This is a genomic window from Methylobacterium sp. V23, assembly GCF_002917135.1.
In the GTDB taxonomy this organism is placed as follows: domain Bacteria; phylum Pseudomonadota; class Alphaproteobacteria; order Rhizobiales; family Beijerinckiaceae; genus Methylobacterium.
Genome location: NZ_PDHT01000017.1, coordinates 1 through 55,724 on the forward strand (window position 1 = coordinate 1; position 55,724 = coordinate 55,724).

Annotated in this window: 53 protein-coding genes and 2 tRNA genes; 27 read left to right on the forward strand and 28 right to left on the reverse strand. The window is 68.9% G+C overall.

Annotated elements, in window-relative coordinates:
- Positions 1–199: 199 nt before the first annotated feature.
- Both CRT23_RS16510 and CRT23_RS16515 read right to left on the reverse strand, forming a co-directional pair.
- Positions 200–661, reverse strand: a complete 462-nt coding sequence (locus CRT23_RS16510; protein ID WP_055951176.1) for a tellurite resistance TerB family protein — start codon at positions 659–661, stop codon at positions 200–202.
- A 95-nt stretch (positions 662–756) separates the two neighbouring features.
- Positions 757–1,200: a DMT family transporter gene (locus CRT23_RS16515; RefSeq protein ID WP_103710556.1), complete on the reverse strand. Its 444-nt coding sequence runs from the start codon at positions 1,198–1,200 to the stop codon at positions 757–759.
- A 159-nt stretch (positions 1,201–1,359) separates the two neighbouring features.
- Here CRT23_RS16515 and CRT23_RS16520 point away from each other — a divergent pair, with 159 nt between their 5' ends.
- Entirely contained in the window at positions 1,360–1,959 is a 600-nt protein-coding gene (locus CRT23_RS16520; protein ID WP_146056407.1) for a biliverdin-producing heme oxygenase, read from the forward strand.
- Positions 1,960–2,018: 59 nt separating this feature from the next.
- On the opposite strand, the gene CRT23_RS16525 is transcribed toward CRT23_RS16520, so the two are convergent.
- The 7 genes from CRT23_RS16525 to CRT23_RS16555 all read right to left on the reverse strand — a co-directional run bounded on the left by CRT23_RS16525 (position 2,019) and on the right by CRT23_RS16555 (position 10,102).
- Entirely contained in the window at positions 2,019–4,580 is a 2,562-nt protein-coding gene (locus CRT23_RS16525) for an HWE histidine kinase domain-containing protein (protein WP_103710558.1), read from the reverse strand.
- Between the two features lie 180 nt (positions 4,581–4,760).
- A complete protein-coding gene (locus tag CRT23_RS16530; protein WP_103710559.1) occupies positions 4,761–5,057 on the reverse strand; it encodes a hypothetical protein in 297 nt (98 codons plus the stop codon).
- 7 nt (positions 5,058–5,064) lie between these two features.
- On the reverse strand, positions 5,065–7,029 hold the full coding sequence (locus CRT23_RS16535; protein ID WP_103710560.1) for a BON domain-containing protein: 1,965 nt from the start codon (positions 7,027–7,029) through the stop codon (positions 5,065–5,067).
- A 102-nt stretch (positions 7,030–7,131) separates the two neighbouring features.
- Positions 7,132–8,955: an ATP-binding cassette domain-containing protein gene (locus CRT23_RS16540; protein WP_055951194.1), complete on the reverse strand. Its 1,824-nt coding sequence runs from the start codon at positions 8,953–8,955 to the stop codon at positions 7,132–7,134.
- Positions 8,956–9,036: 81 nt separating this feature from the next.
- A complete protein-coding gene (locus tag CRT23_RS16545) occupies positions 9,037–9,264 on the reverse strand; it encodes a hypothetical protein (RefSeq protein ID WP_055951197.1) in 228 nt (75 codons plus the stop codon).
- An 89-nt stretch (positions 9,265–9,353) separates the two neighbouring features.
- A complete protein-coding gene (locus tag CRT23_RS16550; RefSeq protein WP_055951202.1) occupies positions 9,354–9,668 on the reverse strand; it encodes a polyhydroxyalkanoic acid system family protein in 315 nt (104 codons plus the stop codon).
- Between the two features lie 77 nt (positions 9,669–9,745).
- A complete protein-coding gene (locus tag CRT23_RS16555; RefSeq protein WP_055951205.1) occupies positions 9,746–10,102 on the reverse strand; it encodes a septal ring lytic transglycosylase RlpA family protein in 357 nt (118 codons plus the stop codon).
- Positions 10,103–10,245: 143 nt separating this feature from the next.
- Between CRT23_RS16555 and CRT23_RS27840 the strand changes: the two genes are divergently transcribed.
- Positions 10,246–10,569, forward strand: a complete 324-nt coding sequence (locus tag CRT23_RS27840; RefSeq protein ID WP_146056408.1) for a hypothetical protein — start codon at positions 10,246–10,248, stop codon at positions 10,567–10,569.
- A gap of 136 nt (positions 10,570–10,705) precedes the next feature.
- Positions 10,706–11,917, forward strand: a complete 1,212-nt coding sequence (locus CRT23_RS16560) for a site-specific DNA-methyltransferase (protein WP_280137538.1) — start codon at positions 10,706–10,708, stop codon at positions 11,915–11,917.
- Between the two features lie 10 nt (positions 11,918–11,927).
- Here the strand turns inward: CRT23_RS16560 and mutY are convergent, their stop codons facing one another.
- Positions 11,928–13,250, reverse strand: coding sequence for an A/G-specific adenine glycosylase (gene mutY, locus CRT23_RS16565; RefSeq protein WP_103710624.1), 1,323 nt, complete (start codon positions 13,248–13,250; stop codon positions 11,928–11,930).
- A gap of 190 nt (positions 13,251–13,440) precedes the next feature.
- On the opposite strand from mutY, the gene CRT23_RS16570 reads away from it, so the two are divergent.
- From CRT23_RS16570 to CRT23_RS16610, 9 genes are all read left to right on the forward strand, one after another.
- Entirely contained in the window at positions 13,441–13,926 is a 486-nt protein-coding gene (locus tag CRT23_RS16570) for a DciA family protein (protein ID WP_055951208.1), read from the forward strand.
- A gap of 90 nt (positions 13,927–14,016) precedes the next feature.
- Positions 14,017–14,670, forward strand: coding sequence for a thioredoxin domain-containing protein (locus CRT23_RS16575; protein ID WP_055951211.1), 654 nt, complete (start codon positions 14,017–14,019; stop codon positions 14,668–14,670).
- 227 nt (positions 14,671–14,897) lie between these two features.
- Complete coding sequence (locus CRT23_RS16580; protein ID WP_103710561.1) at positions 14,898–15,272, forward strand: AtpZ/AtpI family protein; 375 nt, start codon at positions 14,898–14,900, stop codon at positions 15,270–15,272.
- Positions 15,273–15,388: 116 nt separating this feature from the next.
- Positions 15,389–16,144 (forward strand): F0F1 ATP synthase subunit A, encoded by a 756-nt coding sequence (locus tag CRT23_RS16585; RefSeq protein ID WP_055951218.1) that lies wholly within the window; start codon positions 15,389–15,391, stop codon positions 16,142–16,144.
- Between the two features lie 108 nt (positions 16,145–16,252).
- Positions 16,253–16,480: a F0F1 ATP synthase subunit C gene (locus CRT23_RS16590; RefSeq protein ID WP_018044493.1), complete on the forward strand. Its 228-nt coding sequence runs from the start codon at positions 16,253–16,255 to the stop codon at positions 16,478–16,480.
- Positions 16,481–16,589: 109 nt separating this feature from the next.
- On the forward strand, positions 16,590–17,153 hold the full coding sequence (locus tag CRT23_RS16595; protein WP_103710562.1) for a F0F1 ATP synthase subunit B': 564 nt from the start codon (positions 16,590–16,592) through the stop codon (positions 17,151–17,153).
- Positions 17,154–17,246: 93 nt separating this feature from the next.
- Entirely contained in the window at positions 17,247–17,732 is a 486-nt protein-coding gene (locus CRT23_RS16600) for an ATP F0F1 synthase subunit B (RefSeq protein ID WP_181017374.1), read from the forward strand.
- 128 nt (positions 17,733–17,860) lie between these two features.
- Entirely contained in the window at positions 17,861–18,787 is a 927-nt protein-coding gene (locus CRT23_RS16605) for an ABC transporter ATP-binding protein (protein WP_055951226.1), read from the forward strand.
- The gene (locus CRT23_RS16610; protein WP_055951229.1) at positions 18,784–19,545 is read left to right on the forward strand and encodes an ABC transporter permease; all 762 of its coding nucleotides are present in this window, start codon (positions 18,784–18,786) and stop codon (positions 19,543–19,545) included. Before CRT23_RS16605 ends, CRT23_RS16610 begins: the two co-directional genes overlap by 4 nt.
- A 17-nt stretch (positions 19,546–19,562) precedes the next feature.
- On the opposite strand, the gene CRT23_RS16615 is transcribed toward CRT23_RS16610, so the two are convergent.
- Entirely contained in the window at positions 19,563–20,327 is a 765-nt protein-coding gene (locus tag CRT23_RS16615; RefSeq protein ID WP_103710564.1) for an alpha/beta hydrolase, read from the reverse strand.
- Between the two features lie 152 nt (positions 20,328–20,479).
- Positions 20,480–21,736 carry an outer membrane beta-barrel protein gene (locus tag CRT23_RS16620; protein WP_055951236.1) on the reverse strand — a complete coding sequence of 419 codons (1,257 nt, stop codon included), beginning with the start codon at positions 21,734–21,736 and terminating at the stop codon, positions 20,480–20,482.
- A 350-nt stretch (positions 21,737–22,086) separates the two neighbouring features.
- On the opposite strand from CRT23_RS16620, the gene CRT23_RS16625 reads away from it, so the two are divergent.
- Positions 22,087–22,917: an FkbM family methyltransferase gene (locus CRT23_RS16625; RefSeq protein ID WP_103710565.1), complete on the forward strand. Its 831-nt coding sequence runs from the start codon at positions 22,087–22,089 to the stop codon at positions 22,915–22,917.
- 32 nt (positions 22,918–22,949) lie between these two features.
- On the opposite strand, the gene sfsA is transcribed toward CRT23_RS16625, so the two are convergent.
- Positions 22,950–23,657 (reverse strand): DNA/RNA nuclease SfsA, encoded by a 708-nt coding sequence (gene sfsA, locus CRT23_RS16630; RefSeq protein WP_103710566.1) that lies wholly within the window; start codon positions 23,655–23,657, stop codon positions 22,950–22,952.
- A gap of 163 nt (positions 23,658–23,820) precedes the next feature.
- Here sfsA and CRT23_RS16635 point away from each other — a divergent pair, with 163 nt between their 5' ends.
- Both CRT23_RS16635 and lexA read left to right on the forward strand, forming a co-directional pair.
- Positions 23,821–24,600: a DUF937 domain-containing protein gene (locus CRT23_RS16635; protein WP_146056409.1), complete on the forward strand. Its 780-nt coding sequence runs from the start codon at positions 23,821–23,823 to the stop codon at positions 24,598–24,600.
- Between the two features lie 236 nt (positions 24,601–24,836).
- Positions 24,837–25,589, forward strand: coding sequence for a transcriptional repressor LexA (gene lexA / locus CRT23_RS16640; RefSeq protein WP_103710568.1), 753 nt, complete (start codon positions 24,837–24,839; stop codon positions 25,587–25,589).
- Here lexA and CRT23_RS16645 read toward each other — a convergent pair.
- Positions 25,583–27,868 carry a ComEC/Rec2 family competence protein gene (locus tag CRT23_RS16645; protein WP_103710569.1) on the reverse strand — a complete coding sequence of 762 codons (2,286 nt, stop codon included), beginning with the start codon at positions 27,866–27,868 and terminating at the stop codon, positions 25,583–25,585. The two genes, lexA and CRT23_RS16645, sit on opposite strands and share 7 nt — an antisense overlap.
- A 167-nt stretch (positions 27,869–28,035) precedes the next feature.
- On the opposite strand from CRT23_RS16645, the gene gltX reads away from it, so the two are divergent.
- Both gltX and gltA read left to right on the forward strand, forming a co-directional pair.
- Positions 28,036–29,457, forward strand: a complete 1,422-nt coding sequence (gene gltX, locus CRT23_RS16650; RefSeq protein ID WP_103710570.1) for a glutamate--tRNA ligase — start codon at positions 28,036–28,038, stop codon at positions 29,455–29,457.
- Between the two features lie 249 nt (positions 29,458–29,706).
- Positions 29,707–30,996, forward strand: coding sequence for a citrate synthase (gltA, locus tag CRT23_RS16655; protein ID WP_055951254.1), 1,290 nt, complete (start codon positions 29,707–29,709; stop codon positions 30,994–30,996).
- A gap of 88 nt (positions 30,997–31,084) precedes the next feature.
- Here the strand turns inward: gltA and cmk are convergent, their stop codons facing one another.
- A complete protein-coding gene (cmk, locus tag CRT23_RS16660; RefSeq protein WP_103710571.1) occupies positions 31,085–31,717 on the reverse strand; it encodes a (d)CMP kinase in 633 nt (210 codons plus the stop codon).
- Positions 31,718–31,722: 5 nt separating this feature from the next.
- Positions 31,723–33,072 carry a 3-phosphoshikimate 1-carboxyvinyltransferase gene (aroA, locus tag CRT23_RS16665; protein ID WP_055951263.1) on the reverse strand — a complete coding sequence of 450 codons (1,350 nt, stop codon included), beginning with the start codon at positions 33,070–33,072 and terminating at the stop codon, positions 31,723–31,725.
- A 256-nt stretch (positions 33,073–33,328) separates the two neighbouring features.
- On the opposite strand from aroA, the gene CRT23_RS16670 reads away from it, so the two are divergent.
- The 5 genes from CRT23_RS16670 (at position 33,329) to CRT23_RS16690 (ending at position 35,609) form a co-directional block, all read left to right on the forward strand.
- Complete coding sequence (locus CRT23_RS16670) at positions 33,329–33,721, forward strand: TIGR02300 family protein (RefSeq protein WP_082512985.1); 393 nt, start codon at positions 33,329–33,331, stop codon at positions 33,719–33,721.
- 165 nt (positions 33,722–33,886) lie between these two features.
- Positions 33,887–33,962: transfer RNA gene (locus CRT23_RS16675), tRNA-Ala, on the forward strand.
- 245 nt (positions 33,963–34,207) lie between these two features.
- Positions 34,208–34,283, forward strand: a tRNA-Ala gene (locus tag CRT23_RS16680).
- A gap of 145 nt (positions 34,284–34,428) precedes the next feature.
- Complete coding sequence (locus CRT23_RS16685; protein WP_245436301.1) at positions 34,429–34,983, forward strand: hypothetical protein; 555 nt, start codon at positions 34,429–34,431, stop codon at positions 34,981–34,983.
- Between the two features lie 197 nt (positions 34,984–35,180).
- Positions 35,181–35,609, forward strand: coding sequence for a DUF2147 domain-containing protein (locus CRT23_RS16690; protein WP_082512986.1), 429 nt, complete (start codon positions 35,181–35,183; stop codon positions 35,607–35,609).
- Positions 35,610–35,656: 47 nt separating this feature from the next.
- Here CRT23_RS16690 and alaS read toward each other — a convergent pair whose 3' ends face one another.
- Positions 35,657–38,320, reverse strand: a complete 2,664-nt coding sequence (gene alaS / locus CRT23_RS16695) for an alanine--tRNA ligase (protein ID WP_055951269.1) — start codon at positions 38,318–38,320, stop codon at positions 35,657–35,659.
- Positions 38,321–38,533: 213 nt separating this feature from the next.
- Between alaS and CRT23_RS16700 the strand changes: the two genes are divergently transcribed.
- The 3 genes from CRT23_RS16700 to CRT23_RS16710 all read left to right on the forward strand — a co-directional run bounded on the left by CRT23_RS16700 (position 38,534) and on the right by CRT23_RS16710 (position 40,762).
- Complete coding sequence (locus tag CRT23_RS16700) at positions 38,534–38,950, forward strand: MAPEG family protein (protein WP_103710572.1); 417 nt, start codon at positions 38,534–38,536, stop codon at positions 38,948–38,950.
- Between the two features lie 124 nt (positions 38,951–39,074).
- The gene (locus tag CRT23_RS16705) at positions 39,075–40,364 is read left to right on the forward strand and encodes a PQQ-dependent sugar dehydrogenase (RefSeq protein WP_055951275.1); all 1,290 of its coding nucleotides are present in this window, start codon (positions 39,075–39,077) and stop codon (positions 40,362–40,364) included.
- A 2-nt stretch (positions 40,365–40,366) separates the two neighbouring features.
- Entirely contained in the window at positions 40,367–40,762 is a 396-nt protein-coding gene (locus CRT23_RS16710; RefSeq protein WP_103710573.1) for a cytochrome c, read from the forward strand.
- Between the two features lie 104 nt (positions 40,763–40,866).
- Here the strand turns inward: CRT23_RS16710 and recA are convergent, their stop codons facing one another.
- The 9 genes from recA to CRT23_RS16755 all read right to left on the reverse strand — a co-directional run bounded on the left by recA (position 40,867) and on the right by CRT23_RS16755 (position 49,250).
- Complete coding sequence (gene recA, locus CRT23_RS16715; protein WP_055951278.1) at positions 40,867–41,958, reverse strand: recombinase RecA; 1,092 nt, start codon at positions 41,956–41,958, stop codon at positions 40,867–40,869.
- A gap of 142 nt (positions 41,959–42,100) precedes the next feature.
- A complete protein-coding gene (locus CRT23_RS16720) occupies positions 42,101–44,779 on the reverse strand; it encodes a PAS domain-containing sensor histidine kinase (RefSeq protein WP_103710574.1) in 2,679 nt (892 codons plus the stop codon).
- Positions 44,780–44,928: 149 nt separating this feature from the next.
- Positions 44,929–45,996, reverse strand: a complete 1,068-nt coding sequence (gene flhB / locus CRT23_RS16725) for a flagellar biosynthesis protein FlhB (RefSeq protein WP_103710575.1) — start codon at positions 45,994–45,996, stop codon at positions 44,929–44,931.
- Between the two features lie 23 nt (positions 45,997–46,019).
- A complete protein-coding gene (fliR, locus tag CRT23_RS16730) occupies positions 46,020–46,784 on the reverse strand; it encodes a flagellar biosynthetic protein FliR (protein WP_103710576.1) in 765 nt (254 codons plus the stop codon).
- Between the two features lie 18 nt (positions 46,785–46,802).
- Positions 46,803–47,069: a flagellar biosynthesis protein FliQ gene (fliQ, locus tag CRT23_RS16735; protein WP_055951296.1), complete on the reverse strand. Its 267-nt coding sequence runs from the start codon at positions 47,067–47,069 to the stop codon at positions 46,803–46,805.
- 148 nt (positions 47,070–47,217) lie between these two features.
- Positions 47,218–47,532, reverse strand: coding sequence for a flagellar hook-basal body complex protein FliE (fliE, locus tag CRT23_RS16740; protein WP_055951298.1), 315 nt, complete (start codon positions 47,530–47,532; stop codon positions 47,218–47,220).
- A 31-nt stretch (positions 47,533–47,563) separates the two neighbouring features.
- Positions 47,564–47,974, reverse strand: a complete 411-nt coding sequence (gene flgC, locus CRT23_RS16745) for a flagellar basal body rod protein FlgC (RefSeq protein ID WP_103710577.1) — start codon at positions 47,972–47,974, stop codon at positions 47,564–47,566.
- Between the two features lie 30 nt (positions 47,975–48,004).
- Positions 48,005–48,427, reverse strand: coding sequence for a flagellar basal body rod protein FlgB (gene flgB, locus CRT23_RS16750; RefSeq protein ID WP_103710578.1), 423 nt, complete (start codon positions 48,425–48,427; stop codon positions 48,005–48,007).
- 337 nt (positions 48,428–48,764) lie between these two features.
- On the reverse strand, positions 48,765–49,250 hold the full coding sequence (locus CRT23_RS16755) for a nucleoside deaminase (RefSeq protein ID WP_103710579.1): 486 nt from the start codon (positions 49,248–49,250) through the stop codon (positions 48,765–48,767).
- Between the two features lie 363 nt (positions 49,251–49,613).
- On the opposite strand from CRT23_RS16755, the gene CRT23_RS16760 reads away from it, so the two are divergent.
- Together CRT23_RS16760 and fliP are read left to right on the forward strand one after the other, a co-directional pair.
- Complete coding sequence (locus CRT23_RS16760; RefSeq protein ID WP_103710580.1) at positions 49,614–51,008, forward strand: flagellar biosynthetic protein FliO; 1,395 nt, start codon at positions 49,614–49,616, stop codon at positions 51,006–51,008.
- Between the two features lie 137 nt (positions 51,009–51,145).
- Complete coding sequence (gene fliP / locus CRT23_RS16765) at positions 51,146–51,901, forward strand: flagellar type III secretion system pore protein FliP (RefSeq protein ID WP_103710581.1); 756 nt, start codon at positions 51,146–51,148, stop codon at positions 51,899–51,901.
- Between the two features lie 82 nt (positions 51,902–51,983).
- Here the strand turns inward: fliP and CRT23_RS16770 are convergent, their stop codons facing one another.
- Entirely contained in the window at positions 51,984–52,157 is a 174-nt protein-coding gene (locus CRT23_RS16770) for a DUF3606 domain-containing protein (RefSeq protein WP_103710582.1), read from the reverse strand.
- A gap of 161 nt (positions 52,158–52,318) precedes the next feature.
- Positions 52,319–55,711 (reverse strand): hypothetical protein, encoded by a 3,393-nt coding sequence (locus CRT23_RS16775; protein WP_103710583.1) that lies wholly within the window; start codon positions 55,709–55,711, stop codon positions 52,319–52,321.
- Between the last annotated feature and the right edge of the window lie 13 nt (positions 55,712–55,724).

Sequence of the window (55,724 nt, forward strand, 5' to 3'; positions counted from 1 at the left end):
CAATCGTGCCAATGTTGCAGTGCGGCTTCGTACGCGCGAATTTCTCTTTGGCCATCGTCTCTTTCCTGCGGCAAGCTCACACGAGCGGTCGCCCGGGCTGTCGCTCGACGAGGTGTCGAGCCGGGCGAAAGACGGGGGCCCGCTTAGAGGCTTGCCGTCCTTTGATCAAGGGCCTTGCGGGATAAGGCGTTCCGGCGCCCTACGGAACCGGGCGTCGGACAGGGGAGGCCGCGAGCAGCGCCGCCCTGTCCAGACCAAGGGCGGTCGCGATTTCCTCGAGGGCCTGCGCCTCCACATCGGCGATGCCGTCGAGGTCGGCCACGTCCGCCGCGACCAGGAACGTCGCTTCGCGCTCCTCCTGGCCCCGGCCCTCGATGGCGGCGATGCGGCGCAGGTTCTCGGCCCGTCCCGCCCGGGTCCGGGCGCGGGCGATCCCGTCGTAGAGTTCGCTCTCCAGCATCAGGCGGTCGTAGCCCTTCTCCAGGATGGGATTGGCCTGCAGACCGGCCAGCGCCGTATCGAATTCCGCGCTGGCGATCTCTCCGTCGGCGACCATCACGTTGGCAGTGGCGGAGACCATCGCCTGCATGAGGACTTTGTCGCCGGCATAGGCCGTCACGGTCTGGCTGAAACGGCTGACGATGTCCTGGAAGATGTTCATGGGGGCTCTGGACACGGACGGAACGTTGAGGGGCGCGACATCGACGCCGCGGCAGGCATTGCGGTTTCGCGCGCCGATGACAAGCGGGCGTCTCGTCAGAACAGCGCCACCAGGGCGATCCCGCCGACCATCAGCACGCCTCCGAGGGCCCGCCAGAGGGTGAGCGGATGCTGCTCGAATCCGATCCAGCCGAAATGGTCGAGCAGGATGGACGTGATGACGCCGGCGGTGATCAGAAGCCCGAGGTAGGGGGCCGCCCCGATCTGCTGCGCCACGAACAGCTGGGAGAGGATGAGGAGCGCGCCCGCCGCGCCGCCGAACCAGGCCCAGGGCGGCACGGCCCGCATGTCCCCCAGGCTCGGTAGGGAGAGACGACCGAGGATCAGTCCAACGACGAGGATGGTTGCACCGCCCCCCAGCGAAACGACGATGCCTGCGGCGAAGGGTTGCGCCAAGTTCTTGGAGAGCGTCGCGTTCACGCCCGACTGCACCGCGTTCGCGATGCCGGCCACGAGGGCGAAACCATAGAGGAACCACATGGGCGATCCTGGGTCTTCAGCGTTGCGAGCTGGGCCGCGACAGCGGGTCCAGGGTCTGGGAGGTCGCCTGTGATAAGCCCTTGGCGAGGGGTCGGGATCGTCTAAGAACGGCGCTGGCGCCGAACAGCAGGGAAACGCGGTATGGAAGGGACGGCCAGCGTGTCCGTCGATGCAGGAGAACCGGAGCCGAGAGGTGTTGGTGCGGTCGAACCGCGCGATCTTCGTTTCGCCCTGCGGGCCGCCACCGATGCAGCCCATCGACGCCTCGATGCGGGTTTTGCCGCCCATGACCTGAGCCGGCGGGCCGATTACGTGCGCTTCCTGTCGGCGATGCGGGACCCCTTCGCGCAGATCGAGACCTGGCTCGACGAGTCCGATGCCGCCGACCTGCCACCCGACTGGACGGCCCGCCGCCGGTCCCTGCTCCTGCAGGCCGACCTGTCCGGGCTGGCGATCTCCGCTCCGGAGGTTGCTCCCGCTCCCCTGCCCCGCACCCTGTCGGGTGCCGAGGCGCCGGGGCTCCTCTACGTTCTGGAGGGTTCGCGCCTCGGCGGCCAGGTTCTGCTGCGTCAGGTCCTGGCGAGCCCGGACCCGCTGGTGCGGGGGAACACCCGTTTCCTCCGGCACGGCGAGGGGCTCCGCCTCTGGCCGAGTTTCGCGACTTGGCTCGGGACGCGTCCGGCTGCTGACCACGCTGATGCGATCCGCGGCGCGCAGCGCGCCTTCGCACTGTTCGAAGCGGCCCAGGCGCGAGGCTAGGGTCTGTCCTGACGTTTGTCGTTTCGGGATAACCGGTTCCGACTGATCCCTGACAAACGCTAGTCCCCGGCGGGCACGCTCGCCAGGGCCCGGCGCAGGGTATCCGCGGTATAGGGCTTCTTGATCATCGGGACGGCGCCGAGCTCCGATGGAATTCGGAAGCTTTCGCCATAGCCCGTCGCGAAGACGAACGGCACGCCGGCCGCGATCAGGCGTCGGGCGACCGGCAGGCTCGTCTCGGCACCGAGATTGACGTCGAGGAGGGCAAAGCTCGGCCGCCCCGCCTCGATCTGCCGCAGGGCCTCGTGCACGGATCCCGCCATGTCGACCGCGCTCGCCCCGAGGGTGGCCAGGATCTCCTCGGCTTCGAGAGCGATGATCATGTTGTCCTCGACCACCAGGACGGTCCCGGACAACGCCGCCGCATCGAGCTCGGGCGTCCGGTCGCGCTCCCGTGACAGGGGGGCGGCGACGGTCGGGGCGGCGCGCACGTAGCGCGACGGCACGGCGAAGCGACCCCGCAGGCCGGTGAGCTCGTATGTGATCTCCGCCTCGCCTTTCAGCTCGTAGGGGATCGAGCGCTCGATCAGCGTGGTGCCGAAACCACGCCGGCGCGGCGGCTTCACCGGCGGCCCGCCGCTCTCGCGCCAGTGGATCACGAGGCACTCCGAGGCGTCGCGCTCCCAGGCCACGTCCACCTGTCCCACCGCCTCCGAGAGGGCGCCGTACTTCGCCGAGTTCGTCATCAGCTCGTGGATGACCAGCGCGAGGGTCGAGAACGCCTGGGGATCCAGCAGGACGTCGGTTCCGTCGAGACGGACCCGGCCCGCCTGCTGGTCGAGATAGGCCTCTGCCTCCAAGGTGATGAGATCGCGCAGGGAGCCTGGTCCCCAGTTCGTGGTGGTGATCTGGTCGTGTGCCCTGGCCAGGGCCTGGATGCGCGCACCGACGACGCCCGCAAACGCCTCGACGCTGTCGGCCCCCGAGCGACTTTGCGCGACGATGCCCCGGATCAGGTTGAGGATGTTGCGCACCCGATGGTTCAGCTCGGCGATCAGGAGTTCCTGACGCTCCTGCGCGGTCTTGCGCTCCTTCTCGGCGGAATCGGTGAGGCGCAGGATGACTTCAAGCAAGGTGATGCGCAGGGCCTCGGCGATGCGCAGGTCCACCGCGCTCCAGGGGGCGGCCTGCCCCCGGACCACCTCCGTCCAGGCCTCGAAGCTCTTGCGCGGTGTGAGGCGCAGTCCGTTCGGGCCGAGGCTCGCCGGCTTCTCCGGATTGCCGGCCCACGTGACCGTGCGGGCGATCTCGCGACGGAAGAACACCAGGAAATCGCGCGGGGCCCGCGAGATCGGGATCGCCAGGAGGCCCGCCGCCCGCTCGGTGTAATCGGCGGCCGGCGGATGGACCGCGCCGATCTCGTGGGTGGCGAACGCCCGGCTGGTGGCCGTCCGGTTGAGAAAGCGCACGAGACCGGTGAATTCCTCCGCCGTCGGCGTCGCGCCCCGCAGGGTGATCTCGCCGTTGACCCAGACGCCGATGCCGTCGCACGTGACGATCCCGGCGATATCGTCGAGGAAATCGGTGATGTTCTCCAGGCTCGTTCCGCCCGAGGCGAGGGCGCCCATCAGTCGGTCGTGCAGCGCGCGGGAACTGCCTTCGTAGGCTGCCTCCGCCTCGCGCTCCCGGCTCTCCAAGATCAGCGAGAACATCTGCCCGAAGAGTTCGGCGCCGGTTCGGCGCTCCAGCGAGATGTGGCGTGGTTCCGTATGGTGGCAGGCGAACAGGCCCCAGAGCTTGCCGCCCCGCAGGATCGAGACCGAGAGCGAGGCGGCCACGCCCATATTGCGCAGGTATTCGAGGTGGATCGGCGAGACCGTCCGCAAGGTGCTCATCGACAAGTCGAGGGGACGTCCGTGGGGATCGCGCTGCGGCAGCACGGCGATGGCCTCGGCATCGACATCGGCGATGATTCGCAGCCAGTTGCGCTCGTAGAGGGTCCGCGCCTGCTTCGGAATGTCGGAGGCCGGGTAGTGCAGCCCAAGATAGGGCGGCAGGCTGGACCGGGCCGATTCGGCGATCACCACTCCCGAGCCGTCCGGGTCGAAGCGGTAGACCATGACGCGATCGAAGCCGGTCAGCGCCCGCATCTGGCGTACGGCCTCGCGGCAGAACGGCTCGAAACCCACCATCTGCTGCAGGCGTCCGACCATGCTGCGCACGAGATTTCCGGCATTCAGGTGTTCGCTGACGCTCGGCTCGGCCTCCAGGACGATGATGCCGTCCGAGATGTGCAGCGCGATGTCGAAGGGAGACCCCCCGGCCTGCAGGACGGTACCGAAGATCCGGTCGATGGCATCGGGCCCGCGCAGGGCCTGAAGGTGACCACGGATCAGGTGGATCGCCTCACCGTCGATCAGGTCGGCGAGGGGAAGGCCGAGCAGGTCGGCGTCCCCCTGCCCCAACCATCGGGCGGCGTTCTCGGAGGCCCGGACCACGATCCAGTCCGGGGAGACCGCGATGAGGAAACCGAAGGGCTGAACCGCACCCAGGATGTGGATCGGTTCCCGATCGCAGGACGTGAGGTCCAGGGGCCGGGTACGTGCTGAAGGTTCACTCATCAGATCTCTGATTCGCCCGTCCCACGCCTTCGACCATTTCTTGTCCGTTCGGAGAAGCGCGTCGGGAACAACGACAGACCATCGCGAAAGTCTCCTCGATGGTCGGGCAACGCACACAGTTTCCGGTCGATCGTGTCGTGGATGCCACAGGCCGACGCGACGCCAGCCTGTCTCGTCACCTCAGGGCCGAGCGCCGATCCGGTCGACGGCTCCGGCCATGAGGATCGCTCCGATCAGGTAGGACCCGAGTCCGAGCGCTGCGCCCTCCAGCCAGAAGCCTGCCCGGCCCGGGAGGAGGCCCCAGGTCGCCAATCCACCGGCCAGACCCGTAGCTACGACGAGAAGGAGAGCGCCCCGGCGTGCCGCCGGTGTTCGGGGCAGGCCCGTCAGTCCGCCGATGACGCCGCCGAGGAGGGCGCTGCTGGCCATGAGGGGCCAGAGCAGGGTTGCCAGGAGCGTCACGTTGTTCGCCTCCATCGGATGGTCATGCCCGCGGCGCGATCCCGACGCCCTGGCTGGCGGGACGCGGCGTACCCGCCGGGACGGCAGCGACCTGTTCGGGACGAAGGCCCGCCTGGAGCAGATACTCCACGATCGCGAGGGCGCGGCTCTGCGCGAGATCGGGGGCGGGTTCCGGTGGGGCAGCCGGCTTCGCCTCGACTTTGACGGCCTTGTCCTTCGGGTTGGACCTGCCGGACGCCTTCTCCGCGGCAGGCGCGACGGAGGATCTGGCCGGTACCCTGCCCGAAGCTTTGCCAGCCTCCTTGGCTGGGTCCAGCGACGCCGTGCTCTCCACCGCGGTCTCGACGACGGGTTTCGGTGCCGCGCTGGCGCCACTCGGATCGAGATGACCCGTGACCGCGAGGCGCAGGGTTGGGCAGGTCTTACCCAGGGCGGCAATCCCGTCGAGGAGGGGGTAGAAGGCCGGCATCAAAGTCGTGCTCCCGGGCGGGAATATGAGCCCCTGGCCGGTGACCCTGGTCTCGAGCGCAGCGGCGCAGCGCTCCGGCGTCCAGGCCGACACTGCGTCCGGAGACGACACCGAGACCTCCGCAGTCCAGCCCGGCGGCATCGCGGCCGACAGGTCATCGGAGACGCGCCGGCCAGCCTGCGGATAGAGGCTCTCCCCCTTCAGGGTGATCGCGCGATCGGCGAACCGGGCCTCGCCCCGCGCCAGCAGGGTCAGGGCAGTGGCCGTCGTGCGCAAGACGCGGGCGAGGTCCGGCGGGGCCCCTTCGCCGAGGCGGGTGCGGTCGATCAGGCGCTCGCGGAACAGCCGCGGGCGAAGCGTGCCGAGCAGGGCCTCGCGCACATCGGCATCCGGCAGGTGGCCGGACAGCGTCACGGCGTCCCCGTCGCGCCGAAGCAGGATCCGATACGGCGAGAGCGGCCGGGTGCTCAAGGCGACGCCGCCTCGGCTCAGGCCGGCGGGCACCCCTTCGCGCAGCAGTCCCTCGATCTCCGGGATCGCCTGGGCGTCGAGGGCGACGCCATTGAGCGAGATCTGCGCATCGATGACGCTGACGCTGCCCTCCTGCATCAACGCGGCGAGTTTCAGGGCGAAACGCGCCATCGCGGCCGCATCGACCCCGGGCGGAAGGCCGCGCGCTCTGCGCATCCGGTCCTCGACCTGCCCGGTCTCCGAGGCTTGTGCCGCCTGGGTTCGGATCTCGACGCGCGCTGCGTCGGAGACCACGTGGCCGGAAAGCGTAAGGCCGCCCCCCGGCTCCCGAGAGACGACGAAGCGGAAATCCGGGACGACGGCCGGCAGGATCTCGACGCGCCCGAGCCCATAGCCGGTCGGCAGATCGGCCAGGGCCGTTCGCAGGGCCTCGTCGTCGGCGAGGGAGATGGCCTCACCCACGATCGAGAGGCGCATGTCCTCCAGCATCACCCGGCTGCCCGGCGCGAGGGCGCGCAGCCGCGCCAGCGCATAGATGGCCGCCTCGGTGAAATCCGGTGGCGCGCCGAGGGCCGCGCGGGCGTGGTCGTGCAGGGCCGTTCCGGGGCCGACGGCGGGCGTGAGTTGCTCGGCCAGGGCGCTGGCGCCGATTTCGGCTGGCCGCACGCCGGTCACTTCGACGCCATCCCGGCCCCTGGTCGCAATCCAGACGAAGGGCGAAGCCAGCTCGACCACGCCAACGGGACCGACAATGTGCCGAACCCCGTCGATGGCTGCGAGCCGCCGATACGCCGCATCGCGGGCGGCGGCATCCGGCGCCTCGCCTGTGACCCGGAGGTCTCGTCCCTCGACCGACACCCGCAGCCAAGGCTCGGCACCGGGCGTCGCGGTCGCCCGGGCCACCGCCTCGACCTCCGCGCCGAGTTGCGCCTCGAGGCGCGGCGTGAACCAGGCGGCGGACAGGCCGAGGATCAGGGCGAGCCCGGGCAGGCCAACAGCCCAGCCGAGAGGGCGGCATCGGTCGCGGAGTGCGGAAGCGGCGAACACGTCGGATCCCGGTGGCAGGCGGCGCGCAGGAGCGAACGCCAGGACGGCATTTCACACGTCGTTCACGGCATCATGAAGGCCGTGGCGCCGCCCGCGGGTGGCTCAAGCGTCGCGCAGCATCTCCAATTCGAGCCAGCGGTCCTCGGCCCTGGCCAATTCGGTCTCGGCGACGCCGAGCAGATCCGAGGCCTTCGCGAAGCGGGCCGGGTCCCGGGTGTAAAGTCCCGGATCGGCCAAAACCTCGCGCAGCTTGGCGATGTCGGATTCGAGCTTCTTCATCCGGTCCGGCAGGGTCTTCAGCTCGTGCTGGTCCTTGAAGCCGAGCTTGGGCTTGCCGGCCGGGGCTGCCGCTTCGCCGCCCTTGGCGCGATCCTTCGCGTCCGCACGGGCCTCCGCCTTCTCGGTTCGCCCGGCGGCCGCCCGGGCCTGCACGCCCTCTCCACGCTGGGCGATCATGTCGGTGTAGCCGCCGGCATACTCGACCCAGCGGCCCTCCCCTTCGCTGACCAGCACGCTTCCGACGACCCGGTCGAGGAAGTCGCGATCATGGCTCACCAGGATCAGGGTGCCGGAATAATCCGCCAGCATCTCCTGCAGGAGGTCGAGGGTTTCGAGGTCGAGATCGTTGGTCGGCTCGTCGAGTACGAGGAGGTTGGCGGGTTGGGCCAGGGCGCGGGCGATGAGAAGGCGGTTGCGCTCGCCGCCCGAGAGGACGCTCACCGGGGTGCGGGCCTGCTCGGGGGCGAACAGGAAGTCCTTGAGGTAGCCGATGACGTGGCGGCTGACACCGCCGACGATCACCGAATCGCCGCTGCCGCCGGTGAGCACCTCGGTCACCGTCATGGTCGGCTCCAGCACCGCACGGGCTTGGTCGAGGAGCATCATCTTGAGGTTGGTGCCGAGCGCCACCGTGCCGGAATCGGGCGGGAGCTGACCCGTGAGCAGGTTGATCAGCGTGGTCTTGCCGGCACCGTTGGCCCCGACGATGCCGAGGCGGTCTCCGCGCATCACCCGAAGCGAGAGATCGTCGACGATCTTGCGGACGCCGTAGGCCTTGGCCGCGTGCTTGGCCTCGATCACCAGCGCGCCGGAGCTCTCGGCCTCCGTCGAGGTCATAGTGGCGGTGCCGACCGGCCGGCGGTCCTCGCGTCGCTCCTTGCGCAGGGCATGGAGGTTGCCGAGCCGGCGCACGTTGCGCTTTCGCCGGGCGGTGACGCCGTAGCGCAGCCAGTGCTCCTCGTCGGCGATCTTGCGCTCGAGCTTGTGCCGGTCGCGCTCTTCCTCCTCGAAGAAGGCGTCGCGCCAAGCCTCGAAGGTGGAGAAGCCCTGCTCGATCCGGCGGGTGACGCCGCGGTCGAGCCAGATCGTGGTCTTCGACAGGGCAGAGAGGAAGCGCCGGTCGTGGCTGATCAGCACGAGCGCGCCGCGCACGCTCTTCAGCTCCGATTCGAGCCACTCGATGGCCGGGAGGTCGAGGTGATTGGTGGGCTCGTCGAGGAGCAGGATATCGGGTTCGGGGGCCAGGGCCTGGGCCAGGGCGACCCGCCGCCCCTCCCCGCCGGAAAGGCTCTTCGGGTTCTCGGCACCGGTCATACCCAGGCTCTCGAGGAGGTAGCGGGCCCGGTAGGCGTCGTCCCCTTGGGTCAGACCGGATTCGACGAAATCGAGGGTCGTCTCGAACCCGGAGAAGTCGGGCTCCTGCGCCAGGTAGCGGATCGTGGTGCCGGGCTGGATGAAGCGTACGCCCCGGTCGGGTTCCACCAGCCCCGCGGCGATCTTCATCAAGGTGGACTTACCCGAGCCGTTGCGGCCCACGAGGCAGGTGCGTTCGCCGGGGGAGATCGCGAGCTCGGCGCGCTCGATCAGCGGCGTGCCGCCGAAGGTGAGCGCGACGTCTTGGAGGGTGAGGAGCGGGGGAGCGGCCATGGGGCCGGCTTATGGCAGCGACCGCGCCTCCGAACAAACCCGGAATCGGGGTGTCCGGACAAACCCGTACGCGTTCCGCGCTCACATCGTCGGGTTGGCGGGGCCCGTCGGCATCGGATCCGGCGCGATGGCCGGGCCGATATCCGGATCGCTGACCGGAATCTCGGTGGGCGTCACGTCGGGTGCCTCGGTGGGGGTCGTGCCCGGCACATCCGTGCCGGGGGTGTCCGGGCCGGGGGCCGGGGTCTGAGGCGCCTCGTACGGCGTCTCGGGCACCGGGGCTTCCGGGATCGGGCCGGGGTTCGACATCGCTTGCGCCTCTCAGGAGCCTCGGGGAACGGACCGGTGGAACAGTCCGTCGCCGAGGGAGGTTCCGGGCGCGATGCCGCCGGCTCTCGTCACTTCTTGGTCAGGAGCAGGTTGCCCTCGCTCCCGAGCTTCTTCTGGATCTGCTGCGCGAACAGCGCCAGCAGAAGCGGCAGCCGGACCTCGACCCGTACGGTCTCGGGGCGAACATCCACCTGACCGTCGACCTTCTGGCCGAGAGCCGCCATGGCGAAGTCGAGGCGGTCATTGGTCCAGGCCATCTTCTCGACGGCGACGCCCGCCTTGGCGAACAGCCCGTCGGCCTGGGTGATCCCGTCCGCGATGCGCCGACGGGCCTCGGCCAGGCCGAGTTCATGAGGGATTTCGACGATCAGCGGCTTTGCCATGGGGATCTGAGCTCTCGGTTCCGCCGCCCAGATGGGGCCGGCCGGTTCCTCTCACAACGCCGACCGGCCCGATAAGCTCAGTTCACGACGCTCAGGGCGACGTAGGTCGTGCCACCCATGCCGAGGGCGCGGGCCGAGCCTTTGGCGAGATCAATGATCCGGCCGCGGACGAACGGGCCACGATCGTTGATGCGCACCACCACCGAACGGCCGTTGCGCTTGTTCTCGACCCGGACCCGGGTGCCGAACGGCAACGTGCGATGCGCGGCGGTCATCCCGTTCGGATTGAAGCGCTCGCCATTCGCCGTCCGATGGCCGCTCCCGTACCAGGAGGCGGCGCCGCTCTGGGCGCTGGCCGGCTGAACGGCGGCAAGTGTCACGACGGTCCCGATGATAGCAGCGGCCCCACGAACAGGCTTGATGGTCATCCGCATTCCCTTTGTTGTTTCGGATGGCCGGCAAAATGAAGCGGAACAGGGCCAAAATGAGACCGGACAAATGTGGCAGCTTTCGCCAAATGTGAGGCTATAACGGATTATTCATCACCGGTTGTGTGCGGCCATAGTGCCGGACCGTGATGATCTTTCCGGTGACGAAACGGCAATTCTGGAACTCCATTGCGAGCGCTGAAACCGCGTTGCAGCCGGAGCCTCGACGCAACGTTGGGATGCGGGAAAATGAAATCAGCGTTGCGCTGAGCGAAACCCTGGTCTGCGACGAGGCAAGATCCGTCGAAAGAGACGAATCTTCTCCTTCCGAAAGAGTGCGAGGCACGGACCGATCCGCCCGGGTGCCGCACGTCAGTTCGGATGGGCCCCTGGGGCATCCTCGAATTCAGGTGAGGCTCGTGTTCGACAACTTGCAGGACTTGCGCGTTGCCGTGGCGATGCACGCGCAATAGCCTGGGCGCTTTTCGGATGATCCACCCGGCAAAAATTGCAGCCCCAAATCGAGACGCCTTGTCTTCGTCCTGGCAACCCGCCCTTTACGTTAACGGGGCCAAGGTCTGCCGGTCAGTCGCGTAACCGGTGTTTGCCATGGCTTCCCTGCGTACCGCGGTTGCCGACACCGTCGCCCGGAAAAGTGTCTCGCGTACCGGGCGGCCCGTGTCGGCGCCGCGGATGGGTCTCGTACCCGCCGCCAAGCGTTTTCCTCTCGAGGATCGTCTCCCTCTCGACGAGATTCTCGTCGGAGACTGCATCGCTGCGATGAACGCCCTTCCGGCGTCCAGCGTCGACTGCGTCTTCGCCGATCCGCCCTACAACCTCCAGCTCGGGGAAGGCTCGCTCCTGCGTCCCGACCAGAGCCGGGTCGACGCGGTCGACGACGACTGGGACAAGTTCTCGACCTTCGCCGCCTACGACGCCTTCACCCGCGAATGGCTCGCCGCCGCGCGCCGGGTGATGAAGCCGAATGCCACCCTGTGGGTCATCGGCTCCTACCACAACATCTTCCGAGTCGGCGCCACGCTGCAGGACCTCGGATTCTGGATCCTCAACGACATCGTCTGGCGCAAGGCCAACCCGATGCCGAACTTCCGCGGCAAGCGCTTCACCAATGCGCACGAGACCCTGATCTGGGCCTCACGCTCCGCGGAGTCGAAGGGCTACACCTTCCACTACGAGGCGCTGAAGGGCGGCAATGACGACGTCCAGATGCGGTCCGACTGGTTCATCCCCCTCTGCACCGGCGACGAACGCCTGAAGGGCACCGACGGGCAGAAGGTGCATCCGACGCAGAAGCCGGAGGCGCTGCTGGCGCGCACACTCCTGTCGGCGACAAATCCCGGCGACGTGGTGCTCGATCCGTTCTTCGGGACCGGCACCACCGGTGCGGTCGCCAAGCGCCTCGGACGGCACTTCATCGGGATCGAACGCGAGACGGTGTATGCCGAGGCGGCCCGCACCCGGATCGACGCCGTCGAACCCCTGTCGCAGGCCGCCCTGCTGGTCGCCCCGAGCAAGCGCGCCGAGCCCCGCGTCGCCTTCCTCAGCGTCATCGAGGCCGGCCATATCCGCGCCGGCGAAACCCTGACCGACGCCCGTGGCCGGCACAGCGCGATCGTGCGCCCCGACGGCACCCTGATGGCCGGACCCGCCACGGGCTCGATCCACAAGATCGGAGCCCTCGTGCAGGGCTTTCCCGCCTGCAACGGCTGGGATTTCTGGCATGCCACCCGGAACGGCAAGCCGGTGCTCATCGACGTCTTCCGGGCCAAGATGCGCGCCGCCATGGGCTCCGCCGCCTAGAGGCCTTCGGTCAGCGTGACCGCGGCCGTCCCCGCCTGCGGGGGACGGCCGGAGGCGCCACCTCGGCCGGACCCTCGAACGCGTCGAGGGCTTCGTCGGGAATCCGAGCCGGTGGCGGGCGCGGGGTGGGCTTGGGCACCGGGCGGAAGCGCGGGGACGGAGCAGGCGCGTCCGGCTCGGGCTCGGCAAACAAGGGCGTGTCCGCGACGCTCCGCATCGCTTTCGGCCTGCCGCGCTTCGCCGTCTTCTCCGCGACCGGTTCCACGGCCTCGGGCTTCGGGTCGAAAGCGTGGGCCAGGACCTTCTTCATCACGCCCGGCAGCGGTTCCCCGTCAAGGTCCCGGCGCGGCGTGAAGCGCAGGCCCGGCGGCGGCGCCGTGCTGAGCGCCACCTTGGCGACGAACACCGTCAGCTCCAGGGGAAAATGCGTGAAACCGTGCCGGACGAGGCCCGGCAGCCGCTTCCAGCGCGCGTCGAGCGGTGCGTCGAGGAGCGCCTGGGCCGGATCGTAGTCGGGCTCCCAGGGACTCATCGGCGGTTCGGCCATGGATCCCAGCAAGCCCTCGGGTGGGCGGGTGCGCAGCAGAATCGCCTCATCGCCGCTGCGGATCGCCACGAAGGCCGCGCCGCGGCGCAGCGTGCCCTTCACGGCTTTCAGCTTCCTCGGAAACGTCTCCTGGAGACCGAGGGCCCGGGCGCGGCAGGGCGCCATCCAGGGGCAGAGCGCGCAGGCCGGGCGCTTGGGCGTGCACAGCGTGGCGCCGAGATCCATCACCGCCTGGGCGAAATCGCCGGGCCGGTCCGCGGGCACGAGGGACTGGGTCACCACCCGGATCTCGGGGCGGGCTGCCGGCAGGAGGGTCTCGATGGCGAAGAGCCGCGTCATCACCCGCTCGACATTGCCGTCCACGGCCGCTTCCTGTTGGTCGAACGCGATCGCCGCGACGGCCCCCGCCGTGTAGGCGCCGATGCCCGGCAGCTTGCGAAGGGCCGCGGCGGTGTCGGGAAACTGTCCGGCCGCCGCCACCGCCTTGGCGCAGGCGTGCAGGTTGCGGGCCCGGGAGTAGTAGCCGAGCCCGGCCCAGGTCGACATCACCGCCTCCTCGGACGCCGCCGCAAGGTCGTCGACGGTGGGGAAGCGGGCCAGAAACTTCGCGAAATAGGGTTTGACCGCGGCGATCGTGGTCTGCTGCAGCATCACCTCCGAGAGCCAGACCCGGTAAGGGTCTGGCGTCTCGCCCGGCAGGGCGCGCCAGGGCAGGACGCGGCGATGCCGGTCGTACCAGGTCAGGAGGTCCGCGGCCTCGGGGGCGGGAACTGTGGTGTGGGGCACGGGCACCGGCGCGTGATGGGATGCCCGTCCATAGACCGCCGACCCGATGCGTCCAAGGCCGACCTGTCCGAGCCTGTCCTCAGGCGCGATCCCGGCACGTGGCTTCGGCCGGACGGAACGGCATGCTAACCAATGCGGGCGATATCGGAGCCTCGATCTCGTCCCGGTCGGACGCACGGAAACCTTGCGCATGGCGCGTGTCAAACCCCTCGCCGAGCTGCTGGAGGGCTGCATCGGCCCCGCCTTCGCGGCGCAAGGGTTCGCCTCCACCGACATTCTGGCCGCCTGGCCCGAGATCGTCGGGGAGCGGCTCGCGCGCTACTGCCAGCCCTCGAAGCTCGAATGGCCGCGCCGGCGTCGGCGCGAGGAGGAGGGGCGCCCCGATCCCGGAACCCTCGTGGTCCGGGTCGAGGGCGTGTTCGCCCTCGAGCTGCAGCACCTCGCGCCGGTGGTGATCCAGCGCATCAACGCGCATTACGGCTGGGCCTGCGTCGGCAAGATCGTGATGCGCCAGGGACGGGTCGACCGGATCGGGCGCCGCCCCGCGCCGCCGGTGGTGGATCCCGTCCGCCGCGGCGAAGTGGCGCTTGCGGTCCAGGCGATCGAGCACGACGCCCTGCGCGACGCCCTCGACCGCCTCGGAACGGCGATCGTCGCGACAACACACAAGCGCTAGGGCGCGCTGCGCCGCCTTGTCAGGACGGCTGCAGGATTCTACCGCATCGCTCACGAGAAGATTTGGTCCGCGACCGGAGCCCTCCCGATCATGATCACCCGACGCGATGCCCTGAAAGCCACCGGCCTTGCCGTCGGCGCCGCGGTTCTCCTACCCCGGTTCAGCCTTCCGGCCCTGGCGCAGGATGCGAACCTCTCGACCCTGATGGAGCCCGGGCCGCTCGGCGACGTCTGGCTCGGTCCGAAGGACGCCAAGGTCACCATCATCGAGTACGCCTCGATGACCTGCTCCCACTGCGCCGCCTTTCACAAGTTCACCTGGCCGGCCCTGAAGGAGCGCTACATCGACACCAACAAGGTGCGCTTCACCCTGCGCGAGTTCCCCCTCGATCCGCTGGCCACGGCCGCCTTCATGCTGGCGCGCTGCGACGGCGATGCGAAGTACTACCCCATCACCGACCTGCTCTTCGACCAGCAGCAGGCCTGGGCCTACGTCCAGAAGCCGCAATCGCCGGTGGATGCCATGGAGCAGATGCTGCGCCAGGCCGGCTTCTCCAAGGAGAAGTTCGAGGCCTGCCTGAAGGACCAGAAGCTCTACAGCGCCGTCAACGCCGTGAAGCAGAAGGGCATGGACACCTTCAAGGTCGATTCGACCCCGACGTTCTTCATCAACGGTGAGCGCTTCAAGGGCGAGATGACCATCGAGGGCATGGAGAAGGTGATCAAGCCCCTCCTCGGTGCCTGAGGCACCCGAAGCCGGGTCACCGCGACGACGCCCTCTCCCGCCGCCGCAGGCCCGGTGCGAGAACACCTGGGGGCACGTCGGCAAAAGACCGATTTCCTGTGACGTGACAAGATCTTACGTGAGGTCGGGGGCGCCTTGACACCCAAGGTAGGCGAAACTATGGTGCGCCCCGCTTGAAGGAGGCGTTCCGCCGGTTCCCTCCCCTCTCGCCAATGTGAGTTCTCGCCGTGAGCGGCAACGAAACTGCGGACGAAGGCGGGGACGGGCGGAAGAAAGCACTGGACGCGGACCTCTCTCAGAGGCTCAAACGTCTTGAGACGCAGATTGAGCGGAAGCGGCCCAGTGCCCCTCCCGATCATTCGACGCGTCCCGGTCCTGCGGCCGGGCCTTCTCCTCTCGGCCAAGCGATGCGGCTCTCGACCGAGTTCATCGCGGGCGTCCTCGCCGGGGGTATCCTCGGTTGGATGTTCGATCATTACCTCGGGACGAAACCCTGGGGCCTGATCGTCCTGCTGATGTTGGGGTTCGTCACCGGCGTCTACAACGTCATGCGTGTCTCGGGGTCTCTTCCCAAGGCGCCGACGAACGAAGAGGACCGCTAGCGGTCCTCTGGGAAGCGCCGCGTACGCGGCGAACCGAATTCGAATCATGCCGCTCGCGCGGCACCGGTGGTGGCGGGTCGTCTGGCCGGCCGAGAGTCAGAAGGGCGGGAGCGGCAATGGCCGTAAAGATGGATCCGATCCACCAGTTCGAGCTCAAGCCGCTGGTCTCTTTCGGTCATATCGGCAACCAGGAGATCGCGTTCACCCAGTCCGCGCTCTACATGTTCGCCGCCGTCGGGATCATCGCGCTGATCACCGTCGTGGCCACCGCCCGCCGCTCGGTGGTGCCGGGCCGCATGCAGTCCATGGCCGAGATCTTCTACGAGTTCATCGGCTCGACGCTGCGCCAGTCCGCCGGCCACGGCTCCGAGCGCTTCATGCCGCTGATCTTCTCGCTCTTCATGTTCGTCCTCGTGCTGAACATGCTCGGGATGATCCCCTACGCCTTCGCGGTGACCAGTCACATCATCGTCACCTTCGCGCTGGCCTTCCTCGTGATCGGCACCGTCATCGTGTACGGCTTCATGGCCCACGGCACGAAGTTCCTGAAGGTGTTCGTTCCGTCGGGCGTCCCCGGCTGGCTCATGCCGATGATCGTCGCCATCGAGATCGTGTCCTTCATCTCGCGTCCGATCAGCCTCGCGGTTCGTCTCTTCGCCAACGTGCTGGCCGGTCACATCGCGCTCAAGATCTTCGCAGGCTTCGTCCCGGCGCTGCTCGCCGCCGGAGCTTGGGGCGCGATCTCGCCGCTGCCCCTGGCCCTCAGCGTCGCCGTCACGGCCCTCGAGTTCCTCGTCGCCGGTCTGCAGGCCTACGTCTTCGCGACGCTCGCCTCGATCTATCTCAGCGACGCCCTGCATCCCGGCCACTGAGCCGGGTCATCCCGGCCGACCGCCGGGACACCCCCTTCCGTCCCCGGTTCGCGATCGCGGCCGGATTTCTCTCCACGCAACGACGACACGGACACCAGGAGCAATTTGATGGATCCCTTAGCTGCCAAGTACATCGGTGCCGGCCTCGCCTGTCTCGGTATGGCGGGCGCCGCCATCGGCCTCGGCAACCTCTTCGGCCAGTTCTACGCCGGCGCGCTCCGCAACCCGTCGGCCGCCGACGGCCAGCGCGGCAACCTGCTCCTCGGCTTCGCCCTCACGGAAGCGCTCGGCATCTTCTCGCTGCTCGTCGCGCTGCTGCTCCTGTTCGCCGTCTAAGACACGCTCGTCGTCTCGGATCTCGAACCGATACCGGACCGGACGCCGCCTCCCGACGGGATGGCACGCGCGTCCGGTCCCCATTCCTTGAATTTACGCGAAGGACGTCATGGCTCAGCCGGCCCATTCGACCGCAACGCATGAAGGCTTCGCCGCGACGCCGGCCGCCGAGCACGGCGGCGGCTTCCCGCCCTTCGAGAGCCACACCTTCGCGTCCCAGCTCATCTGGCTCGCCCTCGCCTTCGGGCTGCTCTACTACCTGATGGACAAGATCGCGCTGCCGCGCATCCAGGCCATCCTGCACGACCGCGCCGTGCGCCTGTCCGGCGATCTCGACGAGGCGCAGCGCCTCAAGGCCGAGGCGGATGCTGCCGGAGCCGCCTACGAGAAGTCGCTGAGCGATGCGCAGGCCAAGGCGCAGGCCATCGCCCTCGAGACCCGCACGGCCCTCACGCAGGAGGCCGAGACCAAGCGCAAGGCGCTCGAGGCCGAGCTGAACGCCCGCATCGCCGCGTCCGAGGCGACCCTTCGCACCCGCACCGTCGAGGCCATGGGCAACGTCCGCGGCATCGCCGGCGAGACGGCCTCGGCCATCGTCGAGCGCCTGACGGGCCGTAGCCCCGACGAGGCCGCCCTGTCCAAGGCCCTCGACAGCGTCTCCTTCCCGCATTGAGGCGGACGCCAAACCACACCTGACCGGTAGGACCCGAGGGGCGAAGACCCTGCCGGGACTGCCGGACACCATCGAGTTGGGACGACGAGCATGTTGTTGGAAGCCGAATTCTGGGTCGCAGTCGCCTTCGTCCTGTTCATGGCCGTGGTCTGGAAGGTCGGCGGCTTCGACCAGATCACCAAGGGACTCGATGGTCGTGCCAAGCGCGTCCGCCACGAGCTCGACGAGGCCCGTCGGCTCCGTGAGGAGGCCGCCGGCGTCCTCGCCGATTACAAGAAGCGCCGCGTCGAGGCCGAGCGCGAGGCCGAGGCCATCGTGGCCTCCGCCCGCGACGAGGCCCAGCGCATCGCCGACGAGGGGCATGCCCGCCTGAACGATTTCATCGCCCGCCGCACCAAGTCGGCGGAGACCAAGATCGCGCAGGCCGAGGTCCAGGCGACCGCCCAGGTTCGGGCCGCCGCCGCTGACGCGGCGGTGAAGGTCTCCGAGGTCATCCTGCGCGAGCGCATGCAGGGCGAGACGGCCGAAGGTCTCGTGCGCCAGAGCCTCGGCGAGGTTCGGACCCGCCTGCAGGCCTGATCCCTCGCACTGCGACACCAGGGAGAGCCGCCGCAAGGCGGCTTTTTCGTTTTCGGAGCCGTCTTGCGCCGGTGGCGTGCTAGAAGGCCGCCCCGATCGCGCCGGCGCCATGCCGCAGCGGAGTTTCGATGCAGCCGATCATCTCGATCCAGAACCTGTCCAAGGTCTATGCGTCGGGCCTCAAGGCCCTCGACGGCATCAACCTCGACATCGCCGAGGGCGAGATCTTCGCGCTTCTCGGTCCGAACGGGGCCGGCAAGACGACGCTGATCAGCATCGTGTGCGGCATCGTCACGGCAAGCGCTGGCCGCATCCTCGCGGGCGGACACGACATTGCCCAGAACTACCGCCAGGCCCGCCGCATGATCGGCCTTGTGCCGCAGGAGCTCACCACCGACGCCTTCGAGACGGTGTGGGCGACGACGAGCTTCAGCCGCGGTCTCTACGGCCTCAAGCCGGATCCGGCCCATATCGAGCGTGTGCTTCGCGACCTCTCCCTGTGGGAGAAGCGTGACGCGCGGATCATGACCCTGTCGGGCGGGATGAAGCGGCGGGTGCTCATCGCCAAGGCCCTGAGCCATGAGCCCCGCATCCTCTTCCTCGACGAGCCCACCGCCGGCGTCGACGTGGAACTGCGCCGCGACATGTGGCGCCTCGTGCGCTCGCTGCGCGACACGGGCGTCACCATCATCCTGACCACGCACTACATCGACGAGGCCGAGGAGATGGCCGATCGCATCGGTGTCATCCGCAAGGGTGAGATCATCCTGGTCGAGGAAAAGGCCGAGCTGATGCGCAAGCTCGGGAAGAAGCAGATGACGCTGAACCTGCAGGAGCCGCTCGCCGCCCTGCCCCCGGCGCTGGCACGGCACGATCTCAACCTCAAGCCCGGCGGACAGGATCTGGTCTACACCTACGACACGAAGGGCGAGCGCACCGGGATCACGGCGCTGCTGGCCGACCTCGCCGCTGCCGGCATCCGCTTCCGCGACCTCCAGACCAGCCAGTCGTCGCTGGAGGAAATCTTCGTCGACCTCGTGAAGGAACGCGCATGAACTGGTACGCGGTCCGCGCCATCTACGGCTTCGAGATGGCACGCTTTTGGCGCACGGCGCTCCAGAGCATCGTGGCGCCGGTCATCGCCACCTCCCTCTACTTCGTGGTCTTCGGGGCGGCCATCGGCTCCCGGGTCGCCTCGGTGGACGGGGTCGCCTACGGCGCCTTCATCGTGCCCGGGCTGATGATGCTCTCGCTCCTGACGCAGAGCATCGCCAATGCCTCGTTCGGCATCTACTTTCCGCGCTTCGCCGGCACGATCTACGAGATTCTGTCCGCTCCGGTCTCACCCCTCGAGATCGTGCTCGGCTATGTCGGCGCGGCCGCTTCGAAGTCGATCCTCATCGGTCTGATCATCCTGGCCACCGCCGCCCTGTTCGTGCCCCTGCGGATCGAGCATCCCTTCGTGATGGTGCTCTTCCTGCTGCTGACGGCGGTCACCTTCAGCCTGTTCGGCTTCCTGATCGGCCTTTGGGCCGACGGTTTCGAGAAGCTGCAGCTCGTGCCCCTTCTCATCGTGACGCCGCTGACCTTCCTCGGCGGCAGCTTCTACGCCATCGAGATGCTGCCGCCGTTCTGGCGTGCGGTGAGCCTCGCCAACCCGGTGGTCTACCTGATCAGCGGCTTTCGCTGGGCCTTCTTCGGCACCTCGGATGTCGGCGTCGGAATCAGCCTCACCATGGCGTTGGTGTTCCTGGTCCTGTGTCTCGCCGGCGTGACTTGGATCTTCCGGACCGGCTACCGCCTGAAGAGCTGAGGCGCAGGGTTGCGCCCTCAGGGGCGCTTGGCCAGGAAGTCGAGGACACCGGTCCGATGCGTGCGGTCGCCCACCGCCGTGCTGTGGTCGCGGTTCTGCAGCTCGAGGGCCGTGCCGTTCGGGAACAGGGTCGCCAGCGCCGGACCTGAGCCCGAGACGGTGTCGAGGGTGCCGGTCGTCACCAGGGTCGGTGCTCTGATCTCGGCAACTTCGGCGCGCGACAGGGCCTGGCGCGAACCGCGCATACAGGCGGCCAAGGCCCGCAGGTCGCTCCTCGTCTGCTCGGCAAAGGTCCGGAACGCGGCGGCCGTCGGATTCGGGGCCGGTGCGCCGGGCTCCGCTTCCAGGGCCTCGGCGATCCCGTCCGGCAGGCCCTTGCCCTCCACGAGGTGCAGGCCGAGGCCGCCGAGCAGCAGCGAGCGGACGCGCTCCGGCGCATCGAGGGCGAGGAAGGCGGCGATGCGCGCGCCCATCGAGTAGCCCATAATGTCGGCCTTGGGGATTTCGAGATGGTCGAGCAGGCGCCGCGCATCCTGGGCCATCAGATCCGCGCCATAGAGCTCCGGGTCATAGAGCTTCTGGCTCTCGCCATGTCCCCGGTTGTCGAGCGCGATCGTGCGGTAGCCGGCCTGGGTCAGGGTCCGGACCCAGAGCGTGTTGACCCAGTTCACCGCATGATTCGAGGCGAAGCCGTGGATCAGCAGAACCGGGTCGCCCGACCCGCCGACGGCCGGGACGTCGATATAGGCGAGGGAAACACTGTCGGAATCGAAGCTCTGCATGGTCTCGGGCCTTATCGGTCGGGGCATGGTTCCGCCTCCTTGAACCGCTGCGCGTGCGGACGGAAGCCCCCCGGTGACGGCAGGCCGCAAATGAAAGCGGCGGCAGGGTGCCCTGCCGCCGCGTTTCGTCGAACCGGATCGTTTCGATCGGATCAGAAGGTGATGCCGGTCTCCAGCATGTAGCGCTCCTGCGAAGTCTTCAGGCCGCTGCGGCCGAAGCCGAGGCCGGGCGTGACGTCGTAGAGCTGCACGGTCGAGAACTCGCCGCGGACGAAGTAGCGATCGAAGGTGAAGGTCGGGGTGACCGTGAAGGAGAAGGCCGAGCTGCCGGCGCCGTAGAGCACCGAGGTCTGGCCGAACGGATTGTTGCGATTGCCGCTCTGGCTGATGTACTCGACGCGGCCCGCGAGAGCGAAGTTGTCCGTGAAGGCGTAGCTGGCGAGGAGGGCGCCGCCGATGGTTTCGGCCCCGGCGAGACCAAGGACGGCGTTCTGCTCCACGTTGGTGTACTGGACGTACGGCGTCACGATCCACGGACCGTCCGCGTAGGTGTAGTTGGCGCTGATGATGCTGCTGTTCTGCAGCGAGACCGGCGTGGCGTACTGGAAGCGAAGGCCGCGACGACCGAACGGGTCGGCGAAGTCGAAGTTGGTGTAGCTGGAGAAATGCGTGCCGCCGTTGATGCCCACCGTGTTGGCGGCGTCGATCTTGTAGGTGATCGCACCCGTGACCCAGTTGATCTCGCCGGAATAGAAGCCATCGGTCGCGGCGAACGAGGCGGCCCACGGACCATCCGAGTAGTTCACCTGCACGCCCTGGTTGATCACGTTCTCCTGGCCGAAGAGAAGGCCGCGCGAGATGTTCAGGTTCTGGAAGGTGAAGGGCAGTTCGGAGCCGATGAGGGTTGGCATCCGGCCGCCCTGGATCGACCAGTTGTCGTTGATCACGTACTTGCCGAACACGATCGGCGCGGGGGAATACAGCAGATCCGTCTGGTCGAACGTACCGTAGATCGGCAGGCCGAGGCCGGGGATCGAGTAGGCGCCGAAGGCGGCGTAGAACTGGAACGGACCGTCGGCCTTCTGGATGAAGCCCATCAGGTTCGAGACGTCCACGCGTCCGGCCCGATCACTCGGCAGCGGAGCGGGGGAGAACGTGTACTGGTTGGGCTGGGTGTAGAAGTAGCCCGTCACCGCACCGCCGACATAGATGTCGCCGAAGGCGCCGAGCGTCAGGCAGGACGGGTTCGGGTTCTGCTTGATGACACCGCCATAGGCCGGGAAGGTGATCTCGGCCTTGCACGGCGCGGGCGGGGCGGGAACCGCGAGCACCTTCGCCGGCATGTCGGCCGCAAAGGCGCAGACCGATGACATCAGGACGGCCGAAAGGGCGAGGAGCGAGCGGTGCATGGCGATGGGAACTCTGCGAGAGAATCTGCGTTAGGGCGACGTTCTCAAAGGTTCCCTGTTACGGCAAAGCTATCCTTTGTGCAGACGCCTATTTTTCGGGCAAACTAGGTCGCGCGGACTGGGTTTCAGTCGTGGTGTTGCCACAATGGAACAGGTCTGAGCACCAAACACGGCGGCGAAGATTTGCGCCAGCTTCCCCAGCGCCATGACGGGTCGATCGCATCTGCGATCCACGGTGATGGTCCCGAGGGGTCTGCCGCGCGGATCGGCTCGGGATCCCGCCTGCCTTTCCGTCCGCCCGCGAGACCGTCGCTTGCCGCCGCGCCCGCGCGCTGGCATCAGCACGCACGATGAAAGACACGCAGCCCTACGGCACCTACGCTCCCACTGGCCTCGTCGCGCGGATCGCTCGGCAGACGGGCCGGATCTCGTACGCGAGCTGGGCAGGCCGACGCGTCGCCCTGTTCCTGCGCCGGGTGGCGATCGGGCTGCTGCGCGGTGCGCCCCTCGACGTCGAGCGCTACGGCGCCCGTATGCGGCTCTACCCCTACAACAACAACTGCGAGAAGAAGGTGCTCTTCACGCCGCAGTTCTTCGATCCGGAGGAGCGCGAACTCCTCCGGGCGAAGCTGCAGCCCGGCTGCACCTTCCTGGATATCGGCGCGAATATCGGCGCCTACGCGCTGTTCGTGGCGGCCTTCGCGGGGCCGCGCGCCCGCATCCTCGCCGTCGAGCCGCAGCCGGACGTGTTCGACCGCCTGACCTACAACATCGGTCAGAACCCGTTCGGGACGGTCAAGGCGGTGGCCTGCGCGGTCGCCGACAAGGCCGGCGAGCTCACCCTGTTCGTCGACCCTCGCAACCGAGGCGAATCCAGCTTGAAGATCGTCGGGACGAACGAGGGCGCGCAGATCCGCGTGCCCGCCGTGCCCCTGCTCGATCTCGCTCGCGGAGAGGGCATCACCCGCATCGACGCGATGAAGCTCGATGTCGAGGGCGCGGAGGACCTGATCCTCGAACCCTTCCTGCGCGCCGCGCCCGCAAGCCTCCACCCGCGACTGCTGATCGTCGAGAACGGCACCGACCAGTGGCAGATCGACCTGCCCGCCTTGCTCGAGCAGCACGGCTATCACCGGATCGCCCGGACCCGCCTCAACCTGATCTTCGAGCGGGCCGACTGAGGGGTCCGATCGGTCCTCCCAGGAGGCGCGCCCTAGAGCACCGGAATGGCATCCGCCACGGTGATCCCGGCAGGGTCGATGCGGCAGCGATGGGCGTGCACCACGACGCCGGCGGCCCGAGCCGTCTGGAGCGCCCGGTCGAAGGCGGGATCGAGGTCCCGGGCGGCGTCGAAGCGATCCGCCCACATCTGCACCACGATGATGACCATGGCCCGTCCCCCGGCCTCGACGACGGCCGCGAGGTCCATCATGTGACGGGCGCTGCGGGCGGCGACGCAATCCGGGAATTCCGCAAGGCCGGGCCGGCGCATCAGGTGGCAGTTCTTCACCTCGACATGGCAGGGGGGCACCCCCTCCCCCGTGGCGAGGAAATCGACGCGGCTGGCCTGGGCGTAGCGGACTTCGGGGCGAAGGTTCGTGTAGCCGGCGAGGGACGGCAGGCCGCCGGCGGCGAAGGCCTCCGCCACCAGGGCGTTCGGCCGCATCGTGTTGATCCCGACCCATTGCCGGCCGCCGGGCAGGTCCGCCTCCACCAATTCCCATGAGAAGGGCAGCTTGCGCGTCGGGCTGCGGACGTCGGACAGCAGGGCGCGCGCGCCCGGCACGGCAAGTCCCAGCATCGCCCCCGGATTGGGACAATGGGCCGTGATCAGGGATCCATCGGCAAGCTGAAGATCGGCGAGAAAGCGCTTGTAGCGCCGCACCAGGCGCGCCTCGATCAGGGGCGAAGGGAAGCGCATCGCAGGTCCGGGTTGAGAAACAGGTTGATGCAGGCTCCCGTCGGCGGGGAATCAGGCCGTGGTGAGGCGCCCGGGCTGGTCAGTGCTGACCGGATGCGACAGACTTCGCGGGGCGCGCCCGGGTCGATGACCGGGAAAGCCGTTGTCCGTCCGCGAGGCCGCCATGTTCAATGTGTTCGATCTCCTTCAGGCGCAGGGGGGCGCCAGCGCGCAGGGTTTCGGACGGCAGTTCGGCTTGTCGCCGGAGCAGAGCCTGCGCGCGATGCAAGCCCTGCTCCCGGCCTTGACGATGGGGCTGCAGCGGAACGTCGCCCAGGATCCGACCGGCTTCGCGCATCTCTTCAACCTCGTTGGGCCTGCCGCGTCGAAGGCGTCGAGCGCCACGCCGCAGATGGACATGCTGGTCCAGCAACTCTTCGGCTCGCCCCACCTGAGCCAGGCGGTTCTGCAACAGGCCGCCGCCGTCAGCGGCGTCGCGATGCCGGCCCTGAAGCAGATGCTGCCGATCATGGCGGGCATGGTGGTGGCGGGGATCGTCCACGTCATGATCAACCAGGCGCCCGCCGCAGCGCCGGCGCCGCGCGCGGAGGCGAACCCTTTCGGCTTCCCGCCCAATGCCTGGTCGGAGATGATGCAGGTGTTCCTGAAATCCGGCGGCAGTGCCCCGGAGCCCGCGGCGCCCGCGCCTCAGGTCCGGCCGCGCCCAGCGCGGCTCGCGGCCTCGTCCCGGCCCGAACCGGCCGCGCCGGACACGTCCTCCGCGGAAGCGCCCTTCGACCTGATGCAGCAGATGTTTCAGACGGGCCTGGAGGTACAACAGGAGAACGCCCGCGCGATGCAGCGCCTGTTCGATACCTTCTGGCACGATCCCCGCGACCCGACCGAGACGGCCGGTCACGGGCCCGGCGATCGGCCCAAGACAGGAGGCACCGGGCAGCGCTAGCCGAAGCCGGCATGTGCGGAGACGCAGGCGATCGCGGAGACGCGGGCAATCGACTGACCTGAAGCGTTGCTGTCGAACTCAACACCGCGTTCCACAATCCCCATCGCGCCATTGCGTTGGGCAAGGGGCCTCTAGACAGGAACCCTTGCAGAACACTTACGGAACGTTTAACGTGTTCGTGGTTTGTTTCTGGTGCCACCCGCCGCGATCCGTGGCCCTAACGAAGAGTGCCCTGCATGTTGACGCGTAAGCAGCTGGACCTGCTCCAGTTCATCCAGCTCCGGATGCGCGAGAGCGGCGTTCCCCCGTCGTTCGACGAGATGAAGGACGCTCTCGACCTGAAGTCGAAGTCGGGCATTCACCGCCTGATCACGGCCCTCGAGGAGCGCGGCTTTCTGCGCCGGCTGCCCAACCGGGCGCGGGCGATCGAGGTGATCCGGATGCCGGAGAGCCTGGGCGGGAATTCGGGTACCCCGCGCACCGCACCGGCCCCCGAGGTTCGACGCTTCACGCCGAGCGTGGTCGAAGGCGGTAAAGGCAAGGGCCTGCCGGCCGGCGCATCGGTCTCCCGCCTGCCGACCACGCAAGCCACCGACGAGAGCGGTCGGGCGGTGACCATCCCGGTGATGGGTCGGATCGCGGCGGGTACGCCCATCTCGGCCATCCAGGAACAGAGTCATTCGGTGACGATGTCACCCGATTTCCTGGCCGGTGGCGAGCATTACGCCTTGGAAGTGCGCGGTGATTCGATGGTTGATGCCGGCATCCTCGACGGCGACCTGGTCGTGATTCGCAAGCAGGATACGGCCAATACGGGCGACATCATCGTGGCGCTCATCGACGACGAGGAAGCCACGCTGAAGCGCCTGCGCCGGCGCGGCTCATCCATCGCCCTGGAAGCGGCGAACCCGGCCTATGAGACGCGGGTCCTCGGCCCGGATCGGGTGCAGATCCAGGGACGGCTCGTCAGCCTCGTGCGCCGCTACTGAAGGATTTCTCCGTTCGGTTGTTCACCGGCAGGGTCCAACGGATCGTCGGTGCGCTCGGGGATCGCCGGTAGAGCCGTCGCCGACGGTGGCGACGGTTGCGGGCGTGGTCCCGTCTGATCCGACGGCGGCGGTGACGGGGTTGCACGCCATGGCACGACGTCGCCGGGATGCTTCGCGGTGACGAGGGTCGGCCCATCGCAGGTGAAGCGGATGGCGGTTGCGCCGTGCGATCCCAGGAAATCCCGGTCGACGACGATCGGCGCGGCACAGCCTGCGGGTGCGGATTGCCGGGTGATCAAGATCGTGGCCCGGGCGCAGTCCTCCCCGAGGGCGCGCTTGTCGGTGATCAAGGCGAGCACGCGGCCGTCCGGCGTTGTGAGGGTACAACCCAGGCCATCGCAGCGTGAGCCCTGATACCCCGCGATGTCCTGCACCCTCCGATCGTCGCCATCGGCCTTGAGCCATTGCGCCAGCACGAAGGGGAGCGGCCGTCCAAGGGTGGCGAGGCGCCCGTTGCGCTCGCGGATGGCTGCGCCTGCCCCCTCACGATCGATGTAGATGTCGTAGCGGTCCGGGGCGGCGGCACAGGCCAGGCCGATCGCTGCCGGGATGAGGCCGAGCCAGCGCAGCGAAGAGGCCGGAAGCGTCAGGACGATCAGGGCCACTGCCAGAAGGCCGAGGGCGCCCGTGCCGAAGGCCGGGACCACCACGACGGCGTGTCCGAAGCCCGCAATCCAGGTGGAGATGGCGAGCATCCCCCGCACCGCGAGGCCCATCGCCCACCAGACCGGCTGATCCAGTGCGAACGGATAGGCCAGGATCCCGAGAACCGCCGACGGCATCACCGCCAGGGAGACCAGCGGCAGGGTGAGCGCATTGCCCACCAGCCCGAAGGGCTGCACCGTCTGAAAGTGATAGGTGGCGAAGGGCGCGGTGGCGATCTGGGCCACGAGGGTCGTCGCCAGGGTGCCGATGACCGCGGTGGTCACCAGGGCGAAGATCCGGGGGAGCGGGCCGGCCCCATCGCGCTGCAGCGCGCGTCCCGCGATCAGCGGCGCGCAGGCGATCAGGCCGGCGACCGCCCCGAACGACATCTGGAAGCTCGGGCCGAGGAGGCCGTCCGGCTCGCGGGCCAGGGCGATCAGGGCGGCGATGGCCAGGTTGCGCATGCTGAGCGCCGGGCGGTCGACCAGGATCGCGCCGAGCATCACGAGGGTCATGATCAGCGAACGCTCGGCGGCGATGTCCCAGCCGGAGAAGACGCAGTAGGCCGTGACGCCCACCATGGCGACGGCAGCGGCGATCTTCTTGATCGGCCAGTGCAAGGCCGCGAACGGAACGACGGCCAGGAGTGCCCGCACCAGCCAGAACACCACGCCGGCCGCCAGGACCATGTGGAGGCCCGAGATCGACACGACGTGGTAGATGCCGGCGGCGCGGAGGATGTCGTTGGTCTCCGGGCTGATCAGGCCGCGCTTGCCCGTCACCAGGGCCGCGGCCACCGCCCCGGCTTGGCCTCCGTTGGCGTCGGTGATACGGCGCGTCAGGGCGTTTCGGGCCGCATCCACGGCCGCAGCGAGGCGAACCTGCCAGTCCGCCGGCTCGGCTGACGGCCGCAACGCGACCTTGCCGACGAGGGAGCCCACCGCGCCGATCTCACGGAAGAAGGCATCCCGGGCGAAGTCGTAGCCTCCGGGGCGGGCGGCCTCCGGCGGCGGAAGCAGGCGTGCGGTCGCGGCGATGCGGTCGCCCGGCTTCAGGGTGTTCGCCTTGCGATAGGACACGCGCACCCGGACCGGGCGGACCTGGGCGCCGAGAGTGCCGAAACTCTCGACGCGGATGATCAGGCGTGCCCCCTGCTCCCGCTCGTCCAAGCCTTCGATGGTGCCCACCAGCGGACCGATCGTGGTGCGGGCGAGGATCGGCCCGTCGACCCAGCGGACCCGCGCCGCGGCGGCGGCGAAGCCGAGGAGCGCGGCCATCGCGGCGAGCACCAGGGCCAGACCGAACGGGCGCGCGACGAGGAACGGCGTCGTCGCGGCGAGCAGCGCTGCGGCTGCGAGGGGCGCCAGGAGCGACGGTGTCCCCTGCGTCCCGAGAAAGTACACAAGGATGCCGCCTCCGAACGCGACGGCGAGCCAGGGGAACAGCCGACGCTGCTCGATCTCCCGGCGCCAGCCCGCGCGGAACCAGTCCAGGATCAGCCCGGCGCCCGGTCGACGCGCCGCGAGGTGGCGCGTGATGCGCCCCATCGCCGCCGCCGCACGCGCCTGCGCCATCGCGAAAACCTCCGGGCGTGCGTCCCGGACCGAAAGCGGGCGAGACGCCCTGCAATCTTAGGAACAGGACGATTTCTTAACGCGTGCCCGCGCGCATGCTACACGCGCGGTTCCGGGCCGGTCGATCCGCTTCTCGCCCGTATCACGAGCCATTCAAGTCCAGATTGATGTCGTCAGCCGTCGTCACGCGTTTCGCGCCCTCGCCAACGGGCTACCTCCACATCGGCGGGGCTCGCACGGCCCTGTTCAACTGGCTCTATGCCCGCCGTTTCGGCGGCCGCATGCTGCTGCGCATCGAGGACACCGATCGTGAGCGCTCGACGCAGGGCGCCATCGACGCGATCCTGGACGGCATGCGCTGGCTCGGGCTCGATTGGGACGGCGATGTCATCTACCAATACGCCCGTGCCGCCCGTCACCGCGAAGCCGCCGAGGGCCTGCTGGCCTCCGGGAACGCCTATCGCTGCTACGCGACGCCCGAGGAACTAACGGCGATGCGCGAGGCCGCACGGGCGGAGGGGCGTCCCCTGCGCTACGACGGCCGCTGGCGCGACCGCGACCCGTCCGAGGCGCCCGCCGGCGTGAAGCCCGTGATTCGCCTGCGCGCGCCGACCAGCGGCGAGACCGTGGTGGAGGATGGCGTCCAGGGACGGGTCGTCTGGCAGAACAAGGATCTCGACGACCTCGTCCTGCTGCGTTCGGACGGCAACCCGACCTACATGCTCGCCGTCGTGGTGGACGACCACGACATGGGTGTCACCCAGGTGATCCGCGGCGACGACCACCTCACCAACGCGGCGCGCCAGCGCCAGATCTACGATGCCCTCGGCTGGGAGGCGCCCGCCATGGCGCATATCCCGCTGATCCACGGCGCCGACGGCGCCAAGCTGTCGAAGCGCCATGGCGCCCTCGGCGTCGACGCCTACCGCGACCTCGGCTACCTGCCGAGCGCCCTGCGCAACTACCTCGTACGCCTGGGCTGGAGCCACGGGGACCAGGAGGTGTTCTCCACCGAGGAGATGATCGCCGCCTTCGACCTGAAGGCCATCGGGCGATCGCCGGCGCGCTTCGACTTCGCCAAGCTGGAGAACCTCAACGGCCTCTACATCCGCGGCGCGGCCGATGCGGACCTCGTCGCGGCCATCGACGACGTGTTGCCGGCGCTTGGTCCGGCCCGGGGGATCGCGGTGCCCATGAGCCCGGCCCTGCGCGAGACCCTCACCGCCGCGATGCCGGGCCTGAAGGAGCGGGCCAAGACCCTCGTCGAGCTGCTGGACAGCGCGTACTATCTCACCGCGGCCCGACCCCTGGTGCCCGACGAGAAAGCCAAGGGCTTGCTCGGTGACGAGGCCCGGACGCGCCTGGCCGCCCTCTTGCCGGCCCTCGCGGCGTTGCCCGACTGGACCGCCGCCGCCACCGAGGGCGCGGTCCGGCAGTTTGCCGAGGCGAATGGCCTGAAGCTCGGCCAGATCGCGCAGCCTCTCCGGGCGGCGCTCACCGGCCGGGCGACCTCGCCGCCGGTCTTCGACGTCATGGCCGTGCTCGGCCGGGAGGAATGTCTCGGCCGGTTGCGCGACCAGGTCGACTGACACGCGCACGGCACCCATGGGGCGGTTCGTTTTGGCGTTTGGAGGGGAAGAATGACAAATCGGCCCGGATCTCGCTTCGACGTCGAGGTGAGCCGGGCCGTCGGTTGATGACGGTCCGCCGATCCGCTACCCCCATGCTCGTGTGAGCAAGTGCAGCATGCGCTGCCTTTGCACCCCGGACCCGGGTGGTCGATTGCATCGCCACGCGGGCCGACGCCGCCCCGCTGCCACGAAAGGGTCCAGGTCTCCATGAGCGCCTCCAGCACGATCACCGTGGGCGACAACCACGTCGAACTTCCGATCAAGACCGGCACCATCGGGCCGGACGTGATCGATATCGGCAAGCTCTACGCGAAGACGGGCAAGTTCACCTTCGATCCCGGCTTCACCTCTACCGCCTCCTGCGAGTCGAAGATCACCTACATCGACGGCGATGCGGGCATTCTCCTCTATCGGGGCTACCCCATCGAACAGATCGCCGAGCACGGCGACTTCCTCGAAACCTGCTACCTGATGCTGTTCGGCGAGCTGCCGACCCCGTCCCAGAAGGCGGATTTCGACTACCGCATCACGCGCCACACCATGGTGCATGATCAGATGAACCGGTTCTTCCAGGGGTTTCGCCGCGACGCGCACCCGATGGCGATCATGGTCGCCTGCGTCGGTGCCCTCTCGGCCTTCTATCACGACTCGACCGACATCTCGGACGACCAGCAGCGCATGGTCGCGTCGATGCGGATGATCGCCAAGATGCCCACCCTGGCCGCGATGGCCTACAAGTATTCGATTGGTCAGCCCTTCGTGTATCCGAAGAACGACCTCGACTACACCTCCAATTTCTTGCGGATGTGCTTCGCGGTTCCGTGCGAGGAGTTCAAGGTCAATCCGATCTTCGCGCGCGCGTTGGACCGGATCTTCATCCTGCACGCCGATCACGAGCAGAACGCCTCGACCTCGACCGTGCGTCTCGCGGGCTCCTCGGGTGCCAATCCCTTCGCCTGCATCGCGGCCGGCATCGCCTGCCTCTGGGGACCCGCCCATGGTGGCGCCAACGAAGCGGCCCTGAAGATGCTCGAGGAGATCGGGCACCCGGAGAACGTGGCCAAGTACGTGGCCAAGGCCAAGGACAAGAACGATCCCTTCCGCCTGATGGGTTTCGGCCACCGCGTCTACAAGAACTACGATCCGCGCGCGCGCATCATGCAGAAGACCACCCACGAGGTGCTGGGCCAGCTCGGGATCAAGGATGACCCGCTGCTCGAGGTCGCGGTGCAGCTGGAGCAGATCGCCCTCAAGGACGACTACTTCATCGAGAAGAAGCTGTATCCAAACATCGATTTCTACTCGGGCATCACCCTGAAGGCGATGGGCTTCCCGACATCGATGTTCACGGTGCTGTTCGCCCTGGCCCGCACCACCGGCTGGATCGCCCAGTGGGCCGAGATGATCGAGGACCCGTCGCAGAAGATCGGCCGGCCGCGTCAGCTCTACATCGGACCCGACAAGCGCGAATACACCCCGATCGATCAGCGCGCCTGATCGACGTCACGTCTCGCCGGACAGGCTCCGGCGAGGCGTTGGTTGCCACCGAACGGCGAGGCCGGGGCGAACCGCGACCCGGACCGCCCTAATGCGGGCGGGCACGATCGACGATGGCGCGGGCGGCCGCGAAGGCCGCGTCGGCATCGAGGTCCGTGGTGTCGAGAATGACGGCATCGGTCGCCGCCTTCAGGGGCGCCGTGGAACGCTGCGCATCCCGTGCGTCGCGCGCGACGATATCGTCGAGAATGGCTCCCAGGCTCGCGGCTTCCCCGCGGCGCAGCAATTCGAGGTGCCGGCGCCGGGCGCGTTCCTCGGGAGCGGCCGTGATGAAGAGCTTCACCTGGGCGTTGGGGCAGACCACGGTCCCGATATCGCGTCCATCCAGCACCGCGCCGCTGGCGTCGCCGGCAAAGCGCTGCTGCCACGCCAGGAGCGCGGCCCGCACGGCGGGAACCGCCGAGATGCGCGAGGCTGCCTCGCCCATGGCGCGCTCGCGCAGGCGCGGATCGGCGAGCCGGTCCGCGATCAGGCTGGAGGCGGCCCGCGCCGCGGCCTGATGATCGTCGAGGCTGCGCCCCGAATCGATCACCGTCAGGGCGACCGCCCGGTAGAGCAGGCCGGTATCGAGGTGCGGAAGGCCGTAATGGGCGGCCAGGCGCTTGGCGAGTGTGCCCTTGCCCGAGGCGGCGGGGCCGTCGATCGCGATCACCATCGGCATCGCGCTCAGCCCTCGATCCGGCCGCCGAGGTCCTGCATCGTCGGCAGGAAGCTCGGGAAGCTCGTGGCGATCATCGCGCCGTCATCGACCGTGACCGGCTCCCGGGTGGCGAGGCCCATCACCAGGAACGCCATGGCGATCCGGTGATCGAGATGGGTTGCCACCGTGCCGCCGCCCCGTGCCGGTTCGCCGGTGCCGTGGACCACGAGATCGTCCCCCTCGACGACGTAGGCGACGCCGTTGGCGCTGAGGCCGTCCGCCACCGCCGCGAGACGGTCGGATTCCTTCACCCGCAGTTCGTGCAGGCCGCGCATCCGCGTGGTGCCCTCCGCGAAGGCGGCCGCCACGGCGAGCACCGGGTACTCGTCGATCATCGCCGGCGCGCGTTCCGGGGGGACGTCGACGCCCTTGAGGCGGCTTGCCCGCACGCGCAGGTCGGCGACGGTCTCACCGCCCTCCTCCCGCTCGCGCAGGCGCTCGATCTCGGCGCCCATCTCGATCAGGGTGGTGATGAGGCCGATCCGCAGGGGGTTCATCATGACGCCTTCCAGCGTCACCTCGGAGCCCGGGACGATCAGCGCCGCGACCAGGGGGAAGGCCGCCGACGAGGGATCGGCCGGCACGACCACCTTGGTGCCCCGCAGTGTGGGCTGTCCCGTGAGCGTGATCGTCCGCCCGTGTCCGTCGGGGCCGTGCGGCGTCACCGTGACCTCGGCGCCGAACAGGCGCAGCATCCGCTCGGTGTGGTCGCGGGTGGCCGCCGCCTCGATCACCGTCGTGGTCCCCGGAGCGTTTAGGGCGGCCAGCAGCACCGCCGACTTGATCTGCGCCGAGGCCACGGGCGTCTCGTAGGTGATGGGGATCGCCTCGCGGGGGCCGCGCAGGGTCAGGGGCACGCGGCCCCCCGCCTCCTCGCTCACCACCTCGGTCCCCATCCGCACCAGCGGATCCAGGATGCGGCGCATCGGCCGCTTGCGCAGGGAGGCATCGCCATCGAAGGTCGCGGTGACGGGCTGGCCGCCGACGACGCCCATCATCAGGCGCGAGCCGGTTCCGGCATTGCCGAAATCGAGCACATCCTCGGGATCGCTGAGACCGCCGATCCCGACGCCGCGCAGGCGCCAGCGCCCCTCGCCCACCCGCTCCACGTCGGCCCCGAGGGCCTTGGCGGCGGCCGCGGTGCGCAGGACATCATCGCCCTCGAGTAGGCCCTCGACATTGGTCTCGCCGATGCTGAGCAATCCGAGAATCATCGCGCGGTGCGAGATGGACTTGTCCCCCGGAGGCCGCAGGCTGCCCTGGAGGGGCAGGCCCGCATGAGCGGTCAGGGGGTGTGGCGGGGAATCATGGGACACGGGCGTCGACTTTTCGGCTGGGCGCAGGAGCGCCTGCGGGCTGGGCAGGCGCGCCGATCATGGCGCCGGTTAACATGCGTCGCCGCTGCCGTCATCCGATGGGCGTGCATCCCGGACGGTCCGGCCCCGAAAACGCTCGTGGACGGCCGAATACGGGCGCAGAACCTACGCAATCCGCAAGAGAATTTGACAGGAGCGTCCCACGCGACTAACGGGGCGCCTCTCCCAAAAGATCGCACGTACTAGAGGTTCGCCCGTGGCCAGACCGGAACTCGGCTTGAAGCGTCAATGCATGAGCTGCGGCGCCAAGTTCTACGACCTCGACAACGATCCGCCGACCTGCCCGAAATGCGGAACGATCTATCAGGTCGCGGCAGCGTCGAGCCGCGCCGCCCCGGCCCTCGCGGCCCGTGCCAGCGCCGTTCCGGCGGATGACGACGAGGATACGGACGCCGAGAAGGGCGGTCCGGAGATCGTGTCCCTCGACGAGGTCGAAGCCGCCGAGGATGACGCGGATACGACGACCGAGGACGTCGACGGCGACAGCAACGACGATACGGATGACACCTTCCTCGAGGAAGAGGACACCGGTGACGACGACGTGGCCGACCTGATCGACGGCGATATCGAGAACGACGAGGAAAGCTGACGCGCGAGCGCCGCCTCCGCCCGCCGTCAAAAAAGTTTGCCGGCGGGGCACAAAGGGGGTTGAGGCTGCGGACAAGCCCCAGTACATGACCGCTATCGGCGGCGGGCGACGCGCCCGCCGACGAAGACCACCCCGGGATTTCCAGATGTCCGGTGTGTTGAGAGTGGGGCCTTAGCTCAGCTGGGAGAGCGCTTCCATGGCATGGAAGAGGTCATCGGTTCGATCCCGTTAGGCTCCACCAACTCTCTCTCAGACGACGATCCCGCGCATTGCCGCCGCCGCTCGATGCATCCGCGTCGCGCGGTTTCGTGCATTTGGCCCCTGTATGGCGAACGCCTCACGATCGGTGAGGAAATCGCCGGGGCCGCGAAATAGGGGTTGAGGCGGCGGCCCGATCCCAGTATGCCACCGCCATCGCCGGTGCGGCTTAGGCCTCTCCGGTGCGGACGACCACCTCGGGGGATCCAGAACCCGGGTGTTGAGAGTGGGGCCTTAGCTCAGCTGGGAGAGCGCTTCCATGGCATGGAAGAGGTCATCGGTTCGATCCCGTTAGGCTCCACCAAACTTCCCCGCGACGTCTTCCCCGCGACGTGCCCCGACATCGACGTAGACCTTTCCGCACGTGCTGCGTATGGCGGTGCGGTGCGCGCCCGTGCAGCGGCCACGACGGTGCGCGGTGCGGGTGAATTGGACGTGGTTCGGTGTTCATGGCGACGTCCCTCCCCGGCGACCCGGGCCCGACCCCTGCTGCGGCGACCCTCCTCGGAGACCTGTGTGACCGCCTCCGGGCCGGGCCGAGCGCCACGGCGGTTCTGGAGGACTGGTGCCGCGCCCGAGGGCTCGCCCAGGCACCAGGCCTCATCGCGCACCCCGTCGCGGCACCGGAGCGTCCGGCGAGCCCGGCGCAGCGGGAGCGCCTCGCCGTGCCGCGCGACGCGCTGGTGCGCTACCGCCGGGTCCGCCTGACCTGCGGCGCTCTTGTGCTGTCGGAGGCGGAGAACTGGTACGTCCCATCGCGCCTGACGCCCGCGATGAACCGGTTGCTGCAGACCAGCGAGGTGCCCTTCGGCCGCGTCGTGCACGACCTGTCGCCCACGCGCCGCAACCTGTCCCTGCGCCTCCTCCCTGCGGGGGACCGTCCGGACACCGCCGGGCTTGCCGAGCCGCTCTTCGCGATCGAGGCGCTCCTGCTGCGGGCGGATGGACAGCCTCTCTGTGAGGTCGGCGAGGTCTATACCGGCGCCGTCCTGGCCCGTCCCTGAGGCGGCGCCGCCACCGTCCTGGCCCGCCCCCGAGGCGCTGCCGCCGCCGTCCTGGCCCGTCCCCGAGGCGGCGCCGCCGCCGTCCTGGCCCGTCCCCGAGGCGGTGCTGCCGCCACGGCCGACCGAAGGTCTGGCCAGTGCGGAAGGCGCAGGCTATGCCCCTCGCCCGATCAACGCGAAGGGCAAGGACTTCCTACATGGCGATCACCGGACGGGTGTTGCGGAGCGCAGGCTGCGGATGGGCGATCGCTCTTGTGCTGGGCGGCGCGGCCTCGGCCCAGCAGGGGCGGGACGCCACGGGGCTTTGGCTGACGGAGACCGGGGTTTCGAAGGTGCGGATCAGCCGCTGCGGCAACGGCTATTGCGGGACGCTGGCGAGCGTCGCGGGTCCGGGGCTCGACGCGAAGAACCCTGACCCGTCCCTGCGCTCCCGCAGCCTCGTCGGCGTGCAGATCATGAACACCCGTACCGCCGGCGCGAGCGGCTACGAGGGCACGCTCTACAATCCCAACGACGGCAAAACCTACGCCGGCACCCTGACGATCAAGGGGCCGGACATCGTCGAGGTCTCGGGCTGCGTGATGAGCGTGTTCTGTAAGAGCCAGACCTGGAAGCGCGTGAACTGAGCGCTTGCCGCCCCTCCGGACGGGGTGGAGGGGCGGTCTCGTGAGAATCAGGCTGTGAGCGCGGCGCGGATCGCGTCGATGGCCGCCTGGGCCCCCGCGCCCTCGGGGCCGCCGGCCTGGGCCATGTCGCGGCGTCCGCCGCCGCCCTTCCCGCCGAGATGCCCCGCACCGGCCCGGACCAGGGCCACGGCGTCGTAGCGCTCCGTCAGGTCCGGGGTGACGCCGACCACGAGGCCGGCCTTGCCGTCGGGGGCGACGCCCACGATCGCGACGATGCCGGAGCCCAGGCGGGTCTTGCCCTCGTCGGCGAGGCTCTTGAGATCGCGCATCTCGACGCCCTCGACCACCCGGGCCATGACCTTCACGCCGGCGATCTCGGCGATGCCGTCGTCGCTGCCCGCTCCCGCGCCGCCCATGGCGATCTTCTTGCGCGCGTCGGTCAGGTCGCGCTCCAGCCGGCGGCGATCCTCGATCAGGGCCGCGAGGCGGTCCGGCACGTCCGCGGTGGCGGCTTTCAGCAGCCCGGCGATCTGGGCAAGCGTCCGGCTCTCGTCGGCGCGGTGGCGCCGCGCGGCGTCCGCGGTCAGGGCTTCGATGCGCCGCACGCCGGCACCGACCGCGCTCTCGGCCACGACCGAGACCTGGCCGATCTCGCCCGTGCGTCCGGCGTGGGTGCCGCCGCAGAGCTCCACCGAGAAGGCCTTGGAGCGCCCGCCCGCGCCCGCGACCGGCGCGCCCATGGAGACCACGCGGACCTCGTCGCCGTACTTCTCGCCGAACAGCGCGCGAGCGCCGGATTCGATCGCCTCGTCCACGGCCATCAGCTTGGTGACCACCGGCGTGTTCTGCAGCAACACGGCGTTGGCGATGTCCTCGACGGCGCGGATCTCGGCCTCGTCCATGGGCTTCGGGTGGCTGAAGTCGAAGCGCAGGCGATCGGGGGAGACGAGGGAGCCCTTCTGGGCGACGTGGTCGCCGAGCACCTGGCGCAGGGCCTCGTGCAGCAGGTGCGTCGCCGAGTGGTTGGCCCGGATCGCGGCGCGGCGGCCATGGTCGACGGCGAGCTCCACGGCCTGATTGAGCGACAGCGTGCCCTCGTCCACCGTGACGTGGTGGACGAAGAGCTCACCGAGCTTCTTCTCGGTGGCGGTGACCCGCGCCGTCAGGCCGGCCGCCGACAGGGTGCCGCTGTCGCCCACCTGTCCGCCGGACTCGCCGTAGAACGGGGTCTGGTTGACGAGGACGAGGCCGGTTTCACCCGCCTTCAGGCTCTCGGTCTCGGCGCCATCGCGCAGCAGGGCGGTGACGATGCCCTCGGCGCTCTCGGTCTCGTAGCCGAGGAACTCCGTGGCGCCGACGCGCTCCTTCAGGCCGTACCAGACCGTCTCGGTGGCGGCCTCGCCCGAGCCCGTCCAGGCGGCGCGGGCGGCCTTGCGCTGGCGCTCCATGGCCTGGCCGAAGGCGTCCGTGTCGACGCCGATGCCGCGCGCCTTCAGGGCGTCCTGGGTCAGGTCGAGGGGGAAGCCGTAGGTGTCGTAGAGGGTGAAGGCCGTCTCGCCCGAGAGGTTCTGGCCGCTGCTCAGGTCACGGCTCTCGGCGTCGAGGATCGCGAGGCCGCGCTCCAGGGTGCGGCGGAAGCGGGTCTCTTCCAGGCGCAGGGTCTCGCCGATGAGGCCCTCGGCGCGGGTCAGTTCCGGATAGGCCTGGCCCATCTCGCGCAGGAGTGTCGGCACGAGGCGGTACATCATCGGCTCGCGCGAGCCGAGGAGCTCGGCGTGGCGCATGGCGCGGCGCATGATGCGGCGCAGGACGTAGCCGCGGCCCTCGTTGCCGGGCAGCACGCCGTCGGCCACGAGGAACGCGGCGGCGCGCAGGTGGTCGGCGATGACCCGGTAGGAGGCGACGTTGCCGGGCTCGGGCGGGCGACCGACCGCGTGGCTGACGGCGTCGATGAGGGCGCGGAAAAGGTCGGTGTCGTAGTTGCTCTTCACCCCCTGGAGGATCGCCGCCATGCGCTCCAACCCCATGCCGGTGTCGATGGAGGGGCGCGGCAGGGCGAGGCGGTTGCCCGGCTCGACCTGCTCGTATTGCATGAACACGAGGTTCCAGAACTCGAGGAAGCGGTCGCCGTCCTCGTCGGGCGAACCGGGCGGGCCGCCCTGGAGCGTCGGGCCCTGGTCGATGAAGATCTCGGAGCACGGGCCGCAGGGGCCGGTATCGCCCATTTGCCAGAAATTGTCGGAGGTGCCGATGCGGATGATGCGGTCGTCCGAGAAGCCCGCGATCTTGCGCCAGAGATCGGCGGCCTCATCGTCGTCGGCATAGACCGTCACCAGCAGCCGGTCCTTCGACAGGCCGAACTCCTTGGTGATCAGGTTCCAGGCCAGCTCGATCGCCCGCGGCTTGAAGTAGTCGCCGAAGGAGAAGTTGCCCAGCATCTCGAAGAAGGTGTGGTGCCGGGCGGTGTAGCCGACATTGTCGAGATCGTTGTGCTTGCCGCCGGCGCGGACGCATTTCTGCGCCGTGGTGGCCCGGTCGTAGGGCCGCTTCTCGACGCCCGTGAAGACGTTCTTGAACTGCACCATGCCGGCATTGGTGAACATCAGCGTCGGGTCGTTGCGCGGGACGAGCGACGACGACGGCACCACTTCATGGCCCGCTGCCGCGAAGTAGTCGAGGAAGGTCGACCGGATCTCGTTGACGCCGCTCATCGCATCACAACTCTGTCGTAGGGTGCCGCCGGAGGCGGACGCGCCGGGCTGTCGGTCGCGCACGCATGCCGCGCGCGGAGCGCCCCGCCAGTTCGGAGTGTCCCGCGCTGGCGCACTCATAAGGAGCGTTCCGGCGCAAGTCACGGTCGTTTCGCTTTTGCGCACGGTCGAGCTAGGAACGCATCCCGCCCCTTCCCAATACGGACACCCGCGATGCCGGTCGAAATACGCCTTCTTGCCTGGTCCTGCCTGCTCGGTCTGGTCCACATCATCGCCGCCTCCGCGAGCGGCGTGCAGCAGCGGGGCGGCTTCAGCTGGGCCTCCGGCAACCGCGAGGGGCCGACGCCCACGGTGACGGGCGCCGCGAGCCGGCTCGAGAAGGCGTCGAAGAATTTCCTCGAGACCTTTCCGATCTTCGCCGCCCTCGTTCTCGCCTGCGTGGCGACGGGCCGGCACAACACGGCGGTGGTCCTCGGCGCCTACCTCTACTTCTTCGCCCGGCTGGTCTACCTGCCCGTCTACGGCTTCGGCATCCCGAAGGTCCGCTCCCTGGTCTGGCTGGTCTCGATCGTCGGCATCCTGTTCGTGCTCTGGGGCCTGTTCATCAAGCTCCTGCCCTACACGCCCTGAGGATTTTTCCCGCCGGCGCGCCGTGAACCCCGGCCTTCGCCCTCCCCTTGCCGGCGCGCCCGGCAGGCGCATATCGTCGGGGCTCAACCGCCCCGATCATGCGGGCGGACTTCGGGAGACATCCATGCGATCGGTCCTCACCGCAACGCTGCTCGCCGGCTGCGCCGCGCTGGCGTTCACCGCCGGCGCCCTCGCGCAGGGGGCAGCCCCCGCCGAGACCAAGGCCAAGGCCGACGCCCTCGAGAAGCTCACGGGGATGCAGAGCACCGGCACCGCGGAAGCGCCGGAGATCCCGCAGACCGGCCGGCGCGCCGATGCCCTCCGCAAGACCCTGTCCAAGATCAAGCTGCCCGAGGGCTTCAAGATCGACCTCTACGCCGTGGTGCCGGATGCCCGCTCGATCGCGGTCGGACCCAATGCCGGCGTGCTCTTCGTCGGGACGCGCAAGAGCAAGGTCTACACGGTGACGGACCGCGACAAGGATCGCGTGGCCGACGAGGTTCGCGCCTTCGCGGCCGGCATCGATTTCAAGATCCCCAACGGCGTCTGCTTCTCGAAGGACGGCGTCCTGACCATCGTCGAGCAGAACCGGGTCCTGTCCTTCCCGGCGGCGGAATTCTTCTACGAGAGCCCCGACGTCGCGGCCGGCGTGCTGGTGAAGCAGGGCGACCTGATCCCCGCCGCCGAGGAGAGCTACAATCACACCGCCCGGATGTGCCGGGTCGGGCCCGACGGCAAGACCTACATCTCCCTCGGCCAGCCCTATAACGTGCCTCCGGCGGCCAAGCGCGACCTCTACGCCAAGGCCGGCATCGGCGGCATCATCCGCATGGATGCCGATGGCAAGAACCGCGAGGTCTACGCCACCGGGATCCGCAACTCGGTGGGCATGGACTTCAACCCCGCCGACAAGGCGCTGTGGTTCACCGACAACCAGGTCGACGGCATGGGCGACGACATCCCGCCCGGCGAGCTGAATCGCATCGCCAAGGCCGGCGAGAACTTCGGCTTCCCGTGGTTCGGCGGCGGGCATGTCCGCACCGTCGAGTACAAGGACGAGACGCCGCCGAAGGACGTGGTGTTCCCGCAGGCCGAACTGCCGCCCCACGCGGCCGATCTCGGCATGACCTTCTATAACGGGCGCATGTTCCCCGACACCTACAAGGGCGGCATCTTCACCGCCGAGCACGGCTCCTGGAACCGGACCCAGCCGCTCGGAGCCCGGATCATGTTCGTGCCCGTCGACAAGGATGGAAAGGCCGGCGCCCCGAAGCCCTTCGCGGAGGGTTGGCTGACGCAGGACGGCGAGTATCTCGGCCGCCCGACCGACGTCGCGGTCCTCCTGGATGGCTCGCTCCTCGTCGCCGACGACACGGCGGGCGCGATCTACCGCATCTCCTACGAGGCCAAGTAGCCATGAAGCCCAGTAGCGCGCGGCCCAGCAGCGTGTGGTCGAGGAGCGTGCGGCCGGTCTCCCGAACGGCCCGGCCTGTCCGGGCGGTTCTCCTCGGCGTCCTGTCGATCCTGCTCCTGCCCACGGGGGCGTGGGCGGGGGACGCCAAGGCCGGCCGCAAGGCGGCGGTCGCCTGCCAGACCTGCCACGGCCTCGACGGAGTCTCGAAGCTTCCGGAGGCTCCGAACCTGTCGGGACAGGTCGAGCCCTACCTCGTGAAGGCCCTGACGGAATACCGGGACGGCACGCGGCGCAACGAGATCATGAACGTCGTGGCCAAGCCCCTCAGCGACAGCGAAATCGCGGATCTGGCAGCCTACTACGCAGCCATCCAGGTCGACGTTCTGCCTCCGGGCTGAATCGAGATGTCCTGAACGAAAAAGGCCGCCGGGCGACGTGCCCGGCGGCCTTTCTCTGGTTCGGAGCGCCGCGCGACCCGGTCCCGGGCGCGCGAGCGAACCCCTCAGGCCTCACCCTCGTCGAGCTCGTCCTCGGTCGGCTTGGCGTTCTCGAGGATCTTCTCGGCTACGAGGCCGGAATTCTGGCGGATCGAGGCCTCGATCTTGTTCGCGATCTCCGGGTTGTCGCGCAGGAAGCCCTTCGAATTCTCGCGGCCCTGGCCGAGGCGCTGGCTGGCATAGGAGAACCAGGCGCCGGACTTCTCGACGATGCCGGCCTTGACGCCGAGATCGATGAGCTCGCCGACCTTGGAGACACCCTCGCCGAACATGATGTCGAACTCGACCTGCTTGAACGGCGGCGCGACCTTGTTCTTCACGACCTTGACGCGGACCTGGTTGCCGATGGCCTCGTCGCGATCCTTCAGGGTTGAGACGCGGCGGATGTCGAGGCGCACGGAGGCGTAGAACTTCAGCGCGTTGCCGCCCGTGGTGGTCTCCGGGCTGCCGTACATCACGCCGATCTTCATGCGGATCTGGTTGATGAAGATGACCATGCACTTCGAGCGCGAGATCGAGCCGGTCAGCTTGCGCAGGGCCTGGCTCATCAGGCGGGCCTGAAGGCCGGGCTGCGAATCGCCCATCTCGCCCTCGATCTCGGCGCGCGGCGTCAGGGCCGCCACCGAATCGACCACCAGCACGTCGATGGCACCCGAGCGCACCAGCGTGTCGGTGATCTCCAGGGCCTGCTCGCCCGTGTCGGGCTGCGAGATCAGGAGATCGTCGAGCTGCACGCCGAGCTTGCGCGCGTAGACCGGGTCGAGGGCATGCTCGGCGTCGACGAAGGCGCAGACGCCGCCCTTCTTCTGGGCCTCGGCGATGGTGTGCAGGGCGAGCGTGGTCTTGCCCGAGGATTCCGGACCGTAGATCTCGATCACGCGGCCGCGGGGCAGGCCGCCGACGCCGAGGGCGATGTCGAGGCCGAGCGACCCGGTGGAGACGACCTCCACCTCCTGGACCTTGTCGTTCTTGCCCAGGCGCATGATCGAGCCTTTGCCGAAGGCCCGCTCGATCTGCGACAGCGCGGCGTCGATCGCCTTCGCCTTGTCCTTGTCCACCATCGGGGATTCCACAACTTTCAGCGCGGGCTGGGCCATTCGTCGGCATCCTTATGCATGGGGGCGGTGCAAGGCTCAATGCGCCTCGGTTGCTGATTGTGTACCCGTTTTGTTCTCATTCGGCAAGGCCGACACCGGAGAATTCGCGCGTCGCGGGCCACGAATCCTCCGGTGTCGCGCCTCAGCGGGCGATGGTCTCCTTCACCGTCTCGACGAGCTGCTTCAGGCTGAAGGGCTTGGGCAGGAAGTTGAAATCCTCGCCGTCGGGCAGGTTCTTGCGGAAGGCGTCCTCGGCGTAGCCCGAGACGAAGATGACCTTGAGGTCGGGGGATTGCTTGCGCAGCTCGCGCAGCAGGGTCGGCCCGTCCATCTCGGGCATCACCACGTCGGAGACGACGAGGTCGATGGTCTCGGTGGTCTCGGCGATGATCCGCAGGGCATCGAGTCCCGAGGCCGCTTCGAGCACGGTGTAGCCGCGGGCCGACAGGGCCCGGCTGTTGACGGCGCGCACCGGGTCCTCGTCCTCCACCAGCAGGATCACGCCCTGGCCGGTATGGTCCGGGGCCGGCTTGCGGGGGGCGGGCTTCTCGCCCTCCGCTCGCGGCCGGTCCGGGGCACCCTTGAGCCGCGTGGCGGCGATGGCGGCGGTCGACTGCGCCGTCGCGGGCGGCAATGCGAGCTCCGGCTCGGGCGCAGGCTCGGCCGTCGGCACGTGGCGCGGGAAGTAGATCCGGAAGGCGGTGCCCTCCCCGACGGTGGAGCGCACGTCGATGGTGCCGCCGCTCTGCTTGACGATGCCGAACACCGTCGAGAGGCCGAGGCCCGTGCCCTTGCCGATCTCCTTGGTCGTGAAGAACGGCTCGAAGATCTTTTCCATGACGTCGGGCGGGATGCCCTGCCCGGTGTCCAGGACCTCGATCAGCACGTGGTCGCCGACCGGCATGCCGAGGCGGTTCTCGCTCGGAACCGCCTCGTCGACGACGTTGGCGGTGCGGATCAGCAGGCGGCCGCCCTCCGGCATCGCGTCGCGCGCGTTCACCGCGAGGTTCACGATCACCTGCTCGAACTGGTTCACGTCGGCCTTGATCGGCCAGATGTCGCGCCCGTGCTTCAGGTCGAGGTCCACCCGCTCGCCGAGCAGGCGCTTGAGCAGGAGCGTCAGGTCCGACAGGGCCTCGCCGACGCTCATCACCTCCGGGCGCAGGGTCTGGCGCCGCGAGAAGGCGAGCAGCTGGCGCACCAGGCTCGCGGCCCGGTTCGCGTTCTGCTTGATCTGCATGATGTCCTGGAAGGCCGGATCGGTCGGCCGATGGCTGGCCAGGAGCAGGTCCGAGTAGCCGATGATCGCCTGGAGCACGTTGTTGAAATCGTGGGCGATGCCGCCGGCGAGCTGGCCCACCGTGTCCATCTTCTGCGCCTGCGCCACCTGCTGCTCGAGCTGTCGCTGGGCGGTGGTGTCGAGGGCGTAGAGGATGACCCGCTCGCGATCGCTCTGCTCGGCCTCGTCTCCCCGGCCGCCGGCGGGCTCGCCGCCCGCCGGGCTCAGCCAGACGCGGGCCGACCGGTTGCCGGGACCCGAGAGCGCGATCTCGATGGGCTGCACTTCGACGAGGCCGGCGGCGGCCTTGCCCAGGGCCGCCTCGAGGCCGGCGCGATCGCGCTCGGCGATCGCATCCCACATGGTGGGCTCGCCCTGGAGGTCGTTGCGCCCGTCGGGCAGGGCCTGCCGCGGCAGCCCGCCGAACAGCCGGGCGAACGAGGCGTTGGCCCGGGCGATGTGGCCGCTCTGGTCGAGGGTCGCGATGGCGATGGGGCTGTTGTTCAGGAAGCGCGCGAGCCGCACCTCGGCGACGCGCTGCGGCTCGTCGCTCTCGGCCCCGGCCGAGCGGTTGAGCACGAAGGTGCGCGACGGGCCGGGCCGTCCGTCCTGGCCGAAGGCGACCCGGTGGTACAGGCGCGCCGGCAGCGGATGGCCGTTGCGGCGGCGCAGGTCGAGGTCGAAGCGATCGGTCCGGACCTCGCCCGGCAGGCCCTCGGAGGCGGTCAGGACGTCGGCACCGGGGGCGATCTCGGGCAGCCGCAATCCGCCGGAGCCGACCGTCGCCAGGTCGTAGCCGAGCCAGGCCGCCAGGGTCGCGTTCATGTAGACGATCGCGCCGGTCGGATCGATCGAGAGGAAGCCGGCCGGAGCGTGGTCGAGATAGTCGATCGCGTGCTGGAGTTCCTGGAAGACGTTCTCCTGGCGCTCGCGCTCGTGGGTGATGTCGCTCACCGTCCAGAGGGTCGCGGGGCGCCGCGGCCGCTCGATCGGGCGCACGCTGATGCGGAACCAGGCGAAGGCGCGCTCGGCCGCGCTGCCCGGAGGCGGCGCCATCCGGATCTCCTCGGCATGCCCGAGGCCGTCGCGGGAGGCTTGGGCAAGGCGATAGACCGCCTCCGACACCTCCGGCGAGCCGACGAAGACCCGCTCCACCGGGCGCAGGCTGGCGAAGGTCTCGCCGCCGGCGATGCGCAGGTACGATTCGTTGGCGTAGATCAGGCGCCCGCCCTCCTCGACCACGATCGCGCCCTCGGGCGCGGCGTCGACGATGGCCTTGGTGATGTCGTCCCGCGTGGTCTGCCCGGCGAACTGGATCGCCCCGATGGCGAGGGCGAAGAGGCAGAACACGCCCGCCATGGCGAGGAGCGCCAGCAGCCCGAGGATCAGCGGCTGCGCCTGCTCGCTCGCGACGAAGGACAGGCCCACGGCGGCGCCGACGAGCAGGCCTGCCAGCACGAGGAGCAGCCCGACGCGCCCGGGCCGCTCGGAACGATCGATCGCGTTCGACGCGGGCTTCCCGTGTCCGCTGAACTCAACCATCCGCCGCCGACCCACCCCTGAAGCCCATCCGGTTAGCGCCTCGCTTTCGCTCGCAGCAAGGGCAAACCGGCGTATGTTGCCGAGAATTCTCACGAAAGAGGGTGCATAAAGCGTGGCGAGCGCAAGCGCCAATCTTCACGCGCGCCTCCTCAGGCGGCCCGCCGGCGCAGGCGCATCACGTAGCCAATGACTTCGGCCACGGCGCGGTAATGCTCCGCCGGGATTTCCGCGTCGATCTCCACGGTGGCGTGGAGGGCCCGCGCCAGGGGCGGGTTCTCGAGGATCGGGACGTCGTGCTCCTTGGCCACCGCACGGATCTTGAGCGCGAGCGAGTCGACGCCCTTGGCCACGCAGACGGGGGCCGTCATGCCGGCCTCGTAGCGCAGGGCGACCGCGTAGTGCGTCGGATTGGTGACGATCACGGTGGCGGTGGGCACGGCGGCCATCATGCGCTTCTTCACGCGCTGGGCGCGGATCTGCTTCATACGGCCCTTCACCTCGGGACTGCCCTCGCTCTCCTTGTGCTCCTGCTTCATCTCTTCCTTCGACATGCGCAGGCGCTGGCGCCAGCGGAAGCGCTGGTAGACGGCGTCGCCCAGCGCGATGGCGATGAACACCGCGAGCATGCCCGCCATCATCTTCAGGGCCAGCGTCAGGATCGCGGCCAGGACGGCGCTCGGGTCGAGGCGGGCGAACACCTCCATCCGGTCGCGCTCGCCCCACAGGATGGTTCCGGCCACGACCCCGACCATGCCGAGCTTGGCCAGTCCCTTCACGAACTGGAACAGGGCCTCCATCCCGAAAACGCGCTTGACGCCGGCCATCGGCGAGACCCGGTCCCATTTCGGGCCGAGCGCTTCGGTGCTGAAGACGAACGGATGCTGGATGAGACCGGCGGCCAGGCCCGCGACCAGGACGAGACCCACTGGTATACAGAGGGCTTGGGCGCAGATGATCAGCGTGCGCAATCCCATCTCGGAATAGGCCGCCGGGTCGGCAGGGACCGCAGAGGCGTTCATCAGGAAGCCGCGCAGGCTCGCCACCAAGTCCTTGGCGATCATGCCCGAGGCCATCAGCAGCGCCATGGTGAAGGCGGCCAGGATGAAGAAGGTGTTGATCTCGGGGCTGTTCGGGACGTTGCCCTGCTCGATCGCCTTCTCGATCCGCCGCGGAGTCGGGTCTTCTGTCTTGTCTTCCGGATCGGAATCGTCCGCCACGGCTCAGAACTCCGCGCGGGGGCTCAGCGCCCGGCGAGGTCCGCCAGGTAGCGCCCGATATCGTCGAGAAAGACGCCCATCATCACGCCGAGGCTCCCCAGGAGCAGCAGCATGCCGATCAGCACCGAGGCCGGCACGGCCACGAAGAACACCTGCATCTGCGGCATCAGGCGCGCCAGCACGCCGAGCCCCACGTTGAACAGGATGCCGAAGGCGATGAACGGGGCCGAGATCTGGACGCCGAGGGAGAAGCCGCGCGCGATCGCCTTCAACGCGAGGCTCGCCGCCTCGCCCATGCCCGGGACGCCATCCGGCGGGAGCAGGACATAGCTGCGCCCGATCGCGTCGAGGGCGACGTGGTGCAGGTCGGTCGCCACGATCAGGGTGACGCCGAGAAGCGCCAGGAAGTTGCCGATCGCCGTCTGCTGCCCGCCCTGCGTCGGATCCACGGTCATGGCGTAGGAGAGCCCGAGCTGCTGCGAGATGATCATGCCGGCGGTCTGAAGCGCGGCGAGAACCATCCGCACCGTCAGGCCGAGCACCAGACCGACCAGCAGCTCGCCGATAAGCAGCGCGATCAGGCCCGGCCCCGCGATGGCGCCGCCCTGCATCGGCAGGAGTGGCCGTACCGTGGGAAACAAGATCAGGGAGAGCAGCAGCGCGAAGGCGAGGCGCAGCCGCGGCGAGACCAATTGTTCGCCCACGCCCGGCATCAGCATCACCAGGGTGCCGATGCGCGCGAAGGTGAGAAGAAAGGCCGCCGCGATGCCCGGCAGGAGGAGGTTCATGCCCTGTCATAGCAGGCTTCAGCCGCCGGACACGATGCGGGCCGCGATCCGAGCCATGTAGCTGCCGAGGGCATCGCCCATGAAGGGCAGCATCAAGAGGAGCGTCGCGAACACCGCCACGATCTTGGGCACGTAGATCAGGGTCTGCTCCTGGATCTGTGTCAGGGCCTGGAACAGAGAGACCACGAGGCCCACCACGAGGGCGACCAGCATGATCGGCCCCGCCACCTTGAGGAAGACGAAGATGCCGTCGCGGGCGACGTCGATGATGGCGAGACCGGTCATGGATGGGGTGTCATCTCGCGTCTGGGCGGAAGGCTTGGGTGGGCGCAGACAATTTTCGGGAAAGCGGAATTCTTGCGGACGGGGAAGGCGTCGGAGCGCGGAAGGAAGGTCTCGGACAGCGGTTCCGGGATCGGTGATCCGCAACCGCTCAGATCTGCATCCGCATGATTTCCTCGTAGGCCGAGATCACCCGGTCGCGGACGGCGACGAGAGTCTGGAGGGCGGTCTCGCTCTCGGCCACCGCCGTCACCACGTCGACGACGTTCGCCTTGCCGCCCGCGACGGCGAGCGCCTGACTGTCGGCCTTGCGTCCCGCCTCGCCGACGTTGTCCAGGGTGGAAGTCAGGAGCGATGTGAAGTTCGACCCCGACGCGCCGGTAGCCGGTGCGATCTTCGGAGGACCCTTGGCGCCGATGTTCTGGATCGCCGCGTAGGCGCCGGCGGCGAAGGCGTTGCTGGTCATGACGGCGGACTTTCAGGCGGCGGAACGGCGGTCAGGCCTTGAGGATCTCGAGGGTCTTGGCGACCATGCGGCGGGTGGCGGTGACCATGTTGAGGTTGGCCTCGTAGGAGCGCTGGGCCTCGCGCATGTCCATGTTCTCGATCAGGCCGTTGACGTTGGGCATCGCCACCTCCCCCCTGGCGTTGGCGCTCGGATTGCCCGGGTCGTACTTGGTCCGGAAAGGCGAGTTATCGCGGCGCACCCGTCCTGCTTCGATCAGCGACGCGCCGGTCTCGCGGTCGACCTGCTGGGTGAAGGTTGGGATCTTGCGGCGGTAGGGCTGGCCACCCACGGTGGTCGGCGCGGAATCCGCGTTGGCGATGTTCTCGGCGATGATCCGCATCCGGCTCGATTGAGCCTTCAGGCCCGAGGCGGCGGTGGTGAGGGATTTGAGGAAGTCCATGGCGCGCTCCGTGAGTCGTTGAAGGGCCGCTCAGCGCTTGCCGATAGCGATTTTGATGGTGTCGAGGCTCTTCTGGTAGAGCGACGCGGCCATCTGATAATCCGCCTGGTTGTCGCCGGCCTTCATCATCTCCTCCTCGAGATTGACGCCGTTTCCGCTGGGACGGATCTCGAACCCCTTCACGCGACGCGGATCGGCTCCGGGTCCGTCCGGGCCTCCGCCCAGGGCGATGTGGGACACGTTGGTCACCGCGAGGCTGCTGCTCGTCGTGGCACCCTGCGGCTGCGACAGGACGGGACCGGACCGTCCAAGGTCGGGGCTGGCGAGGTCCCGGGGCTGGAAGCCGGGCAGGTCGGCATTCGCCACGTTCTCGGCCAGCAGCTTCTGGCGCGTCTGGTGCCACTGCATCCGCGTGCGCAGCATGCCGAGAATGGGCAGGTCGGTGACGGACATGGGCTGGACCCTCCCCTCACCCGGAAGAATCTGCCCGGTGGGACCGGCAAAATCTGCCGCCCCCATGGTTAACACCCGGTTAAATCCCGGGTGTCCCCATTCAAAAAGGGACGTCCCTCAGGGAGTCCTCTGCGTCGGTGGCTTCGCCTGTGGGCACTCAGGAGGCGGTGGCCCACTCGGGTTGAGGGGAGCGCACGCGGCGGGCGCGGCGGCAGACCGGGCATCCTCGCTGGGATGGCGAAGGGCGCCTTGGCTCCAGAGAGCGCCGAGGGTGATGGCGGCGGCCAGGAACAGGCCGGCGGCGAGGAAGGGGATCCAACGCGGAACGGTCATCGCCTCATCCCTTCTCGGATGCACCTTGCCGGTCGCGCCAGAGCACATAGGGATGGTCCTCCACCTCCACGGGGTGGTGCTCCACGCGCATCGGTTGGTCGCCCAGGGGCTGGCAGAGTTCGGCGTAGATGCCGGCGCCGAGGAGCCCGTGCCGCTCGCCCTCTTCCGCGCTGTAGGCGAAGTAGGCTTGCTTGATGCCGGCCAAGCGCATGGCCGCATGGCACATCGGGCAGGGACGACCGCTGGCGTAGACGATGCAGCCGTCGAGCTTCGGGCGCCCGAGGCGACGGCTCACCTCCCGGATCGCCACCATCTCGGCGTGGTCGGTGGGATCCTGGGTGATCGCGATGGTGTTGACCGCCCGCGACAGCACTTCGCCATCGCGTACGATCAAGGCGCCGTAGGGGCGCCCGCCCCCGAGAACGTTGTCACGCGCCAACGCGACCGCGTCGCGCAAATGCGCTTGATGCTGGTCTTCCACGGATACCATCTCGCAACACCTCCGGCTGTGCCGCTCATCCAACGCGTCAGGAGCGGTGGCGGGTCCCGTTTCGAGACGAGCCTCGGAGGTGCGCTTGATGGACCGCTAACGGCAGAGGGGCACTGTCACTCCAGGCCGCGTTGCGTATCGGCTTCGCCGTGGAGACACGGCACGCCCCGCCGCTCCGTGATCGGATCGGGCGGCGGGGCGTCCTCACGATCTGCAAGTCCTGCCTGGAGCTGGCGAAATTCGCTTGGCCAAAGGGGCTGTTAACGAAGTTTTAACGTTATTGCCCGTGCTGGCGCCGGACATGATACTGGTTTTTCCAGTGTTGCGTCGGGCCACGAGCCCCAAAAGCGAGAGACCCCGGTCTTGTCATCGTTCTTCAGCTCGGATGGCTCGTTTCCCCTCCAGTTCGCCATCATATTCGTCGTCATCTTCCTCATTCTCGCAGCCGGCGTCTTCCTGGTCCGGCGGCTCGGTGGAAAGGGATCGCCCCTCTCCAGCAAGAATTCTCCCCGCGGCCGCCAGCCGCGCCTCGGCATCGTCGACATCTACGAGCTCGACCGTCAGCGGCAGCTGATCCTGCTGCGGCGCGACAACGTCGAGCACCTGCTTCTCGTGGGCGGCCCCAACGACGTCGTCATCGAGCGCAACATCCTGCGGGGTATGAGCGCCCGGATGGCGTCCGACGAGGCCGCGCTCGACGAGGCGCCCGAGCCGGTGCTGAATACGATGCCGGAGCCGCCGGTGCCCCAGCAGGGTCCGGTCCCCAGCCTGGCGCCGGCCGCCCCACCCGTTGCCCCCTATCGTGAGCCAGCCTTCGAGATGGCGGTGCCACCGCACCGCGCGAATTACGAGGCGGCCCCGCCGCTGGGTGATCGCTCGCGTGCGTCGGCCCCGGAGGCCATGCCGGATGTCTCGGTACCGGAGCCGGCCGCGCCGCGACAGCGCGACTCCCAGCTTGCCCGCGTCATGCGCCGGACGCCGCCCTCCCTGGCGAATTTTGTCCCGGCGGCGATCGCGGACCGCGTCGGCCTACCGGAGCGTGGATCCGAACCCGAAGCCGGTCGCGCCATGCCCGCGGAGCCCGGCGCCGCGCCGGCACCTCCCGTCTCGGCCCCTCCCGTCTCGGCCCCTGCAGCCCGCGGCGTCGATGCCGCGATCCTCTCCGACATGGCACGGCAGCTGGAGGAGGCTCTGCGCAGGCCGGCGGCCGCGGTCCGTCCCGCCATGCCGATTCAGCCTCCCGTGGCTGAGACTGGCATGCCTGAAATGCGGGAAGGGGCGCCTGACGCATCAGAGGCGCGCCCCGCACCCCAGCCGGAGGTGAACCGGGTCCCGCTCCCGGGGGCGCCCGCCATCGATCCCATCGCCGCCGCGATGGCGGCCACCGCCGAGACACCGACATCGAACGAGCGGACGACCGTTGAACCGCAGCCTGCGGTCGACGACGCGCTCTTTGCCGATCGAATCGAGGAGCCGGAGCCCGAGGCTGCGCCGTTGGAATCGCCGTCTTCGCCTCCGCCTGCGCCGATCGAGCCCGACCCGGTGATGCACGCGGTGGTCGCCGATGCGCCGAAGGCCGAAGACACCGCTCCCCCGGCGGTGATCGTAGCGCCACCCTCTCCAGCGCCGACCACACCCCCGCCCCCTCTTGCGCCTGCCCCCGCAAAGGCGCCGGCCAGCCCCAATCCCTTCTCCGTCGAAGAAATCGAAGCGGAGTTCGCGCGGCTGCTTGGGCGGCCCCTCGATCGCAAGCAGTAGCCGGGTCCCGGGGCCATCTCGGATCCGCGCTCGTCCGTAGCGGTGGAGATCGCGTGGGCCCGATCGGGGATGCGGGCCGGGGCGCCAATGCTATGAGGGGCGCGCGGCCGCGTTGCGCCGCGTCGTCCGGAACCGGTATGACCGAACCCCGCTCCTTCCCTTCGAGACGCTTGTGCTTGCCGATCCTGATCGGTTTGGGGCTGGCCGGTGCCGCGACGGCGGTGCAGGCCCAGAGCCTGTCGGTCGATCTCGGCACCGGCGGGGTGACCGAACGGGCCCTCCAGCTCGTTGCGCTCCTCACCGTTCTCGCACTGGCGCCCTCGGTGCTGGTGATGGCCACGTCCTTCACCCGGATCGTCGTGGTGCTATCGATTCTGCGCTCGGCGCTCGGGACCCAGAGCGCCCCGCCGAACGCGGTCGTCACCAGCCTCGCACTCTTTCTGACCGCCTTCGTGATGGCACCCGTCGGGCGCGAGGCCTATCGCACTGGCATCGAGCCGCTGATCGCCGGGCAGATCACGCAAAGTGTCGCCTTCGAGCGCGCCTCGGCGCCCTTCAAGACCTTCATGCTGAAGAACGTCCGCGAGAAAGATCTGAAGCTCTTCCTGGATATGGCGAAGGCACCCGTTCCGGCCGGTCCCGAAGCCGTGGGCCTCGAAGTGGTGACGCCGGCCTTCATGATCTCTGAATTGCGCCGTGCCTTCGAGATCGGTTTCCTGCTGTTCATCCCCTTCCTGATCATCGACCTCGTCGTCGCCTCGATCCTCATGGCCGTCGGCATGATGATGGTGCCACCAGCAACCGTGGCGTTGCCGTTCAAGCTGATCTTCTTCGTTCTCGTCGATGGTTGGACCCTGGTGGCGGGCTCGTTGGTGCAGAGCTACGGGACCTGACGCACCGCCTGTGCTCGTGAACGCGCATGAAAAAGGGCGCCCGAGAGCGCCCTTCCGTGTCGTCAGATGCCGGTTCGAGCGCTCAGCGCTCCAGGTAGCTCTTCAGGGTCGAGATGCGATTGCCGACGAGGCGCACGGCACGCTTCAGGCGATCTTCCGACACTCCGAGACGCGTGGCCATCGCGCTGCGCTGCTGCGTGTCGAAGATGTCGAGGTGGGTCTTTCCGGCGTTGGTATCGAGCGGTTCCGTGAGCATGGGAAGGCCTCTGCTGTGCCGGGCTGGAACGTAAGCCGCACGGGTGATTGGGATTGGAGGCAGAACGTCGCCCAGGCGCGTTTGTTGCGCCCAAAGCAGCAGAATTCGGCGAATCGCTTCAGGCTTTTACGCCGCATGGCCGGTGGGTCGCTGGTTGGCGCTCAGCCGGGCGGAGTCGCACTCGCCAGGGCGTCGGCCCGCGCATCCGTCTCGCGCTTGCCAGGTGCGGGCACGGCACTCTCGGGATAGCGCTTGCGGTATTCCGAGAGGAACGCCTGAAGCGTCTCGGCACTCGTGGCCTTCTGTGCGATCTCGCGGAAGCCCGCGGTGCGGACGGCGTTGGCCTGGGCGAGGAGGGCGAAGGTGCGGGCATCCACGCTCTCGGCCATGGGACCCGCGAATTTGGCGCGCAGGCGCTCGAGACCGAGGGTCTCGCCGGCGAGTCCGTAGGCGATCGCCGCGCGCAGGATATCCGTGCGGGCGGCGTCGTCCAGGGCCACGCGGCGACGCCAGGCATCGCCGACCAGCGCCTCGTGCGCCTCCCCGGCTTCGCGCCAGCGCCGGCCGGTCCACAGGATGTCCGCCCTGAGACGGTCGGCATCCGGCCCCGTCTCGCCCACGATGGTCTCAAGAGCGACGTCGGTGCGGGACAGATCAGACAGGGCCCGCGCCCGTAGCAGCGCCCGCGCCCGGCGCAGATCCTCGGGGAGTTCCGGGAGATAGGTGGCGTCCAAGGTCTGCAGAGCCTGCAGCGGCTTCTCGTCCATGAGCCGGATGGCGGCGAGCCGCGCCGCCGTGCCTGCGCGGCTGGGCCCGGTGAGGCGATGGTCGACCTGATGCTGCAGAAGCTCGCTCGCAGAATCGAGGAGGTCCAACTCCACGAGGCGATCCGACAGCCGGCGGACGATCTCGTCGCCGCGGCGACCCAGCGGAGCGAACTCCTTGAAGTCGAAATACAGCGCCAGCGCCTCGACCCCGGACAGCTTTGAGCTGCGCTCGCCGAGGTAGAGATCCTCGAAGAGGGCCTGGGCCATGTCGTGCACCTCGCGCACCAACGGCGAATCCGTGCCGATGGAATCGGCGCGGCGGGCCGTCATCATCGCTTGGCGCCAGCGTCCTGCTTCGACGTAGAGCTTGGCCAGGGCCGAGAAGGTCCGCGGTTCGAGGTCGCCGCCGTGCCAGGACAGCGCCAGCAACTCCAGGCGCTCGATGGCATCCGCCACCGTGATCTTGCCGGCCGCGTGTCCCAGCACGGTGGCCCTCAGGCGAGCCGAGGCGGCCACCCCCGCCTCTCCGCTCTCGCTGAGACGCTGATAGGCATCGAGGGCGGCCACGGTCTGGCCAGTGACCTCGTCGATCCGGGCGCGCAGCAAGGCCAGACGTTCCTGGGTCGGGCGGTCCGCCGCGCGCGCGGCCGCAACGATCTGGCGGTTGGCCCCGTCCCAGTCTCCGGTCTCGACCGCAGCCTCGGCGGCCGCGGTCCGCAGGAGGGCCTGGAGATCGTCGGGGTACCGGTCGAGCACGCTCGCGGTCGCCCGGAACGAGGTATCCGCGGCGCTCCAGCGGCCTTCAAGGGCTTCGAGATAGCCCTGCCACAGCCGCGCCTCGGGATCGTTCCTCAGGATCTCGACGGCCAGACCCGAGCGCATGTCGGTCGTGCGCCCGATCAGGGCGTTTCCAATCACGGTGAGCATGGGGATGTCGCGCTGGCCGGCCAGGACGGGATCATCGCCGAAGGCGGTCTTGAGCACACCGAGGCCTTCCAGGGAGAGCCGATTGGCGAGCATCGTGCGCGCCAGGACCATCCGAAGCGGTCCACGCGCGGCGCGCGGGGCCTCCGCAGCCGCCTGAAGCTGGTCGCGGATCAACTCGCGGGTGTCGCCGCGCTGCGAGGCCTCCCAGGGGCCCCGGTCCACGGCGAGGTCGCTGAGCGTCGCCAGGGGCGCATCGGCGGGCCGCGCGACGCCGGAGACGGCCATGCCGCTCTCCCGACTGATCGCGACCCCGTCGAGGTCCGGCCGCACGAGGAGGTCGTCCGCCTGCGCCAGGACTGCGACCCCCTGCCGGCTCGGTAGCAACTCGAAGTCGACGAAGACCTGACGCTTCGGAATCCCTGCTGGTTTCGGACCCCGGCCCGTAACCACGGCGATGCGCTCCCCGTCAAGGCTGAGCCAGGAGGAGACCCCCGGGTTCGGAAGGCGCACGCCGACACTGATCCGCCCGGCCGCATCCGTGACACGAATCGCCGAGAGAGCGTCGCTCGCAGACAGGTTCTCGCCGGCCACCAATTCCCACCCGGTGGGAGCCCCGGCAGGACCGATGGGCACGAGGTCCAGCAGCCGGTCGCGCGGAACGGGAAAGCGAAGGGTCACGATCCGACCGGTTCGCGTCGGCGAACCGAGTGGGGCGAGCATGGGATCGCCGGTCGGGACGACGACCGGCTCCGTGGTCTCGAAGACCAGATTGGCGATGCCCGCGCGCTCGAACAAGGCGGCCGGCGGCAGGGTCTGGAATGGGAACGCGAGGCCTGGTCCACTCGGGCGCTGAACCACTTCGGGGGGGGGCGTTGCTGGCGTAGATCCGGACGTTTCCGCGGTTTGGCCCGGCGACCGCTGCGGTGCCTTCTCGGGTTTGGCCTCCGCTGCCCTGCCCCCCGTTGTGTTCGTCTCGGCCGTTTTGGCTTCACCGACGGGCTCAGCGCCCTCCCCCGCCTTTGCAGCCTGCACGGTGGGCTTTGTCTTTTCGGCGGCCTTACGGACCACGTCGATCGTTGCACCGTCCTCGTCGCTGAAGCTTCGGATCTCGTAGCCGTCTGCCGGGGTGACGAGCAGGCGGGCGCCGGTCTCGTCCCCCTCGACCGCCAAGCTCTCGATGGACGGTTTCAAGCGCCCCCTGGTGGCGAGTTCGTCGATCCGCCAAGCCCCCGGAATCATCAGGCGTGTGGCCGGGCCGACGGCCTCGAAGCGCGGTGCGGCAGACGCCGGTGCACGCAGGCTCAGGCGGGTGAGCGTCGGAAGGTGAGCCAGTTCCAGGCGCAGGGTCCTTGGTTCGGCAGGGGGGCGTGCCGCCCGCAGGGCCGCCTCGGCGGACTGGGTCCGCCGGAACAGTTCGGCCACGACCTCCGGCGGCAGGGCTGGCGGCAGACCGCTCCAGTCCTGCGGCAGAAGATCGATGAAGACCTTCTCTCCTGCCTCCTGGACGTTCACGCGGTAGGGGCGTTGCAGCGCAAGCCGTAGGCCCAAGCCGTCGGGATCGCGCCGCACGGCTGAGACGTAGTCCGGCATCTCGGCGGCGACTCGCTCAGGGCCGGCGCTCGCTTTCTCCGAGAAACCCAGGACGAGCACGGACCCGGATGTCCGCGCTTTGACCGAAACCGGGCCATCGAAAGTCAGCACGAGCCGCCCGTAGCGTTCGATCTGCGCGCCCTTGATCGCCGTGAGGCGTGCGGCGGTCGCGTCCGTCCCTCCGCAGAGGGTCGCGGCCACGATCGAGATCGCGGCGAGGCCGGCCCGAAGCCGGCGCCGTCGTGTCGCGATACCGGCATCGAGAGCCATCGCAGGATACGCC

What these genes read in the sequence shown, in the direction of transcription:
- CRT23_RS16510 (WP_055951176.1), bottom strand. Translation starts at nt 661, where the DNA reads ATGAACATCTTCCAGGACATCGTCAGCCGTTTCAGCCAGACCGTGACG.
- CRT23_RS16515 (WP_103710556.1), bottom strand. Translation starts at nt 1,200, where the DNA reads ATGTGGTTCCTCTATGGTTTCGCCCTCGTGGCCGGCATCGCGAACGCG.
- CRT23_RS16525 (WP_103710558.1), bottom strand. Translation starts at nt 4,580, where the DNA reads ATGAGTGAACCTTCAGCACGTACCCGGCCCCTGGACCTCACGTCCTGC.
- CRT23_RS16530 (WP_103710559.1), bottom strand. Translation starts at nt 5,057, where the DNA reads ATGGAGGCGAACAACGTGACGCTCCTGGCAACCCTGCTCTGGCCCCTC.
- CRT23_RS16540 (WP_055951194.1), bottom strand. Translation starts at nt 8,955, where the DNA reads ATGGCCGCTCCCCCGCTCCTCACCCTCCAAGACGTCGCGCTCACCTTC.
- CRT23_RS16545 (WP_055951197.1), bottom strand. Translation starts at nt 9,264, where the DNA reads ATGTCGAACCCCGGCCCGATCCCGGAAGCCCCGGTGCCCGAGACGCCG.
- CRT23_RS16550 (WP_055951202.1), bottom strand. Translation starts at nt 9,668, where the DNA reads ATGGCAAAGCCGCTGATCGTCGAAATCCCTCATGAACTCGGCCTGGCC.
- CRT23_RS16555 (WP_055951205.1), bottom strand. Translation starts at nt 10,102, where the DNA reads ATGCGGATGACCATCAAGCCTGTTCGTGGGGCCGCTGCTATCATCGGG.
- CRT23_RS27840 (WP_146056408.1), top strand. Translation starts at nt 10,246, where the DNA reads ATGATCTTTCCGGTGACGAAACGGCAATTCTGGAACTCCATTGCGAGC.
- CRT23_RS16560 (WP_280137538.1), top strand. Translation starts at nt 10,706, where the DNA reads ATGGCTTCCCTGCGTACCGCGGTTGCCGACACCGTCGCCCGGAAAAGT.
- CRT23_RS16570 (WP_055951208.1), top strand. Translation starts at nt 13,441, where the DNA reads ATGGCGCGTGTCAAACCCCTCGCCGAGCTGCTGGAGGGCTGCATCGGC.
- CRT23_RS16575 (WP_055951211.1), top strand. Translation starts at nt 14,017, where the DNA reads ATGATCACCCGACGCGATGCCCTGAAAGCCACCGGCCTTGCCGTCGGC.
- CRT23_RS16585 (WP_055951218.1), top strand. Translation starts at nt 15,389, where the DNA reads ATGGCCGTAAAGATGGATCCGATCCACCAGTTCGAGCTCAAGCCGCTG.
- CRT23_RS16590 (WP_018044493.1), top strand. Translation starts at nt 16,253, where the DNA reads ATGGATCCCTTAGCTGCCAAGTACATCGGTGCCGGCCTCGCCTGTCTC.
- CRT23_RS16595 (WP_103710562.1), top strand. Translation starts at nt 16,590, where the DNA reads ATGGCTCAGCCGGCCCATTCGACCGCAACGCATGAAGGCTTCGCCGCG.
- CRT23_RS16605 (WP_055951226.1), top strand. Translation starts at nt 17,861, where the DNA reads ATGCAGCCGATCATCTCGATCCAGAACCTGTCCAAGGTCTATGCGTCG.
- CRT23_RS16610 (WP_055951229.1), top strand. Translation starts at nt 18,784, where the DNA reads ATGAACTGGTACGCGGTCCGCGCCATCTACGGCTTCGAGATGGCACGC.
- CRT23_RS16615 (WP_103710564.1), bottom strand. Translation starts at nt 20,327, where the DNA reads ATGCAGAGCTTCGATTCCGACAGTGTTTCCCTCGCCTATATCGACGTC.
- CRT23_RS16620 (WP_055951236.1), bottom strand. Translation starts at nt 21,736, where the DNA reads ATGCACCGCTCGCTCCTCGCCCTTTCGGCCGTCCTGATGTCATCGGTC.
- CRT23_RS16625 (WP_103710565.1), top strand. Translation starts at nt 22,087, where the DNA reads ATGAAAGACACGCAGCCCTACGGCACCTACGCTCCCACTGGCCTCGTC.
- sfsA (WP_103710566.1), bottom strand. Translation starts at nt 23,657, where the DNA reads ATGCGCTTCCCTTCGCCCCTGATCGAGGCGCGCCTGGTGCGGCGCTAC.
- CRT23_RS16635 (WP_146056409.1), top strand. Translation starts at nt 23,821, where the DNA reads ATGTTCAATGTGTTCGATCTCCTTCAGGCGCAGGGGGGCGCCAGCGCG.
- lexA (WP_103710568.1), top strand. Translation starts at nt 24,837, where the DNA reads ATGTTGACGCGTAAGCAGCTGGACCTGCTCCAGTTCATCCAGCTCCGG.
- CRT23_RS16645 (WP_103710569.1), bottom strand. Translation starts at nt 27,868, where the DNA reads ATGGCGCAGGCGCGTGCGGCGGCGGCGATGGGGCGCATCACGCGCCAC.
- gltX (WP_103710570.1), top strand. Translation starts at nt 28,036, where the DNA reads ATGTCGTCAGCCGTCGTCACGCGTTTCGCGCCCTCGCCAACGGGCTAC.
- gltA (WP_055951254.1), top strand. Translation starts at nt 29,707, where the DNA reads ATGAGCGCCTCCAGCACGATCACCGTGGGCGACAACCACGTCGAACTT.
- cmk (WP_103710571.1), bottom strand. Translation starts at nt 31,717, where the DNA reads ATGCCGATGGTGATCGCGATCGACGGCCCCGCCGCCTCGGGCAAGGGC.
- CRT23_RS16685 (WP_245436301.1), top strand. Translation starts at nt 34,429, where the DNA reads ATGGCGACGTCCCTCCCCGGCGACCCGGGCCCGACCCCTGCTGCGGCG.
- CRT23_RS16690 (WP_082512986.1), top strand. Translation starts at nt 35,181, where the DNA reads ATGGCGATCACCGGACGGGTGTTGCGGAGCGCAGGCTGCGGATGGGCG.
- alaS (WP_055951269.1), bottom strand. Translation starts at nt 38,320, where the DNA reads ATGAGCGGCGTCAACGAGATCCGGTCGACCTTCCTCGACTACTTCGCG.
- CRT23_RS16700 (WP_103710572.1), top strand. Translation starts at nt 38,534, where the DNA reads ATGCCGGTCGAAATACGCCTTCTTGCCTGGTCCTGCCTGCTCGGTCTG.
- CRT23_RS16705 (WP_055951275.1), top strand. Translation starts at nt 39,075, where the DNA reads ATGCGATCGGTCCTCACCGCAACGCTGCTCGCCGGCTGCGCCGCGCTG.
- CRT23_RS16710 (WP_103710573.1), top strand. Translation starts at nt 40,367, where the DNA reads ATGAAGCCCAGTAGCGCGCGGCCCAGCAGCGTGTGGTCGAGGAGCGTG.
- recA (WP_055951278.1), bottom strand. Translation starts at nt 41,958, where the DNA reads ATGGCCCAGCCCGCGCTGAAAGTTGTGGAATCCCCGATGGTGGACAAG.
- CRT23_RS16720 (WP_103710574.1), bottom strand. Translation starts at nt 44,779, where the DNA reads ATGGTTGAGTTCAGCGGACACGGGAAGCCCGCGTCGAACGCGATCGAT.
- fliR (WP_103710576.1), bottom strand. Translation starts at nt 46,784, where the DNA reads ATGAACCTCCTCCTGCCGGGCATCGCGGCGGCCTTTCTTCTCACCTTC.
- fliQ (WP_055951296.1), bottom strand. Translation starts at nt 47,069, where the DNA reads ATGACCGGTCTCGCCATCATCGACGTCGCCCGCGACGGCATCTTCGTC.
- fliE (WP_055951298.1), bottom strand. Translation starts at nt 47,532, where the DNA reads ATGACCAGCAACGCCTTCGCCGCCGGCGCCTACGCGGCGATCCAGAAC.
- flgC (WP_103710577.1), bottom strand. Translation starts at nt 47,974, where the DNA reads ATGGACTTCCTCAAATCCCTCACCACCGCCGCCTCGGGCCTGAAGGCT.
- flgB (WP_103710578.1), bottom strand. Translation starts at nt 48,427, where the DNA reads ATGTCCGTCACCGACCTGCCCATTCTCGGCATGCTGCGCACGCGGATG.
- CRT23_RS16755 (WP_103710579.1), bottom strand. Translation starts at nt 49,250, where the DNA reads ATGGTATCCGTGGAAGACCAGCATCAAGCGCATTTGCGCGACGCGGTC.
- fliP (WP_103710581.1), top strand. Translation starts at nt 51,146, where the DNA reads ATGACCGAACCCCGCTCCTTCCCTTCGAGACGCTTGTGCTTGCCGATC.
- CRT23_RS16770 (WP_103710582.1), bottom strand. Translation starts at nt 52,157, where the DNA reads ATGCTCACGGAACCGCTCGATACCAACGCCGGAAAGACCCACCTCGAC.
- CRT23_RS16775 (WP_103710583.1), bottom strand. Translation starts at nt 55,711, where the DNA reads ATGGCTCTCGATGCCGGTATCGCGACACGACGGCGCCGGCTTCGGGCC.